A 54,927-nucleotide genomic window follows, 5' to 3' on the forward strand; every position below is an offset into this window, starting at 1 on the left:
TTTGGATGCCAGAAAATACCATTCGTTCAGTAAATCAAGACATAAAATTCTAGCTTACAGGGCTTTTTATTGGGCTACTTTTTCAGGTAAGCCGCATTACTTAGATTTGCCAAGTATAGGCTGGGACCGAGATGGAAGGACAGGAAGAGGCTTTACCCGTAACAGATTCAGAAGTAATGCCCTTATTTATTTTGAAACAGAATACAGAACTGATATTTCAAAAAATGGTTTTTTGGGAGCCGTATTTTTTTCCAATATTTCATCTGTTTCCAAGTTTGAAACTTACCGGTTCAATAAATGGAATCCGGCCATCGGAACTGGTTTACGTGTAAAATGGAATAAAAAAAACAGCAGCAATCTGGCGTTGGATTACGGAGTCAGTAAAAACGACTGGACTTTACGTTTGGGTTTGGTTGAAAATTTTTAACTTTCCCAAATATTTCAAATTAAATTTTTGATGCAGTTATCGGTTATTATTCTCAATTATAATGTTTGCTATTTTCTGGAACAATGCGTGTTGAGTGTTCAGGAGGCACTTTTTGCAATTGAGGGGGAAATTATTGTAGTTGATAATAATTCTGATGATGATAGCTGTTTGATGATGAAAAGCAGGTTTCCGGATGTGCAACTGATTGAAAATAAGGAAAATTCAGGGTTTCCAAGAGGAAATAATATTGGAGTGGCTGCAGCTAAAGGTAAATATATTTGTATCCTTAATCCTGATACCGTAGTTGCTGAAGATACATTTGTGAAGATTCTGGCTTTCGCAGAAGGCAAAAAAGACCTCGGAATTATCGGCTGTAAATTAATTGACGGAACAGGAAATTTTCTTCCTGAAAGCAAGCGCGGAATCCCAACTCCCTGGGTAGCTTTTACAAAGATTTTCGGATTGTATAAAATTTTTCCAAATCAAAAGCTTTTCAATCAGTATTATGCACAGCATCTCTCAGAAAATGAAACAGGAAAAGTTGCTATTTTAGTTGGGGCTTTTATGGTAATGGAGCGCGAATTGTATTTGCAGACTGGCGGTTTTGATGAAGATTGTTTTATGTATGCAGATGATATCGATTTGTCCTATTCTGTTTTGCTAAGGCAAAGAAACAATTTCTATTTTCATGAAACATCAGTCATACATTATAAAGGAGAAAGTACTGTAAAGGACGAAAGATATATGAAAAGATTTCAGGAAGCAATGGAGTTTTTCTACCAAAAGCATTTTAGAAAATCTTTGTTTTTTTCTGTTTTTATTAAAGTTGGAATTTTTCTTTTTTCGTTTGTAAAAATGTTTCAGGGAAAACCTAAGTTAAATCCATTACCTGAAAGTTATGTTTTGCTTTCTTCAAATGAAATTTTGGCCGGCCGATTGTCTTCCGTTTTAAAAAATAAAGTTACTTTTTTAGATTTCAAAAAGGAAAAAATGGTAAATTCGTGCCTCGTTTCAGGGGGTAAAAGAATTGAAATTATTTTGGATAATCAATATGTTTCATTTAAAAAATGTATTGAAGTCTTTGAAACTTTTAAAAATAAGAGCATTACTTTTAAAATTTTACCTAAAAAATCTAATTTTATAATTGGCAGTAATTCTAAAAATGAACGCGGTGAAATGATAAAAATTGAGTAAAAATTATATTTTATATAATTTATGTTCGAAATATTCAGTAATTTCGCAATCTAAAAATCGAAATCACCTTTTAGGTTAATAATATGGCAAGATTTGAATTAAGACTTCCTAAGATGGGAGAAAGTATCGCTGAAGCAACCATTACAAACTGGTTGAAAGAAGTGGGAGACAAAATTGAAGCTGACGAAGCTGTACTTGAAATTGCAACGGATAAAGTTGACAGTGAAGTACCAAGCGAAGTATCGGGTGTTTTGGTTGAACAATTATTTGGCAAAGATGATCTGGTTCAGGTTGGGCAAGTTATAGCAGTTATTGAAATAGAAGAAGATGGCGTGTCAGAAGTGAGGTCTGTTGAAGAAACTGTAGTTCCTGCGGAGGTTATTGAAATTGAAAAAACAATCGAAGTTGCCAGAGAAGCTGTTGCAGTTCCTCAGGATTTTTCTAATTCTGATAAATTCTTTTCTCCATTGGTGAAAAATATAGCAAAAGAAGAAGGGGTTTCTCTTTCTGAATTGCAAAATATCGCAGGCTCAGGAAAAGATGGCAGGGTTACAAAAGAAGATATTTTAAAATATATTGATCACCGTAAATCTGATAATGAAGAAGTGAAAGAAGTTTTAGTTTCGCCAAAATCAGTAGAGCCAACACCTCAAAAAACTCAACAGGCAGTTCCGGTTTCTGTAAATGGAGAGGATGAAATTGTTGAGATGGACAGAATGCGCAAGCTGATTTCTGGCTACATGGTAGCTTCGCTTCAGACTTCTGCGCACGTTCAGTCTTTCATTGAGGTAGATGTAACCAATATTGTAAAATGGAGAGACAAGGTTAAAGCAGCTTTTGAAAAACGAGAAGGTGAAAAACTTACCTATACACCCATTTTTATGGAAGCTGTTGCAAAAGCAATAAAAGATTTTCCGGGAATCAATATTTCTGTTGAAGGAGATTATATTATTAAAAAAAGGAATATAAATTTGGGTATGGCGGCTGCTTTGTCAAACGGAAATCTGATTGTGCCTGTTATTAAAAATGCAGATCAGTTAAATCTTGTTGGAATGGCTAAAGCGGTAAACGATTTGGCTAATCGTGCTAAAGCCGGAAAACTTAAACCTGATGATACTCAGGGAGGGACTTACACTGTGACAAATGTAGGTACTTTTGGAAGTGTTTTTGGAACTCCAATAATCAATCAGCCGCAAGTTGGGATTCTGGCCCTGGGTGCAATTCGCAAAGTGCCTGCAGTTATAGAAACACCTGAAGGTGATTTTATTGGAATCCGTCAGAAGATGTTTTTATCACATTCTTATGACCACAGAGTAGTAGATGGTGCTTTAGGAGGGAGCTTCGTGAAAAGAGTAGCGGAATATTTAGAAGCATTTGATGTCGACAGGGATTTCTAAAATGATACATTAAGAAAATTAAATCCGGCAAATTTTGAATTTTGCCGGATTTTTTTATTCATAAAATAAAACTTTTTAAAAAATAATTTTAACAGTTGTTTACAGCAATAAATTAGTGATAATCGGCTTTAAAAAATTACTTTTGTAAAATTCAAAAAAACAAAAATGGAACTCAAACTCAGCAGACCAATCTGCTTTTTCGATTTAGAAACCACAGGAATTGATATCGGGAAAGACAGAATAGTAGAAATTTCAATATTTAAAGTTTTTCCAAACGGAAATAAAGAAAGCAAAACCTGGTTAGTGAATCCAACAATTCCAATTCCACCACAAACAACCGAGGTGCATGGTATCACAGATGAAAAAGTTGCGAATGAGCCTACATTTAACGAATTGGCGCCGCAGGTATATAATATGATCAAAGACAGCGATTTGGGAGGTTTCAATTCAGATCGTTTTGATATTCCGTTATTGGCTGAGGAATTGCTTCGTGCCGGAGTAGATTTTGATATGAAGAATAAGGTATCTGTAGATGTTCAGACTATTTTTCATAAAATGGAAGAACGTACTTTGAGTGCCGCATTCAAATTTTATTGCGGAAAAAGTCTTGAAAATGCACATTCTGCAGAAGCAGATACGATGGCAACTTATGAAATTTTAAAAGCGCAGTTAGACCGTTATCCTGAATTAGAGAACGACATAAAGGCATTGTCAGAGTTTACAACACGTAAAAAAATTGCTGATTTTGCAGGAATGATTGCTTTTGATAAAGACAACGAAGAGATTTTTACTTTCGGAAAACACAAAGGAGCTAAAGTTGAAAAAGTATTAGAGTCCGAGCCAGGATATTTTAGCTGGATTCAAAATGCTGATTTTCCATTATATACCAAAAAAGTTTTGACTGCAATTAAATTGCGAAAATTAAATACAAGGTAATTGTTGATGTTTTTTCAGTAATAAATCCAGGTAATCAGTACTAAAGAAATGAAAATAATCTGCATCGGTAGAAATTATACCAATCATATTGAAGAATTAAAAAACGAAAGGCCTTCAGAGCCAGTAATTTTTATGAAACCGGATTCGGCGGTTTTATTAAAACAGCATCCGTTTGTTATTCCGGAATTTTCAGAAGATATTCATCATGAAATCGAGATTGTTGTAAAGATTAACAAAGTGGGAAAATATATTGAACCTAAATTCGCACATAAATATTACGATGAAATAAGTGTAGGTATCGATTTTACAGCTCGTGATTTGCAAACTAAGCTAAAAGAGAAAGGATTGCCATGGGAAAAAGCGAAAGCTTTTGATGGTTCAGCAGTAATTGGGGATTTTTTGTCAAAGACACTTTTTAATTCTGTTGAAAATATTAATTTTGAACTTTTAAATAATAATAAAACAGTTCAAAAAGGCAATACAAGTCACATGTTGTGGAAGATAGACGAGCTTATTTCTTACGTATCAAAGTATTTCACACTAAAAATTGGTGATGTTATATTTACCGGGACACCGGCGGGAGTTGCGGCAGTTAAGCCAGATGATGTTTTAGAAGGATTTTTAGAAGATAAAAAATTATTCAGAATACAAGTAAAATAATGGCATTAAAATATAATTTATCAAAAGTATATGCGCTTTCAGACAATGATTCGGAATTTGTAAATGAGATTCTAAGACTGTTTGTTACTGAAGTACCTGAAGATTTGAAGCAGATAAAAGAAGGTATTAAGAAAAAAGATCATAAGCATGCCTATTCCTATGCGCATAAAATAAAACCGACCCTGGATTTAATGGGATTGAATGTAGCTTTTGAAGAAATTTTGCAGGTTGAGGCCTGGACCAAGGCAGAAGGCAAAAAGAAAGAAATTATCGAAACATTTAAGAGTATTAAGAAACAGGTTAATGATGCTATTAAGGAAATAAAAAAAGACTTTGATATTAATCAGGGCTAGATTATTTTGCTCTTTAAATGTAGTTCTGGAAAAATCAGTTAAGAATTTTGATGTATTTCTTTTATTTCTCATTAGGGCTGATGACGTATTTTTTTGTTTCTTTAAGAACATTACTGCGTTTCCCTGAAGCTATTCTCATACACTATTCTCTTTTAAATAATTACTTGCACTCTGTAAGTAAAAATTCCTCATCAATATGAAGGCAGCTATAATAACAATTGGAGATGAAATTTTAATTGGACAGATTGTAGATACAAATTCAGCTTTTATTGCTAAATCATTGGACAGAATTGGAATTGAAATCATGGAGATGATTTCGATAAGCGACGATAAAAAGCATATTTTGCATACTTTTACGCAACTTCAGAATAAAGTTGATATTGTAATTGTGACAGGAGGATTAGGTCCGACGAAGGATGATGTCACAAAAAAAACTTTTTGCGAATATTTTAATGATGAGCTGGTTGTAAATGCGGAAGTTCTGGCGCATGTAACGCAGTTGATTGAGGGGTATTTTAAACGCCCAATTACGCAAATGAATAAAGATCAGGCACTGGTTCCTTCAGCTTGTACAGTACTTCACAATGAGGTTGGTACTGCTCCCGGAATGTGGATGAAAAAAGAAAATACTGTGTTTATTTCATTGCCAGGCGTTCCTTACGAAATGAAATATTTGGTTGAAGAAGAAATAATTCCGAAAATTGTACATGAATACAAGCGTCCGTACATCATTCATAAAACCATTTTAACATACGGGCAAGGTGAGAGTTTAGTTGCGGAACGTATTGAAAATTGGGAAAATAATTTACCGGATTTTATCAAACTGGCCTATTTGCCAAATCCAGGTCGTGTACGTTTGCGCTTAACAGCAAGAGGGACTGATAAAGAAGAACTCGAAAAAGCAATTGAAGAGAATGTTAAGTCGTTAGATGCGATAATTCATGATATAATAGTAGGTTACGAAGAAAATGAAACAATAGAAACGGTAATTGGCAAGCTTCTTTTAAAGCATAATAAAACCATTTCAACTGCCGAAAGTTGTACAGGAGGAAGAATTGCTTCGCTTTTGTCAGCTGTGCCGGGATCTTCAGGTTATTTTAAAGGAAGTGTGGTTTCCTATGCGACTGAAGTGAAAGCAAATGTTCTTGGTATTTCGCAGGATGTAATAGATCAGTTTTCGGTAGTTAGTGCGGAGGTTGCATCTGCTATGGCTTTGAATGTGAAAAGCTTACTGAAAACAGACTATGCGATTGCCACAACAGGAAATGCAGGGCCTTCAAAAGGCGATTCAGATGCCGAAATTGGTACTGTTTTTATAGCTTTGGCTACCCCAAATGGAATCATTACAGAAGAATTTAACTTCGGACAACCACGTGAAAAAGTGATTGATAGGGCAACCATTAAGAGTCTGGAGATATTGCAGAAAGAAATTTTAAAAATTGTGTAATATTTTTTTGCTACAATCGTTTATTTTTCTTTTCTTTGCACCCTGATTTTGAATAACGATAAAAGATAAGTATAATGTCAAGAGTTTGTGACCTTACAGGTAAAAGAGCGATGGTAGGAAATAACGTTTCTCACGCTATGAACAAAACTAAGAGAAAGTTTTCTGTAAACTTAGTTAAAAAGCGTTTTTATCTTCCAGAAGAAGATAGATGGATTACTCTTAGAGTAGCAGCATCTACGATAAAAACAATTAATAAAAACGGAATCACTGCAGTTTTGAAAAAAGCGCAGTCAGAAGGATTTATCAAATAATCTTTTCCTAAATAAATATATAGCAAGATGGCAAAGAAAGGTAATAGAATCCAGGTAATTTTAGAATGTACTGAGCACAAAGCTTCTGGTGTTGCAGGAACTTCTAGATATATTACAACTAAGAACAAAAAAAATACTCCGGACAGATTAGAGATTAAAAAATTTAATCCAGTTTTAAAAAGAGTAACTGTTCATAAAGAAATTAAGTAATAATTAGAGATTTTGATAAAATCTCAAATGGTTTTTCATTTGAAGATTTATTGAATTCCAAAACATTTGAATCATGGCAAAGAAAACCGTAGCATCGTTACAAACAGCTTCTAAGAGATTGTCAAAAGCCATTAAAATGGTGAAATCTCCTAAAACTGGTGCATATACATTCGTAGAATCTATTATGGCTCCTGAAGAAGTTGATGAATTCTTGAAAAAGAAATAATTACAATTACATTATATAGAAAAGCTACTTTCATTCGGAAGTAGCTTTTTTATTTTTTATATTTGTGTGAATTTTTACAGAAGCCAAACATTTATCTTTGTTTTAATTATGGTTTCCCGCCATTCACTATATCTTTGTCTGCCTAAAGAAGGCAGACAAAGGATGCCGTTTCTGTCGGGGCTAGAATACAATCAATTGGCCTTCTTTAAAGATTTGGATTTCAGATCATCTAAAAATCAGGAATCCTAACATCTTAAAACCTACAAAACAAATGAGTTTTTTTAAAAAATTATTCTCTTCGGATAAAAAAGAGACTTTAGATAAAGGTCTTGAAAAATCTAAAACATCTTTTTTCTCAAAATTAAGCAAAGCTGTAGCCGGAAAATCGAAAGTCGATGACGATGTTTTGGATAATCTGGAAGAAATTCTGGTAGCATCTGATGTAGGAGTAAATACCACTTTAAAAATCATCGAAAGAATTGAAAAACGTGTTGCTGAAGACAAATACTTAGGAACAGATGAATTAAATCAGATTCTTCGTGATGAAATAGGAGCTTTATTGTCTGAAACCAATACAGGTGAAGCAACAGATTTCGAAATTCCGAAAGATATAAAGCCTTATGTTTTAATGGTTGTTGGAGTAAACGGAGTGGGTAAAACAACCACTATCGGTAAGCTGGCTTATCAGTTTAAAAAAGCCGGACATAAAGTCGTTCTGGGTGCTGCAGATACGTTTCGTGCCGCGGCTATCGATCAGCTGCAGGTTTGGGCTGACCGTGTGGATGTGCCAATTGTGAGACAAAATATGGGAAGCGATCCTGCTTCTGTAGCTTTTGATACTTTGCAATCTGCTGTAGCACAAAATGCTGATGTGGTTATAATTGATACAGCAGGACGTTTGCATAATAAAATCAACCTGATGAATGAGCTTTCAAAAGTGAAACGTGTAATGCAGAAAGTAGTTGCAGATGCTCCTCATGATGTACTTTTGGTTTTAGACGGTTCTACAGGTCAAAATGCATTTGAACAGGCTAAACAGTTTACAGCAGCAACTGAAGTAACTTCTCTGGCTGTTACAAAATTAGACGGAACAGCAAAAGGCGGTGTTGTAATTGGTATTTCTGACCAGTTTCAAATTCCGGTAAAATACATTGGTGTCGGCGAAGGAATTGAAGATTTACAGGTCTTTAATAAATATGAATTCGTAGATAGTTTCTTTAAATAATTCTTAAGCACAAAATGAAAAATATACCTCCTATTGCATTTTATTTTGCAAGTGTTCTGTGTTTTGTTATTGCAAATGTTTCAAAAGATAAAAGTTTGTCTTTTTATTATATTTTATTGGTATTTGGGCTGCTTTTCTTTTTTGCAGGAATGCTGAAAAGAATCCGTACAAAACGATAATGTGTAAGAAATAATTTTAAACTCTATAAAAAATATAAGGTCATCTAAGTAATTTTAATGTTTTGCTTATATGACCTTATTTTTTATATAGTTGAATTTTAATATCGTTTTTTTATCTATTCTACTGATACAAAGCATTAATTTTTTCCCATAAAACTTTGTCAAAATCAGATAAAGCCAGATTAACATTGTCTGCTGCATCTCCCATTCTGATGACAACCATTTTTTTGCTTGGAACAACATATATTTTTTGGTCGTTTTTTCCTAGAGCCATAAACATATCGTTTGGCGCTGTTGGAATTATACTGCCCTGAAAAGTAAGTTGTGATTGGGGTAAATGATAATTTGCTTTTCCGTTTAGCCACCACAAGTAGCCATATCCTAAATTAATGTTTTGAGATGTAGTCGTAGCTTCATTGAAAAAAGTTTCACTCAAAATCGTATTATTCTCCCATTTTCCTTTGTTTAACATCAATAATCCAAAGCGTGCCATACTTCTGGTGTTGCTTGCATAAACGCTGTTTACGTCTATTTGAACCCAGGTGCCAGTCATTCCGATTTTATCTCTTAGTTTTGCATTGAAATAGGTTGGCCAGTTTTGTCGGCTTGCAGCTGCAACAACGTCCTGAAGTTTAACGTAAACATTGTGATACGCCCAGCGTGTGCCTGCATCGGCTTTGTAGATTAGATCTGCAGGTTCAACATCATCCGTGCTGTCATCAAGACCTGAGGTCATTGTAAGCAGATGTTTGCAGGTAATAAGATTTTCTTTGGCAAGTGTTTCGCTTGTCCAGCCATTGCCAAGATATTGAGAAACTTTATTATTAATGTTGAGTAAGCCTTCCTGTTGCGCAATTCCTGTAACAGTAGCTGTTAATGTTTTTCCGGCACTTGCCCAGTACCAGGGTAAAGTTGCAGAATGTCCGTTGAAGTAATTTTCTAAAACGATTCGGCCATTTACTAATATGATGAATGATTTAGAGTTTTTGAGTTCTAAATAATCTAACAGCGGCTGAACGGCATTCTGGTTCCATTTTAAATCTGAAATAGATGTTGTTTCCCAGTTATTTCCGGTAATGGGTGGAAAATACATATTTTGGGATGGATTGGCGTCAGAAGTGTTGTCTTCTTTGCTGCAACTGATACAGAATAACAGAATCAGTATTTTACAAAATGTTTTAGTCATCGCAGGTGTTTTTTGGTTTTTGGGTTGGATCAAAAATAGATAAAATAGTTTAATGTCTAATGCATATTTTTATGTCTTTTAAAGTTATAAAGTTAACTTTGTAGTTCTTTAAAATCTTTTGAAAACGGGAGCCCTAGCCCTGATGGAAGCGGCATCCTTTTATGGCAGGGTTTGCCATAAAAGATAGAGCGGACAGCAGGAAACAGCTTCTCATTAAATATATATGATGAAAAATACTTTTATGATTTTGGTTTTATCGCTTTTGTTTGTGAGCTGCAAACAAGAAATTAAACCGGCAGATATTGCAAAACTGAATGGCTACTGGGAAATTGAAAAGGTGGTTTTTGATAAAGGGGAAGAGAAGGTTTACGGAATGAATGAGAATTTTGATTATTTTCAGATTAAAGGAACTAAAGGTACCCGTACAAAGGTGATGGCCCAGTTGGACGGAACTTTTTTGACCACAGATACTTTTGAAAACGTTTCGGTCCGGTTTACAGATAAAGGAACTTTTTTAGACTATAAGACGGATTATGCTAATTGGAGTGAGGAATTAGTTTCATTATCAGATGAGACTTTTGTGGTAAAAAATGATCAGAATAAGGAATATCATTATAAAAAATCAGGACCAGTAAATTTATTAAACGATGGCAAAAAGACTAAATAACGAGAGTACGATTGGAGCTGTTTTGCAGCAGATTATTCAGGTAAATAAACTGCAACCCGGAATGGATCAGATTGATGTAAAGGAAGCCTGGGAAAATTTAATGGGGAACGGTGTAAAAACGTATACGAGAAACGTTGTGCTAAAAGGAAGTACACTTTACGTTGAACTGGGATCTGCTGTTTTGCGTGAAGAATTAAGTCACGGAAAGTCTAAAATTGTGAAAATGATTAATGAAGAATTGGGTCGTGAAGTAGTGAAGGATGTAGTTTTGAGATAGAGATTAAGTGTTCAGATTTTAGTGTTCAGAATTAGACAAAAAAACCGATTCAAAAAATCGGTTTTTTTTATCAGGTCATTAAATGTTGACTTAAAACTGAACACTGAATACTAAAACTGCTCTCTTCCGGCAAAGTGGAATGCGCTTTCGATAGCTGCATTTTCATCACTGTCTGATCCATGAACAGCATTTTCTCCAATAGAAGTAGCGTATGCTTTACGGATAGTTCCTTCAGCAGCTTCGGCAGGATTTGTAGAACCGATTAAAGTTCTGAAATCTTCTACAGCGTTGTCTTTTTCTAAAATTGCAGCAACGATTGGTCCGCGTGACATGAATTCTACCAATTCTCCATAAAAAGGTCTTTCTGCGTGAACTGCATAAAAAGCTTTTGCATCAGCAACAGTCAATTGCGTTAATTTTAAAGAAACGATTTTGAAACCTGCGTTAGTAATCATTGCAAGGATATTCCCGATGTGTCCGTTTGCAACAGCATCCGGCTTAATCATGGTAAAAGTTCTATTTGTAGCCATTTTTTGTGTTTTTTAAATTTGGTGCAAAAATAGTACTTTTTAATGAATTGATTTTAATAAATTCATAATTAAAGTACAGCGGAATGACGTTTTATCCAAGAAAAACTTTTTTTAAACCATATAAGTAATATAAGTTCATTTAAATACCTGCATGCGGAATATCAATTGTAATTAAGCCATGCTTCTAAAATGAACTTATGTTACTTATATGGTGAAAATTTTAAACTTTGAAAATCAATTTTTTTCTGTAAAAAATCCATAAAATAAAGGTCCAGATTCCAACATAAACCAATGCTCCGGATAAGGAAGCTGTCATTGGATTACTGAAAAAAGGTGCAATCCAGAAGCGATATAAAAAGTCTAATAGATTGGTCTGCACTTCGGGATTTTTTGGATTTTGGAATTGAATCATTACTAACGCCTGCGGGATAATCTGAGAACAAAAGAAAACAATCATGGGATTTACCCCCCAGATTAAGAAAGGTTTGAAGCCTTTTTTGTAGCCTGCAATATCAATCACGTAGTATAAAATAGTAAAAAATACGGTCGCTAATCCTGTTGTAAATAATACATAACTGCTTGTCCAGAGCGATTTGTTAATTGGAAAAATCAAATCCCAAATTAATCCTAAAACAATAAGTCCCGCACCGATCATGCCCATTTTTAGGGCTTTTTTTGTTTTGGGATTATCATTTTGAAGAAACTGTCCGATTAACATTCCGATGATTCCGTTTACGATAGACGGAATTGTACTTAAAATGCCTTCCGGATCCCAGGTTTTGGTTGCGGAGTACATATGATCTTTTAATAAAATGCTATCCAGCCATGAAGCCAGATTGGTTCCTTTTTCAAGATTAGCTGCTCCGATTCCGGGAACGGGAATTAAGGTCATGGCAGCCCAATATCCTAATAATAATACTATTCCTGTTATAATTTGCGTTTTTTGAGTCGTTTTTAAATATAAAAGTGATACCACGAAATATACAATGGCAATTCGTTGTAAAACCCCGGGAAGACGAACATCCTTATAGGCTTCGATTCCGCTGTAAGCCAAAAAGAGATAAATAAAGAGAATCGAAAAAGCTAAAATATTTTTGACTTTAGAACTGAAACTTCCCATTAAGGCATAGCCTACTGCAATAGTTATTGCTAAGCGGCCAATAAGAAGCGGAATTCCTTCAAGACCAAATAACTGTATTTTTTCGAAAAAGTTGAAGAAAATTCCAAGACAAAGCATTCGCAGTGAACGAACCAAAATTTTACTGAACGTTGTAGTGTCATAAAATTTTTCGGGCATTGCAAGCGGAATAGCTACTCCCATGATGAAAATAAAAAAAGGAAATACCAGATCGGTTGGGGTGCATCCGTGCCAATCGGCATGCAGCAGCGGAGGATAAACATTTCCCCAGTCCCCTGGATTGTTGACAATTGTCATTAACAAAATAGTGAGTCCACGAAAGACATCTAGCGAAATTAAGCGTTCTTTTACCATTGTTTTTGGGTAAATAGGTTAATTAATAATTTAAAAATCGCTATTTGGTTTATGGAATAATAATTTTGAGAAGAGTGTGGTTATTTGTTTCTCAAGATTATTACAAAATTATTTTTTTTTGCAAATTAATGTTTTTTTTGGATTATAAGCTATATTGTTATGATGTCGAAATTGTGTTGTAATGGCTTTAGTTTCTGAATCAAAAGCGGAATCAGTTGCTCTCCTTTCTCCAGATAAAATTCAGAAAAATTAGCCTGGCGTTCCTGCAGACTCTGATTTGGGAATAATTCAAGTTGTAAATCGGTTACACGCTGTAATTCATTATCTAATTTTCTTTTTTGGGCTTTCAGTAAACGTTTTTCAAGATTTTCCAGCCCTTTTTTCTGCTTGGCTTCCTGTGCTTTTACAGCTCCGGAAAATGATTTGTCGGTTTGGTCTGCTAAATCGTAAAGATATTTAAATTGTTTATCTAACGTTTCTTTTTGAGCAGATAAATCAATTGGAAAAGCAGATAATTTATGCGTGATTGTATTCACTAAATCAGCAGGTTTAGTAAATAAATCTGTCCAGCTTAAATTTAAACTATCAGCTTTTTTGGCTTGTTTTTCAGTTGCTAACAAAACAGAATTACGAACTAAAAGCATTGGAAAAGTAATATTCACGGCATCAAAAAAGGCTTTTAATTCCAGCCAGTACGCAATTTCCCCGCCTCCGCCAATGTAACACAGGTTTGGTAAAATAACTTCCTGATAAAGAGGGCGCATGATCACGTTTGGACTGAATTTTTCAGGATTGCTTTCTAATAGCTGCAGAATTTCGTCTTTAGAGAATGAAATTCGGTTATTGTTTACGTAATATTTATCATTTTCAAAAATGATTCTTTCACGAAGCTTGTCTTCGATATAAAACAAATTGATCTCACGAGGATTTACCTGAACGCTGTAATCCTGAAGCTGTTCAATAGTTTTTTGAACGGTTTTGAAAGAAGTCTGATTTTCTAATTCATCTTTTACAAAAGGAATTAAAGCACGTTTTAAATCAGTGTTGTCTGCATCAATAATGACTAAACCGTAATCGGCAAATAAACTGTTGGCTAAAAAGCGGGTCGCATCAGCCAGATTTTCGTGTTTTAAATAAGCTTCCTCAAAAAGCTTTTTAAGGACATTAGCGTTGGTGCTGAAACCTAATTCCTGAGAATAAATTTCGAAGAATTCAGTTAAGCCGTCAGTCGAAAGCCTGCCTACAGGACCTGTGCTTTCTTTGTTCCATCTGAATTTTTTGCCTTTAAAATTGAAATAATTGATCTCTTCAAAGTCATGGTCTTCCGTTGCCATCCAGTAAACCGGAACAAAATTGTAAGCTGGATATTTTGACTTTAATTCTTTGGTCAGATTAATTGTCGAAATGATTTTATAAAGAAAATACAATGGGCCACAGAATAAATTTAGCTGATGTCCGGTGGTAATTGTAAACGTATTTTCGAGAGCCAAAAACTCAATATTTTGTCTGGTCAAATCTGAAATTTCAATATTCTGATATTGTTTTTTCAGGTTTTCAACTAAAGGAATCCGGTTGGCGTTATTAAAATTGGATTCTTTTTCGATGATTTGTTCTTCGAAATTTTCAAGTGTCGGAAAACGATTGTACAGCGGTTTTAATTCTGATTTCTGATCTAAATAATCTTGCATCAATTTAGAGAAATATCCTGAGTTTTGATAGCTGATACAGTCGCTTGGCATAATTTTAATTTTATTTTGACAGCTGTAAATTTAATGAAAATATGCAGTTAAAAACGGTTTTAACGATAGCTTATGATTTGATTTTTACTTTTGGATTTAAAAACTTTATAATCAGGTTTTTAATTAAAACAAAAGTTGTGTAAGATTGAAAATTTATAAAATTTGTTAAAAAAAGCAGGTGTTATGAAACTATTTATCCTTAGAATGAATTATTAACAATGAAACCCTATTTTTGTAAGCAAAAAAATATATCAGTTTTTACATGAAAAATAATCCGAATCAAAAGAACTCTTTAAAACATGTTCTTTTTGGAAGCCTTATTGGCACCACAATCGAATTTTTTGATTTTTATATTTATGCTAATGCAGCTGTATTAGTATTTCCACAATTATTTTTTCCGGGTGCTGATCCGACCATGGCAACCCTGGAATCTCTGGCTACTTTTTCAATTGCCTTTTTGTCCCGTCCATTGGGTTCTGCTTTTTTTGGGCATTACGGAGATAAAATCGGTCGTAAATTTACCTTAGTCGCTGCTTTGCTTACTATGGGAATTTCGACAGTTACCATAGGATTTTTGCCTGGTTATGCCAGTATTGGAGTAGCTGCTCCGTTGTTATTGATGTTATGCCGATTCGGGCAGGGTGTTGGTTTAGGAGGAGAATGGGGAGGAGCTGTTTTACTGGCGATTGAAAACGCTCCACCGCATAAACGTGCCTGGTACGGAATGTTTCCTCAGTTAGGAGCACCAATCGGTTTGCTGCTTTCAGGAGGAACTTTTTTAATTTTGACAGATTCAATGAGCAATGAAGATTTTATGAATTACGGCTGGAGAATTCCTTTTATAGCAAGTTCACTTTTGGTGATTGTTGGTTTTTATATCCGTACTAAAATATCAGAGACACCATCCTTTGAAAATTCTAAAAATGCGCACGAAGAAGTAAAAATTCCATTTTTAACTTTGGTAAAATCGTATAAAAATCAATTGATTTTCGGTACATTAGGGGCAGTGACCACTTTCTTAGTGTTTTATTTAATGACGGTATTTGCCCTGAGCTGGATTACTTCAGATTTAGGTTATGTAAAAAGAGATGCTTTGTTGATTCAATTATTTTCGGTCTTGTTCTTCGCCCTTTTTATTCCAATTTCAGCTTTGGTTGCCGATAAAATCGGGCGTCGAAAAATATTAATTTACACTACAATTGCAATTGCCCTTTTCGGATTTTTCTTTTCGTTATTCCTTAATTCCGGAAGTCCGTTTTTAGTAACCGCTTTTGTATGTATCGGAATGTCTTTGATGGGATTTACGTATGGACCTCTGGGAACATTTTTATCAGAGTTGTTTCCTACGACTGTTCGTTATTCCGGAGCTTCGTTAACGTTTAATCTGGCAGGAATTTTAGGAGCAGCATTTGCACCTATGATTGCCATTTGGCTGGCAAGTACGTATGGTTTGAATTATGTTGGTTTTTACCTGACTATTGCAGCTATTATTTCTTTAGTTTCTTTTTTAGTGATTAGTAAAGACGTGCATAAGTTTTAATATTTCTGAAAACTAATTTATAGGGAGTTAACGATTCATTCGTTACCTCTTTTTTTTGAAAAAATTTTTAGGATTTAAAATGTTGTATATTAGATTTTTGTGAATTTTTTAAGAAAATTTTATGATTTAATTTGAGCCAAAGAGTATTTTCAAAAAGCACTTTCGATTAATATTTATGCCTTAGAAGTGTATCCTTTTTATATTCATACTCTGATCTTAAATGAAGATTACGAAGAAGCAACGAAACTGATTGATTTTGCATTGACTGTCAAAGGAATCAATAAAACGGAGATTCTTTTGAAGAAAATAATGCTTTTAGAATGTCAGCAGGAATTTAAGAAAGCCTTGAAAGTGATTAAAAAAGTAAAACTTAACACAATCAATACTTCTTATGACTACACAATTGAAGAAACTGAAAAAAGGCTGAACAAAAAAGGAAATGGTAATTCTAAAAATGACAAAAAAGCCAAAAAGAAAAAGTAGAATAAGTAAACAAAAAAGGATGTCTCAATTGACATCCTTTTTTGATTTTAAATAGAGTAGTAAATCTTTTCCTAAAAGATTAATATCCCGTATTTTTGCACAAAACAAATCCTTTGAAAACGAAACTTTTTCTAATCACCCCGCCATTTACCCAACTGAATACTCCGTATCCGGCCACTGCGTATATAAAAGGTTTTCTGAATACTAAAAACATAGAATCCGTTCAGGCAGATTTGGGTATTGATGTGATTTTGGAATTGTTTTCGAAGAAAGGTTTACAGGATTTGTTTGATGTTTCAAGTTTCAGGTTTCAGGTTTCAGGTTCTGAAATCTCAGATAACTCAAAGCGCATTTTTGCTTTACAGGACGAATACATCAAAACCATAGATTCTGTAATTCAGTTTTTACAGGGGAAAAATCCAACTTTGGCACTGCAGATCTGTCAGGAAGATTTTTTGCCGGAAGCTTCCCGTTTTGCACAGCTGGAAGAACTCGACTGGGCATTCGGAACCATGGGGACTCAGGACAAGGCAAAACACCTGGCGACTTTATATCTTGAAGACATTTCTGATTTTATTGTGGAATGTGTCGATGAAAATTTTGGCTTTAGCCGATATGCTGAGCGTTTGGGCCGAAGTGCCAACTCTTTTGATGAATTGTATGAAGCTTTACAAAAAGAACCGACTTATATTGATTCGATTTTAATTTCACTTCTGAAAGAAAAAATAGAAGCTGTAAACCCAACTTTATTTTTAATTTCTGTTCCTTTTCCCGGGAATTTATACAGTGCATTTCGATGTGCACAATGGGTAAAACAAAACCATCCCGAAATTAAAATCTCGATGGGTGGCGGTTTCCCGAATACCGAATTGCGTTCACTTTCTGATAAACGTGTTTTTGAATTTTTCGATTTTATTACTTTGGATGATGGCGAAGTTCCGATAGAAGAACTTGTTGCAAATTTGTCATCCCGAGCGGAGTCGAGGGACGAAAAGCATTACAAACGAACTTTTCTTTTGGAAAATGGGGAAGTAGTCTATAAAAACAATTCCTTAAAACACGATTACAAACAATCACAGGTTGGAACACCGGATTATTCAGATTTGCCTTTGGACAAATATATTTCGGTTATCGAAATCGTAAATCCGATGCACCGAATGTGGAGCGACGGGCGCTGGAATAAACTCACTATGGCTCACGGCTGTTATTGGGGCAAATGTACATTCTGCGATATTTCATTAGATTATATTAAGGTGTATGAACCTGTTGCGGCAAGTTTGCTTTGTGACCGGATAGAAGAATTAATTGAAAAAACAGGTCAAAACGGCTTTCATTTTGTTGATGAAGCTGCTCCGCCTGCTTTAATGCGCGCTCTGGCTCTCGAAATCTTAAAGCGAAAACTGGCCGTAACCTGGTGGACGAATATTCGTTTTGAAAAAAGTTTTTCAAAAGATTTGTGTTTATTACTAAAAGCTTCCGGCTGTATTGCCGTTTCCGGAGGATTAGAAGTGGCTTCAGACCGATTATTAAAATTGATTGATAAAGGCGTAACAGTAGAACAGGTTGCAAAAGTAACCCGAAATTTTACAGAAGCCGGAATTATGGTGCATGCGTATTTAATGTACGGATATCCAACACAGACGATTCAGGAAACTGTTGACAGCCTTGAAATGGTGCGCCAATTATTTGAAGCCGGGGTTTTACAATCCGGATTTTGGCATCAGTTTGCGCTCACGGCACATAGCCCGGTTGGATTGTATCCGGAACAATTTGGCGTGACCAAAAAAACAGAGGCTATCGGAACTTTCGCCAATAACGACATTGATTATACCGATTCAACAGGAATCAATCATGATAAATTCAGTTTCGGATTAAAGAAATCGCTGTTTAATTTCATGCACGGAATCTGTTTTGATTACGAATTGCAGGATTGGTTTGATTTTAAAATTCCGAAGACAAAAATCCATCCCGATTTTATTTTTAATGCTTTAGAAGAACAAAACGATTTCAATACCAAGCCAAATGCAAAAGTAGTCTGGCTGGGAGGGAAACCTTCGGCAGAAAGCTTTACAAAATCAAAAAAAGGAAGAAGCTGGGAAATGATGTCGCTGACTTTTCACGACAAGAAAGAAAGTTTTACTATCCAGACCAGTAAAGACGAGGGCGAGTGGCTGGTCGAAATCCTAAGTAAAATTGCAGTTTCAAACAGTAAAAATTATACTTTTCAGGAAGTCAAAAATGATTTCGAAACCACATTAGAAGATTTTGAATTGTTTTGGTATTCAAAACCAATCAATACGTTGCGTGAGTTTGGTTTATTGGTTTTGTAACTAATATTCTACACATTCTCCATCATTAGGAACAGCCGTTTTGGATAAAAGATTATTTTGGGCCAAAGCATTTTTTAATTCTTCCCTTGTTGTCGGGCAATGGTTTAAAGCTTCTAAATGATTGGCAAAAACTTTTCCGGGCGCAAGTGCGGCAAATTTAAGTATATCATTCATTCTCATTAATAACGGCTGTCCAAAATCTAATCGTGCAGTACCGCAGGCAACAGTTGCAATGTCAGGTTTCAGTTCAGTCAGGACTTTTTCTGTATCTATTGTGAAAATAGTATCTGAACTGATGTAGATTGTTTTTTCGTTGAGGAGTTCTATAAAAAAGCCCATAACATTTCCCATTAATTTAGCAACAAAACCATATCCGTGAACGGCTGGAATTCCTGTTATTTTTCCGTCCAGGAAATTTTGAGGTTTCCAGTAATCCAAAGCTTGTATAACAGTTAAGCCTCTTTGCGTTATCCTTTTTTCGTCTTTTACACTGCAGATTACCGGAATTGATTTTCTTTTTAGAAATACTTCACCGGCTTTGTCCAGATGGTCAGGATGCAAATGTGTTATCAGGCAATGGGTAACTTTACTCAGAATTTCCCTGCTGTTTTTGGGAAGAGCGGTCAGCGGGTTTCTTTTTGGCTGGTAACGAAAAAGAGTAAAAGGAGCAATAGTTTTCCTTTTTCCTAACATGGGATCAATTAAAAGGACATGCTTTTCTGTTTCGATGACTAAAGTGGCATTGCGTAAATGATGCAGTTTCATAATCTGACAAAATTAGAACTTAAAAATACAAATGATTTTTTAAATTATATTTACAGAATATTCTTTGTTTTTAATTGAATTGTTATTATAATGAAAAAAAGCTATTCAATTACAAACCGAAACCCGATTCCATGCAGGTTTTCAATAGAAATGCCTTTTTCATTGGCTAAAATCTTTCGAAGGCGCGAAATAAAAACATCAAGGCTTCGTCCCATAAAATAATCGTCAGTTCCCCAAAGTGCGGTTAAAATTTGTTCTCTTTTTAAAACTGAATTTTTGTTGTCCAGAAATAGTTTCAGCAATTCGGCTTCGCGTTGTGTCAGGCCAATTTTTTCATCAGCATTAAAAAGAATGAAATTTTTAGTGTCAAACTGATATTTGCCAATTTCATAAATGGTTTTTTCGGGTTTGTTGTTTTTTTGCGAACGCTTTAGAAAGACTTCAATTTTCAGTATTAATTCTTCAATGCTGAAAGGTTTTACGAGATAATCATCCGCCCCTAAACGCAATCCTTTGATTCGGTCTTCTTTTAAAGTTTTAGCTGAGAGAAAAATAATCGGAATATCAGTATTGATTTTCCTGATTTCTGCTGCTAATTCGAAACCATCCATTTTTGGCATCATGATGTCAAAAATGCAAATGTCGAAATCCTCATTTTTAAAACTTTCAAAGCCTGATTTTCCATCTGAACAATGCGTTACATTATAGCTGTTTTGTTCCAGATTGTCTTTGGTCAAAAAAGCTAATGTTTCATCATCTTCGGTATAAAGGATTTTAAAGCTGCTCATTTTTATATGGGATTGACAGAGTTATTGTAGTGCCTTTTTTGTTGTTTTGGGTCGCTGAAATTTTCCAGTCCTGGAGGTCGCAAATCTTTTTTACATAATATAATCCTAATCCAAAACCGTTAACCTCATTGCTTTTTTCATTCTGAATTCGGTAAAATTTATCAAATATAAACGAAATATTTTTAGAAGAGATTCCGATTCCGTTATCTTCAAAAGAGAGTTTTAAAAACTTGTTTTCGGTAGAAATTCCAACGATAATTTCAGGCTTTTCATTGCAGTATTTTACAGCATTATCCAGTAAATTATAAACCAGATTCGTAAAATGAAATGTATCAGTTTCAAGTTGGTAATGGTTTGAATCCGTTTTAATTTTAATAGAAGCTTCCGGGTATTTTAATTGAATATTTTCGATGGTTTCTTCTATAACCGGAACAATTAAAAGGTTTTCTTTCTTTAATTCCAGCGGTGTATAATCAGATTTAGCGATGTTTAAAATCTGTTCAATATGACTGTTTAGTTTGTTGCTCTGGTTGATTATGATGTCGGTATAAGTGTGCAGTTTTTTGTCTTCTTTAATTTTATCCTGGCCAATTAAATATTTTGAAGCAATTAAAATCGAAGACAGAGGCGTTTTAAATTCATGTGTCATGTTATTGATAAAATCACGTTGCAACTCAGAATATTTTTTTTGCTGAAGAAGAGTCAAAATCGAATAAACATAAATCAGTAAAATGAAAATCAAAACGATAGACAATACAAACCAAAAACGCATAGAACTAAACAAATATGTCGTTTCATGAGGAAAACGAACTGCAAAATAATAAATCAGATTTTTATGCTTCGGAAAATGTACGGATTGTTTCCCTTTTTCTTTATCAGACAATGAAATATAATTTCCATAGACCATTTCATCACTCTGGCAATTGTACATGGCGTATTCAAAATCAGTCGTAATATTCATTTTTTTAAACTCCGTTTTCAGATAAAACTCCAGAATATCAGGTTCAAAATCGTTGTCAATGTTTACGATATAATAATCATTGGCAATTTTCTGTACCGGATTTTGTGCAGGCAATTCATGATTGGTGCCTTCGTATAATTTTTTTGCAACTTCCAGCAGGGCAATATGAGTTTTCTGGCTCAGCTTTTTCTGTTCTAATGTAAAGGCTTCTTTTGTCCAAAGCAATTGAGCGATCAATATGCCGATAATGGCTATTAATCCGAGGATAATGATGCTGTTGAGTCTGTTTATTTTCAAGGAAATCAACTTTTAGAAAGTGTAATATTAATCAAATTTTAAATTAAAAAGAGCAGTTAACATGTCATTAACAAACATTTGAAACCGGTTAACAGTGAATTGTTTTTTTGTAAGATACTTTTGAAATACAGAATCAAACCATATCACCAATTTAAATAAACAGACTATGAAAATTATTAGAATTTCGATGCTGATTTTAGTTTTAGGATTAATGTCATTCTCAGCTATCGCTCCGGTTAAATCATTGATGTCAAAATCAGCTACAGCAACTGCAGACGGAACTATTGTCTGGAAAACAGAAAGTATTGATGTAGGTCAGATTCCTCAGGGAACACCAAAAGCAATTGTTTTTGAATTTAAAAATACAGGAAAAACGGCTGTAGTAATTACAAATGTACAGGGTTCATGCGGATGTACTGCAACAGATTATACCAAAGAACCAATTCTTCCGGGAAAATCTGCAAAAGTTACGGCGACCTATAATGCTGCAAACAAAGGGGCTTTTACCAAAACGGTTACAGTTACGACAAGTGCCGAAAAAACGCCAAAAATCCTGACTCTGAAAGGAACGGTTATCTAAAATAAAGTTGATTATATAAAGGTGGAAAACTCCGGACATGTGATGTGTCCGGAGTTTTTTTTATGGGAAAATTGGTTTGAATAAAGTTGTTTTTGCGAAAACTTTTCTATTTTTATTAAAAAAATCATTATGAAAATTTGGTACACGTTTTCTGTTGTTATACTTGTTTTTATTGCTGTTTCATGTAATTCTAAAGGAGATAAAAAAGATGAAAACCTAAAGAAAACGGAGATCGTTATTCCTGAATTAAAACTTACCATTGACAGTCTGGCAATCGCCGGATTTTATGAAACATATCCGAAACTTAAAAATTTCCACGATGAGGTTTCCGCTTTATACACCAAAAAACAATCAACACAATTGTGGCTTGATAACAAAGGTGTCGTAGAGTTCGGAAATACGTTGTATGACAAATATAAAAATTTGGAAAATGAAGGTTTAAGAGCCAATTTCCCGTACAAAGAAATCAATTCGGTTTTTGAAAATAATTCGGTTAACCAACTTTCAAAAGTTAATACCGATTTGATGATTACCAATTTGTATTTCTATTATGCTGAAAAAGTATATAGAGGTTTTGACGAAAAAACATCCATTTCATTAGAATGGCTGCTTCCGCGAAAAAAGCTCAATTATCAGGTTCTGACCGATTCTCTTTTTGAAAAATCAACTATAAGCGATGATAAGAAAAGTAAAATGTTCAGCCAGTATTACAAGCTTCGTGATGCACTTCATCAATACAGAGACATTGAAAAAAACGGAGGCTGGAAAACAATTGAAATTGATGAGGATTATAAAGGCCTGAAATTAGGAGATTCTTCGGCAATAATTGCACAAATAAGAGAAAGACTTTTTGTAACCGGAGATATTAAAGAAGATAATAAAAGTGCTGTTTGTGATACGGTTTTAATGAAGGCGGTCAAAAATTACGAATTGCGTCATGGTTATGCACCAAAAAACACCATTTTATCAGAACATATCAATGATTTGAATATCCCGGTTTCAGACCGAATCAAAACGATTATCTCTAACATGGAGCGCTGTCGCTGGATTGATCCTGAACTGGAAAAAGGCAAAAAGTACATCGAAGTTAATATTCCGGAGTTTAAATTGTATTTGATTGAAGATGGAGAAATAGCTTTCACATCGCCGGTTGTTGTGGGCAGAGCAATGACAAAAACTGTTATTTTTAGCGGAATGATGAATAATATTGTTTTTAGTCCGTACTGGAATGTTCCGCCAAGTATCATCAAAAGCGAAATCAAACCCGGAATGGCAAAAGATAAAGACTATTTAGCAAAGAAAAATCTGGAATGGAATAACGGGGCGGTAAGACAGCTTCCAGGGAAAAACAACTCACTTGGGCTGGTTAAGTTTTTATTCCCAAACTCCAGTAATATCTATCTGCATGATACACCTGCAAAAAGTTTGTTCGAAAGAGAAAGCAGGGCTTTTAGTCATGGCTGCGTACGTGTCGCAAAACCACGTGAACTGGCCATCGAATTATTGAAAGATGACCCGAAATGGACTCCGGAAAGAATTGACAAAGCCATGCATGCGGGAAAAGAAAGCTGGTACACCCTGAAGAAAAAAGTTCCGGTTTATATTGGCTATTTTACCGCCTGGGTAGATCGCGATGGTCAGCTTAATTTCTATAAAGATATTTACCAAAGAGATGAAAGCCTGATCAAATTATTGACAGAGGAGTAAACTTTTAGAAATTACAATTTGCGGTGCTTTTGAGTAAATGCCACAATTAATAAACTTATTCAAAACTAAGTTTTTTGGTTCTTCGCCTAAATTGGTGGAATTGAATAAATGATTCTCATTAATTATATCGTTGTTTTGTCATTTCGACCGGAGGGAGAAATCACACAAGAAACTCCGTAAAGTATGTCTCCAATCTTTGTCGATATACGAGTGTGATTTCTCCTTCGTCGAAATGACAAAAATAGCAACCTCTTTATTACGGAAAATCCACTAATTTAGACGAAGAAGCCAGTTTTTTATTCAAGAGACAAAACATCAACACATTTATAAAATCGTTTGGTATAATGCTCCTCGTCAAGTCCGTTGATCGTAACTTTTTGCGTTTTTCCGGAGGATGCGTGTATAAATTTTGACTGCATTCCATTGGCTTCGCAGATGATGCCAACATGTCCTATAATATTTTTGTCTTTATACCCGTAAAAAACTAAAATATCCCCGATTTTAAAATCCTCAGGTTTCACGGTTTTGCCTATATTTTGGTATCCGCCTGAACTTCTCGGTAAGGTTAAACCAAAATTTTTGAAAACATAATAGACAAACCCAGAACAGTCAAATCCATTATCAGGATTGTTTCCTGCGTATAAATAAGGCGTTCCGAGATATTGTTTAGCATAATTATTAATCGAATCACGCTGCGTTTCGGCTTGTGTTTTTTCAATTGAGCTGACTTGAGTTACAGATTCCTTTTTACAGGTAAAAGACAGACATAAAACAGCTAATATCAGGAGGGTTTGGATGCCGGATTTCATTTTGTAAAGTCATAAGGGTTAATTTATAAAGATAAGCAGTTGTTTTTTGATATCAAACCTATTTAAGGACTTCTCCATAAAAAGAAATGTAAATCCAAAACTGATATGTTATGTGGTGTTTTTTTATTGCTTTTTGACATTTTAGTATCTTTCTGCAAAATGTAATTCGGATATATTTGTGAAATGTATTTATATTTTAACGAATAAATTATGTTTATCAAAAAAATATCTCTTTTAATTTTCTTTTTACTGATTTCGGTCGTGTCGGTTTCCCAAAACAAAGCAGAAAACTTTCTTTATGCGGGCAGGGTTGATGTGTTGCAGGAAAATAAGGTTGTTTTAATCGGAACTGCTTCTTCAGTATCGTTTAATTTTACAGGAAATGAATGTGCGGTTTCTTTGCAAAGCATTGATTCGTGGGAACATCATAATTATGTAGTTCTGGAACTGGATGGTAAATACCTTGGGAAATACACTGTTCAAAAAGTAGCTCCACAGTCTTTTCCGGTAAAAGTTACTTCTAATAAAAAAGTACATAATCTAACGATTTATAAAGCAACAGAAGCCACAATGGGGAACGTAGTTTTTCTGGGAACTACGGCTAAATTGACTACGATAACGGCACAAAAGAAAAAGAAAATTGAATTTATCGGCGACTCTATTACGTCTGGAGCAGCAAACGATCCTTCTGAAATTCCCTGTAATAAAGGCGAATATTTTGATCATCATAACGGTTACTACGCGTATGGTCCTATTATTTCAAGAAATATTGATGTCGATTATTTGATGAGCTCCGTTTCCGGAATCGGGATTTACCGTAACTGGAATGACGAAGGCCCTGAAGTGCCAATTATGCCTGCCGTATATGAAAATTTATATCTGACAAAAGACGCTTCAAAACCTAAATATGATTTTGCTTTTCAGCCGGAAATTATCAGCATTGCGTTAGGAACCAACGATTTTTCGAATGGCGACGGTACAAAAGAACGTTTGCCTTTTGATCCTGAAAAGTATGTTTCGAATTATATCAATTTTATAAAAATGCTATACAAACACAATCCCAAAGTACAATTGGTTTTGACCAACAGTCCAATGGTAAATGGAGAAAAAGCAGTAATTTTTGAAAATTGCCTGAGCAAAATAAAAGCCGAATTTGATGCAGATCAATCCCACAAACCCATTCTGATTTTCAAATTTAAACCGATGACACCAAGCGGATGTTCAGGACATCCAAACATTGCCGAGCATAAAATTATGGCAGCTGAATACGGACCATTTTTAAAAAAACTGCTAAATGAAAAATAATATATTTAAGTTTGTTTTCATTCTGATTTCCGGCACTATGATGGCAAACGTTTCCCTTCCGAATATTTTTGGCGATAATATGGTATTGCAGCGCAACTCTGAAGTGAAAATCTGGGGCTGGGGCAATCCAAAAGAGGAAATCAAATTGGTTTCCAGCTGGAACAATCAGGAATACAAAGTTACTGCAAACAATCAGGCGAAATGGGAACTGAAGATCAAAACACCTGAAGCCGGAGGACCATATAGGATTTCGATTAAAGGCTATAATGAAGTAGTGCTGAAAAATATTTTGATTGGCGAAGTCTGGGTTTGTTCCGGTCAGTCGAATATGGAAATGTCTGTGAGCTGGGGAATCGATAATGGCGAGGAAGAAGCAAAAAATGCTACTAATCCTAATATTCGTTTTTTTACGGTTCCGAAATTAACGGCGACAACACCACAAAATAATCTTTTAGGCAACTGGACGGAATCGACTCCCGAAACCATGAAATACTTTAGCGCGGTTGGCTATTTCTTTGCCAAACGCCTGACAGAAGATTTAAAAAATGTTCCCATCGGATTGATTTCCTCCAACTGGGGCGGAACTCCCGCAGAAATCTGGATGCCCGAAGAAGTAGTTCAGAACGATGCGGTTTTATTAGAAAATGCCAAAAAACTAAACGAGCAGGAATACGGACCAAGACAGCCAGGTCGTGCGTACAACGCAATGATTTACCCGTTTGTCGGATTTAAAATTGCAGGTGCTCTCTGGTATCAGGGCGAATCGAATGTGGGTTCAGAAGTTTATGATAAGACATTATCGGCGTTGGTTACTTCCTGGAGAAAAGGCTGGCAGGATGATTTTCCGTTTTATTACGTACAAATTGCGCCTTTTAAAACAGGCAGTAACAACTTCTCAAATGTTACGCTTCGCAACTCTCAGCGAAAACTTTTAAAGGAAATCAATAATACCGGAATGGTCGTGATTAGCGATGTTTCGGATACTATTGATATTCACCCTAAGGATAAAAAATCAGTCGGGATTCGTTTGGCAAATCTAGCATTGGCCAATACTTATAAAACCAATTCTAATCTAATAAACGGACCGCTTTTTAAAGAGATCAAAATTGATAAGAACAAAGTAACTGTTTCTTTTGATTATGCTGAAGGATTATATTTTAAAAACAACGTGACGAAGCAGTTTGAGATTGCAGGTGCCGATGGAACTTTTTATCCTGCTGAAGCTTCAATAAAAAATAATCAGGTAATTGTAACGAGTAAAAAAGTGCCGAACCCGCTAAAGGTGAGATTTGCATGGGGAAATACAATTCAGTCCGATTTGTTTAATAAGGCGAATTTGCCTGCTTCCTGTTTTATTTCGGAGTGAGGATTTAAGATTTTTGATTAACGATTTTGTGTGATTTTGTCATTCCGAGGAACGAGGAATCCCCGCAATCAAAATCGCCAATCTTTGTCGAGTTACTTAAGAAGATTCCTCGTTACTCGGAATGACAAGATTGTGTATAGTTGGAACTCTTTAAAAACCGAAAAAGTTCTCGTTGCACATGCGTGAGGGATAGAGGCGGTATCCTTTTGTGAAGAGTAACGGAACAAAAGATAAAGCCGAAAGCCCGGCACTTGCCTTTTTCGGGCAAGGGACACGCCCAAAATATGAAACTATCAACCACTATGAAAAATAAAAGAATACTAATTATTGGGATTTTTGCCCTGTTTACTGCTGGAAATATGAATGCACAGAAGAGACCGTATCTGGATAAAAACAAAACGATTGAACAACGAATAGACCTGCTTTTGCCACTAATGACTTTAGAGGAAAAAGTAGGGCAAATGAATCAGTATAATGGTTTTTGGGATGTGACCGGACCTGCTCCAAAAGGCGGAAATGCCGAATTGAAATATGAACATCTGCGAAAAGGCTGGGTGGGAAGTATGCTGACTGTGCGTGGTGTGAAAGAAGTGCGTGCCGTACAGAAAATTGCTGTTGAAGAAACCCGATTGGGAATTCCGCTGATTATTGGTTTTGATGTGATTCACGGCTACAAAACGTTAAGCCCGATTCCGTTGGCAGAAGCGGCGAGCTGGGATTTGGAAGCGATAAAAAAATCGGCAGCGATTGCGGCAGATGAGGCTTCTGCATCCGGAATTAACTGGACTTTTGGACCAAATGTAGATATTACAAACGATGCCCGTTGGGGACGTGTGATGGAAGGTGCTGGGGAAGATCCGTATTTGGGAAGCAAAATAGCGATTGCGAGAGTAAAAGGATTTCAGGGAGAAACGACTGCTGATTTGGCAAAAGTAAATACCATTGCAGCCTGTGCGAAACACTTTGCAGCTTATGGTTATGTAGAATCGGGACGTGATTATAATTTGGTTGATATTAGTAATTCGAAATTGTTCAATACTGTTTTACCACCGTTTGAAGCGGCTACAAAAGCAGGTGTGAGAACCTTTATGAACTCGTTTAATCTGGTAAACGGAATTCCGGCAACGGGGAATGTTTTTCTGCAAAGAGATATTTTGAAAGGCAAATGGAAGTTTGATGGTTTTGTGGTTTCAGACTGGGCTTCGGTTCGTGAAATGATTCCGCATGGTTATGCAAAAGATGGCGAAGATGCGACATTAAAAGCCGTAACAGCCGGTTCGGACATGGATATGGAATCACATTTGTATGTTGCTGAACTTGTAAAATTAGTGAAAGCCGGAAAAGTAAAGGAATCTTTGATTGATGATGCGGTGAGAAGGATTTTACGGGTGAAATTTGAATTGGGATTATTTGATGATCCGTATAAATATTGTGATGAAAAACGTGAAAAAGCAACTATCGGAAATAAAGCAAACAATGACGGTGTTTTAGACATGGCGAAAAAGTCAATTGTATTGTTGAAAAACGATAAAAATTTGCTTCCGCTAAAGAAATCAGGACAAAAAATTGCTTTGATCGGTGCTTTGGCAAATGATAAAAACAGTCCGTTAGGAAGCTGGAGAATTGCTGCTGAAGATAATACGGCGGTTTCGGTTTTAGAAGGGATGCAGCAATACAAAGACAATCAACTGGTTTTTGAAAAAGGGGCAGATTTGATTGTTGGAAAAGCGACTTTCCTGGATGAGGTAGTTTTTAATACTACAGACAAAAGCGGATTCGAAGCAGCTAAAACAGCTGCCAAAAATGCAGATGTTGTAGTAATGGTTATGGGAGAACATGGCTTCCAGAGCGGGGAAGGACGCAGCAGAACAAACCTTGATTTACCGGGATTGCAGCAGGAACTGTTAGAAGAAATTTATAAAGTGAATCCAAAAATCGTTTTGGTTTTAAATAACGGACGCCCGCTGACGATTCCTTGGGCGGCAGAACATGTTCCGGCAATTGTTGAGGCCTGGCATTTGGGTACACAAACCGGAAATGCCGTAGCGCAGGTTTTATACGGAGATTACAACCCGAGTGGGAAACTCCCAATTTCTTTCCCAAGAAACGTTGGTCAGGTTCCAATTTATTACAATAATTATAGCACGGGAAGACCTGTAAATGCTGATAAAAATGTGTTTTGGTCGCATTTCTCAGATGTAGAAAAAAAGCCTCAGTTTCCTTTTGGTTTCGGATTGAGTTATACTAAATTCGATTATAAGAATTTAAAAATAAACAAAACGACTTTCGCAAAAGGAGAGCCGGTTCAGATAAGTGTTGAGGTAACCAATTCAGGTAGTTATGATGGAAAAGAAGTGGTTCAGTTGTACATTCATGATGATTTTGCCAGTATCGCCAGACCGGTTGCCGAACTGAAAGGCTTTGAATTGATCAATTTAAAGAAAGGAGAAACTAAAACCGTAAGCTTTACTTTGACAGATGCTCAACTTGGTTTTTATGATAACAACGGAAATTATTTAGTTGAGCCGGGAACTTTTAAAATTAAAGTAGGAGGAAGTTCTGATAAAGGTTTGGAGAGTGGTTTTGAAATAAAAGAATAGTTTTAAATTAAGAAAAAAGAAGATTTTCTCTCGCAGATTTTGCAGATCAGGCAGATTTTTTTATCTCCTAAATCTGCAAAATCTGCGAGAGTTTTTATATGAAAACAAAAGATTAGTAAATTTCTAAAATCATTAAATCATTATTTAAAATGAATGACTCGATAATTTCTTTTTTTGATATCAAAAGTTCTGCAATTTGTTTTGTGTTTTGATTGAAAGTTTTTAGAATTATTACTTTTGGAGGTAAACCTTTTAAAAGTAATAATTTTTCAAAATCATCGTCATGGGTTAGTATGGTGAAATCATTCTTCTTAGCAAAATCCCAAATTTCAATATCTTTTGCAGGCTGAGTTATCTTGATGTCTTTGGAGTGAGAACAATTAGGGAAATCATTTTCAATAAGTTTTATAATTCTCCATGAGATATTGGCATCCAGAAGTAATTTCATTAGGCTGCAATTATCTTTGTAATGTTCTCTCTATTGGCAGCAAAAGCCAAAGCAGCCAAAATGTGTTCTTTTTTTAATTCAGGAAAATCTTCAATAATTTCCTCAAAGGACATTCCGGTCGCTAACCACGAAAGAATATCAGAAATACAAATTCGGGTTCCGGTGATAACAGGTTTTCCAAACCGAATATCTGGATTTATCGAAATTAAATTTTGCCAGTTATTTTCCATAATTTTATTATTTAAACAAATTTACAAAAATAAAATACTAATTTGGTTTTAAAATAATTAGATATAAATTGATAAACAATGAAATATAACAGATGTGGGAAAAGCGGGTTGTTATTGCCTGAAATTTCTTTAGGATTATGGCATAATTTCGGATCGGTAGATAATTTTGAAAATGCAGAAAGTATAGCTGTAGAAGCATTTGATAAAGGGATTACCTATTTTGATCTGGCGAACAATTACGGACCAGTTCCGGGTTCAGCCGAGACCAATTTCGGAAAAATATTGTGGCATAACTTTCAAGGGAATCTGCGTGACGAAATCATTATTTCTACCAAAGCGGGCTACACCATGTGGGACGGACCTTATGGAGACTGGGGTTCCCGAAAATATTTGTTATCGAGCTTAGATCAGAGTCTGAAAAGAATGAAAGTGGATTATGTGGATATTTTTTATTCACATCGTCCTGATCCTGAAACGCCTATTGAAGAGACGATGATGGCACTTGATTATGCTGTCAGAAGTGGTAAAGCGTTATATGTCGGTATCAGTAATTATTCGGCAGAACAAACCAGAGTTGCGGTTGATGTTTTGAAACAATTAGGAACACCTTGCCTGATTCACCAGGCAAAATATTCCATGCTGCAACGCTGGGTCGAGGATGGGTTATTAGATGTTCTGGAAGAAAAAGGAGTTGGGTGTATTGCCTTTTCCCCTTTGGCGCAAGGACTTCTGACTGATAAATACTTAAACGGAATTCCGGAAAATTCACGCGCTCATAATCCAAACGGACATTTGAGAGAGGATGAGGTAACGGCAGAACGCATTCAAAAGCTGATTCAGTTAAATGAAATTGCCCAAAATAGAAATCAGTCTTTGGCACAAATGGCACTGGCCTGGCTGCAGAAAGACAAACGAATTACATCGGTTTTGATTGGAGCAAGTTCAGTAAAACAATTATGTAATAATATTGAGTGTTTGCAGAATCTGGATTTTACAACAGATGAACTGAATGCGATTGAGAAGATCTTAGCGTGAAATGTATTTTGTAAAATGTAAAATGTAGAGACGTACTGCTGTGCGTCTCTTTTATTTTATAATCATTGCAATTCCGCCACCGCTTGCCATTCTGTATTTTAATTTTGTTGTAGAATCAACGGTTAAAGTTTCTCTTTTGTAATCATTAGCCGCTTTATCAGCATTTAATCCATCAGAGAAAATTTCTGCTTCAAAATTTTTGCCTTTTTCAAGGAAAGAAAAATCAATTGTAATATCTCTTGAATCCCAGTTTGTGATGGCTCCTAAATACCAGATACTTTCTTTTTTGCGGGCAATGGAAACGAATTTTCCAACTTCCCCATCTAAAGCTACAGTTTCATCAAAAACGGTTGGAACTTTAGCAATGAAATCAGTACTTTCCTGCTCTTTCATGTAAGCTGTTGGGCTATCCGCCATCATTTGTAAAGGTGCTTCAAAAATCGTATAAAGAGCTAATTGGTGGCATCTTGTTCCCTGACTCATTGGGTTAGAATGGCTTGGCCTGAATTCGCTTTTCGTTGCATTTCGCATCGCTCCCGGCGTATAATCCATCGGGCCGGCGATCATTCGGATAAACGGAATAGTAGTGTCGTACAACGGAACATCGTCATTTGGCGTCCATTTATTATTTTCCAGCCCTTTTACACCTTCAAAATTTAGAATGTTCGGGAAAGTACGCTGAATTCCCGTTGGTTTGTACATGCCGTGAAAATCCAATAACAACTTATGATCTGCTGCCTTTTGCGCAATATCATAAACCGAATTCACCATTTTGGCATCGTCACGGTCCAGAAAATCTACTTTAAAACCTTTGACTCCTAAATCTGCATAATTCTTAAAAATACCGGCTGTGTTTTTCGTTAAGGCCATCCAGGAGCTCCATAAAATGATACCTACATTTCGATCTTTTCCGTAAGCGATCAAAGCTTCCAAATTTACATTCGGATTGTGTTTCATGATATCCTCTTCCAGACTCCAGCCTTCATCCAAAACAACATATTCAACTTTGTTTTTAGAAGCAAAATCAATATAATATTTATAAGTCTGTGTGTTGATTCCGGCTTTAAAATCGATGTTGTAAATATTCCAGTCGTTCCACCAGTCCCAGGCTACTTTTCCCGGTTTTATCCAGCTCACGTCTTTTATTTTGGAAGGCTCGGATAATTTCTGAACCATATCATTATTAGCTAAATCTTTATCGTTTTCAGAGATAACAATTGCTCTCCACGGAAAATTCCGTGTTCCCTTTGTTTTTACTAAATAATCAGCTCTTTCCGTAATTAATCGGTTGATATTGTTAAATCCGCCGTTGGTTTCCTGTAACGGATATTTAGAAAAACGTGCTTCAAAACCTGATTTCGATTTACTATTGGTCACGAATAATCCCGGGTAATCTTCCAGATTGGCTTCCAGAAAAACGGCTTTTTTATGGTTTTCAAAATCAATTAAAAATGGTAGAAAGGCTAAAGTATCTTTAGAAAATTCACTGATTTTTTTGTTCTCATATTGCGCTTCAAACGAAGAAATATAAGGGTCTTTCGGATTTCTTAAATCACGGACATAAGGGATCAAAGTATTGTAATCCTGATCAAAATTAAAAGAAACTTCTTCTGCTTTTACAGTAATCTCTTTTTTCTTCTTAGTGATAAATCTGTAAGCCACGCCATCATCAAAAGCACGATATTCAATGCTGAAATCATTTTTGAAATTCAGGGCCAGAAGATTGTATTGGTTTTTTACAGAACTTTTTTTGTAAAAGGGTGATTCAAATGTCTGATTTACTTTTTCTCTTTTTGAATTCAAAAGCGTAGCATTTTTTCCTAAAATTTCATTATGATCCAATGTTAATGAAACTGCTGATGGGGCCAAAATCAGATTTTTTTCGTGCGAAACGGACCACGTTATCTTCTCATTAATTAATATGCTGGCTTTAATTTTTCCGTTTGGAGATGCCAGAGTAAAATCATGAACCTTTTGCGAAAAAGAAGCATTGAAAAGTAAAATGAATAAGGAAAACAATATTATTTTCATGTTTTTTAAACCATATAAGTTATGTAAGTTTTTTGTAAATCTTTATGTATTGCAAATGCCAATAGTAAGCTTTTTTCACTCTTAAGAATCTCTTTTTTGATTTAGTTTGGCTTGGATTCCTACGGAATGACAAGTGGTGTTTTGAGCACGAATTATGAATATTCAATTTAAGGAAATACTATTAATGAACTTACATAACTTATATGGCGAAAAATTATTTCAGTTCCAGATTGTATTTTTTTACAATTTCCAAAGTCGATTTATCGCCATTAAAAACTGAGTTTAATCCCTGTGGTTCCTGCGGAGGATCTGTTGTCAGGGGCTCTCCCGGATTCCATTTCCCGGTTTCATTAACTGCTTTTCCTTCACCGCCGTACCCCCAGAAATTAGCTGCCTGCAACGGACCTTTACTGTCAACACTTTCTGCAACCCTTCCAAAAATATAACTATAAAATTTGTCGCGGTAAAGAGAAGGTGCTCCTGCATTCAAATTTTCGTTTTCTCTTGGTAATCCAAATTCCTCAATAATAATAGGTTTTTGCAGAGTATTGGCGACTTTAACATGAGCATCAATATATTTTCCTGCGTTTTCAATAGTGGCAGAAATAGTAGCTTCAGCATTATCCGCTTTAAACCAGTTCCAGTTTTTTGGCCAGATGTGCATGGTAAGATAATCAATATTTGGGTTTTTGTGTGTTCTTTCGAAAATTGCGATGTCATCATTCGAACTGTTCAATCCTTCAGAGCCTGTCGAAATTAGATGATTTTTATCCAGGCTGTCCATTAAATTGACAATGTTGTTCAGCCACGTTGTAAATTTAGCTTCATTTTCAACTGTAAAAAGTCTCGGTTCATTGCCAACCTGCCATGACATAATGGTATTGTCTTCATTATATTTTCTCTTTGAATATTTATTAGTTCTGCCCATAATAAATTTCACATGATCCTCCAATGCTTTCATACAGGGATCACAGCTGTGAAACTGCTCTGTGTACGTCATAAACTGAGGCCACGTATTCGGAGCAATATTCGGAACCGGAATTGCACCTTTACCATTCCATTCTAAATATTGCGACATTCCGCCGGACCATTCCCAGTTGTTCGTCAGGTACAAAACTGCATACATTTTGCGTTTTCGCATTTCATTCATCAGGAAATCCAGTCCGTCAAGCAAATCCTCGTCATATTTTCCCTGCTCGTATTGCAGCGCAGGGCGAACCGTAAAATCATATTTTCCACCATCGGCACCAACTAAAATTCGCAAATTATCGATTCCGTTTTTTTGCATGAAATCCAATTCCCGAAGCAGTCTTTTTCGGTCACCCACTTTTTTGGAAGCGAGTAAGCTTCCGTACCAGTAATTTGTTCCAATATAAGAATAAGGTTTGTCACCTTTGTAAAATTGCGTTCCTTTTACCGTAATTCTTTCCTGCGCCTGACATGCCATTGTAGAAACAAGTAAAGCTAATCCGAGAGTTTTTAAAAGTTTGTTTTTCATAGATATATTTTTAGAAGCTGTTTCCTGCTATACGTTTCAATCTTTTGTGCCGAACCCCGGCACAAAAGGATTTTCACTCCTATCAGGGCTAGGAATTTACGTTGTTTAAGAAACTATTTTGGTAATTCATACATTTTCGGCAACGAATTCAATAATGCCGATTTGGGTTTTGAGGCAAAGGTTTTAAAATCAGCCACATTCGAAACACTGGAATTTGGAACATAATATCCATTTTTATCATTATTCCAAATCATCATATAGCTCACTTCGATACTATTTGATGTCAAAGCATCATACAAATACGTAGAAAACCAATTGGTTATAGGAGTGTTTGAACTTGTCACTCTATAACCTGTTTCGGTTAAGGCTGCAATTTTTACTTTCGTTTTTGCCAGATCCGATATGATTTTTAATTTAGTATTTGCCTTGGCAGCTCCTGTTGCACCCTGATTATCAAAATCACCGTAATTATCCATTCCTAAAATATCAACATATTTATCTCCGGGGTAGCGGCTTAAATAATTCGCTTCGGTAGTGTATGAATTATCAGGAGAGAAAGCATATAAAACATTATGAACACCTTTAGTGTCTCTAAGATATTCAACCGTAAATTTATAGGCAGTTTTGTATTCTTCCGGAGTGCAGAAATTAGCTCCCCACCAAAACCAGCTTCCGTCAAATTCATGAAAAGGCCTGAAAATTACCGGAATCAATTCACCTTTTGAACCTTTTAAATTTAGGAATATACTGGCTACCTTATCCAGTTTTTTCCTGTACCATTCATGGTTAGCTCCACCAGGCAAGATACTTTTAAAAGCTGTATTTTTTTGCTCGGTTGTCATATCCGAAACATAAAAAGATTCTTCATTATCAGGCTCTCTCAAATGCCAGGAAAAGGTATTAATCATTCCTTTTGCATAAGCTTCTTTTGTGTCGTTGATAATTTTTTGTTCCTGTTGGAAAAACCAGTTGTCCGATTGATTATTATTGCTTTTATCGGTAATAAACATAAAATCCGAACCTAAAAGCGCAGGGTCATAACCTGAGTTTTTTTTAATGTCCGAATCACCTCCGGCATCCTGATAAAAGCTGTTAAAAGCATCCTGTTGTCCAATAGCTATTTTAGTTTTAGCTAGTCTCTTTAAGTTATAAAATAGTGCTATCGTTTCTTTGGATGCGTTTGCATCGGCCATATAATTTGGGGCATTTTGTGTAGTCAGAGGATCATCCTGTGTGGGCGGATCAACTATAACTTCGTTATCTGATTCTTTATCAGATGAGCAGCCTGTAAGTGCCAAAAACCAGAAGCTCAAAAATGCTGTTTTTAGAAATGTATTTTTCATTTTAATTTATTTTGATAGCTTAACTTCAATATTATCATATTATCAGTTAATAAAGTTCCGGTATGAAAAATCTTCATTGTGTGGACAGAGAGCAATCAACATTCCGGTTTAATATTTCAGATTTAAATTCGCCATTTTAATCTGAATAGTTTGTGTATTGGTAATCTAAGTTTTTATTCTTTGCATAAGTTCCAGACAGGCACGGCTGTTGTGGTAAGGGCATTTCCAGAAACCGGCTTTGTCTTTCTGAATAAGGCTGTAATCTTTATAAATTCCCCAAAACCATTCTCCGTGTTGTTGGTCTAAAATGTGTTTTTTTATAAATTCCCAGTTTTTCAGCACAATGTCTAAAAACTTTTCGTCACGGGTTAATTGGTACGCATTATAAAAACCAATTAAGGCCTCCGCCTGTACCCACCAGTGCTTCTCTGTAATCAGTTCGTTTTTTTCAGGGTCAAATTCATACCACAAACCGCCGTCACTGTCTAAACCCTCCTGAGTAACTTCTGCTATTTGAATAGCATGCCTTTTGTAATTGGCAATCAGGTTTTCATCTTCTGAAATTTCAGCACACTGTAATAAAAGCCAGGCTGCTTCAATATCATGACCGTACGAAATAACATCCGGCTTTTCAACCCAGTTTTCATCAAAAAACAAATGCAAATGCCCTGTTTTGGTATTGATAAAATGCTCTTCGATGGTTTGCAATAATTCAATAATATCACTTTGCAGTTTTGGATCTTTCCAAACCTTAAATAAATTCGCATAAGCTTCAATAATGTGCAGATGCGTGTTCATGGTTTTCTTTTCGTTAGCATCTTTACTGCTCAGGCGCAAATCTTCAATAGACTGCCATTCTCTTGTAAAAGCTTCGAGATAGCCTTTGTTTACAGGATCGTAACTGTATTTTTGTATCGTTAAATACAAATTGATTGCAATAGTTAATGCTTTTTTATCATTTGAAATACTGTAATATTCAGACAATCCATAAATGGCAAAAGCCAAAGCATAAATTTGATTTTTAGTATCTTTTGGAGTAGTATCGGCATTGATGCTCCAAAACAAACCTCCGAATTCAGGATCATAAAAATGATTTGCCAGATATTTAAAAGCACGTTCTGCCATCTTTTTATGCTCTTCATTTTTCGTAACCTGATAGCCGGCAGAGAACGACCATAAAATTCGGGCATTCAATACAGAACCTTTATCAGCATCAGCAATTGTATCTTCATTAACATCAATCTGACCAACAAAACCACCCTTTTTGTTGTCGATTGTATTTTTTGACCAATATGCTAAGATAGCATCAAGTTCTGCTGATAATTCAGTTTTAAGTTGCTGTAGTTTCAATGACACGACGAATTATATTGCGTTGTTTTTTTCAATCTGACTGATAATTGTTTCTACAGAACCCGCAGAAATAAAGGTGTCAGCAGGAGTATTTGTAACATAATCAACCAATTTTTCTACAGAAGAAAGCGCAACATGCATTCTGGTGTCCGATGAAGCATAATAGATATAAACAGTTCCGTCATTGTCTTCGATCCAGCCGTTAGAAAATAACACATTTGAGACATCACCAACTCTTTCGATACCTTCAGGTCCCATAAAATGACCTGCAGGCACATGAGTAACTTTCGAAATATCATTCAAATCGGTCATAAACATATACAGAGTGTAGCGTAAACCTGCTGCCGTATTACGAACGCCATGTGCCAGATGCAGCCATCCTTTTTCGGTTTTGATAGGGGCAGGGCCCAGACCGTTTTTTAATTCGTAAACTGTGTGATATTGTTTTCCGAAAATAATGGTCTCTTCTTTTACAACCGGGTTTTTCATGTCATCAACATAGCCTAAACCAATTCCGCCGCCAGCTCCAACATCAATAAAGCCATCCTGCGGGCGCGTGTACAAGGCATATTTTCCGTTAACGAATTCAGGATGCAATACAACATTGCGCTGCTGACCTGTGTTCGAAATCAGATCAGGTAATCTTTCCCAGTTTACTAAATCTTTTGAGCGCACAATTCCGGCATTGGCTACAGCCGAACTGGTATCGCCCTTTGGTGCTTTTGGGTCTTTTCTTTCTGTACAAAAAATTCCGTAAACCCAACCGTCTTCATGGCTTACTAAACGCATGTCATACACGTTGGTATCCGGTTTTTCAGTTTGTGGAATCACGCATGGCTTTTCCCAAAATTTGAAATTATCAATTCCGTTTGGGCTCTCGGCGATGGCAAAAAATGATTTTCTGTCAATTCCCTCTACACGCACAGCCAGCAAATATTTTCCGTTCCATTTGATTGCCCCGGCATTGAACGCAGCATTCATTCCGATACGCTCCTGCAAAAATGGATTTGTCTCTTCGTTAAAATCGAAACGCCAGTTTAAAGGGACGTGAGCAGCTGTCACTACCGGATTTTTATAACGCTGGTAAATACCGTTTCCTATTGTATTTTGAGGCTCGTTTTTTTGTTCAATGAGTATCTGATGTTCCTTTTCTAATGCTACTTTTCTATCCTGAAATGTAGCGTTCGCTATTGTTGTCATATAAATTGATTTCTAAATCTGTATTTTTAAATTTTTTGGTCTCTTTTTTCGTTTAAATCTTGTTCTATGGTTTGCAGTTTTTCTTCAGATAGAGGATAGAATGCTATAAAAAGGACAGATATTGCTGCAGCAATCGCCGGAAGTATACTTAACATTAATTGAATTCCGTTTTGAGCCGTGGCTGTCTGTTCAACATTTGCCTGAAAACCATAGTAGCCCAAAAGCCATCCTGCTCCGGCGCCACCAATTGTCCATCCGAATTTTTGTGACATTGAAGATGCTGAGAAAACCAGCCCGGTTGCTCTTCGCCCTTGTTTCCATTCAGAATAATCAGCACTGTCAGCATACATCGACCAGATCAAAGGAAAGATACAGCCGGCGCAGATACTAATTAATATCTGAAAACTCATGATTAAGAAAACGTCTTCTTTTCCGAAGAAATAGAAAATTAAACTCAGGATTGCTGCTAAAGCCATAGCACCAAAAAAGGTTTTCTTTTTGCCAATTTTGTTCGCAATTGGAGTAGCAATGATAACTCCGATGATGTTGGCAGCCTGTCCTAATACCAGATAAATAGAAGTTGGCGTCATATGAAAATCTGTTCCAAAAAGCGAAAAATCAAAATTTACACTGCTGCTTACGTAATATTTAAAATAGTAAACTGCTGCCCCGTCCCTGATTGAGTTGAATACCAAAGCCCCGATTCCGGCTCCCAGTAAAATCCACCAGGGTCTGTTTTTTAGTAAATCTTTTAAGTCTTCTTTTAAATTGGTTTGTTCCTCATCAATGGGTTTTATTCTTTCTTTTGTCCAAAAAAAGCAAGCCCAGAAAAACGCTGTTGTTATAATTCCGAATATGGCAATTGTAGCCAGCCAGCCTGTTTTTGAATTAAGGTTCCCACCGAAATAATTTACCAGTGGTTCAATTAACCAAAGCGCCAGAAGACTTCCTCCAAAGGCAAAAACCATTCGGTAAGAGGATAACGTGTTTCTGTCTTTTCGGTCAGAAGACATTACGCCCAAAAGTGATGCATACGGAACGTTGATCAACGAATAAATCATCATCATTAAAGAATATGTTACGTAGGCGTATATTATTTTTCCTTTTTCATCAAAATCCGGAGTATAAAAAGTCAGGACTCCGATAACGGCAAAAGGTATGGCGACCCATAGTAAATAGGGTCTGAATTTTCCCCATTTGCTTTTGGTTCTGTCAGCTATAATTCCAACAATTGGATCAAAACAGGAATCCCAGATCCGGGTAATTAAAAACATGGTTCCTACTACAGCTGGTGCCAGTCCGAAAACATCGGTATAGAAAAACAGGAGATACATACTGAAGATTTTCCAGAACATAGAAGAAGCTGCGTCTCCGAGTCCGTAACCTATTTTTTCTTTTAAGCTGATTTTGTCGTGCATTTAGTTTCTTTTTTAAGGTTGTAGTTTGGTTTAGTTAGTTATTTCTTTGAAACTTTTTGAATGTCTTTTTCAAATAAAGTTTTCTCAAGATTGTAAAATTCGACAAAATCTTTTTCACTTACCTGACCCGAGTAGGGAGCATAATAATGCATTTTTTGTTCTTTTTCCTGCCAGCCATGATTTCTCCAGAGCAAAGCATACGAAATTTTATAATCGCCAATAGCTTTAGAAAAAGTACCTGTCCACCATTTTGAATCAGGAATGGCTTCGTAACCAGCTTCTGCCAATGCAATTAATTTATTGTTTTTTTGAGCAATTTCGTTTATGATTTTAAGCTGGCTTTGTACTTCGGTTATAAACTTTTCACCGTTTTTGTCATCATTATTTTGATAAGTGTCAAAGCTTAAAATATCGGCATAATCATCGCCGGGATAGTTTTCTAAAAAAGCTTCTTTAGAATTAAAACTGCTAGTATTGTAAACATAAATTAAATTATGGACTCCTTTTTTTTGCAGGTATTCGAAAGTGAATTTCCATGCAGCTTTAAATTCTTCAGGGGTACAATTTCCTTTTCCCCACCAGAACCAGCCTCCGGTTAATTCATGGTAAGGTCTGAAAAGAATAGGGATGCTTTTTCCTTTTTTATCTTTTAATGCCAAAAAGAAACCGGCAGCCTTATCGAGCCATGATGTGAACTTAGCATGATTTTTTTCACCCGGCAATATGGTTTTTAGTGAATTTGGTGTGTTGTCCCAGGCATTTTTTCCGGTTGCCGGATTGTCAAAATGCCAGCTAATTGTTGATATCCCGCCTCGTTCATTTGCCTCTTTTATAAATTGCTTCATTTTGTCGAAAGGAACTCCGTCAATGTTGTTGGGATTGTCATTTTCCAGACCAGCTATATCCCAGCCATACACTGCGGGATAGTCTCCGGTAACATCTTTTATATCGCTTCGAAGCGGTTCGTATTTCCAGTTTACCCCATAAGCCAGATCGTCCTGATGCCCAAACATGTAACCTTTAGTAGTCAGTTGTTGTAGTTTTTTGTAAAGAACAGTCGTTTCTTTTGTAGCTTTTTTATCCGAAAGTGACAAATTTGTATCAGTAGCTGTAGCCTTTGTAGAACAGGAAATCCAAATAAAAGCAAGTATAATAAGGAATAAGGGCGGTTTTAGCATAATTTATTTTAAAAATGATTAAGCATTAAAGCTAAAAATATTAAGGGCATTTTGAAAAAATGAAATAGTATTTCAAAAAAAGGTGCATTTATATTTTTAACTCCTGAATTGTTAATACTGTAAAAATAATAAAGATTAAAAATCATTACCATTTATTGTTTTTGGTATTTTTAAATAATTGATAATTATATTTTCCAAAGATAAAAGTATGTTTGTCGTGTAATTAATATTATTTTATCAATTATATATCATATTATTGCAAATGGTTTTATTGTTTCATGATGTTTTAAATATAGAATAAAGATGAGTACAGCTAAAAATTTTTACAGAGAGATTGCGCCTTTGTCAAGCGGAGACAGCTTTTTGGTATTCGACAGGATCAAAGATAGTTTTGATTTTCCGGTGCATTATCATCCCGAATTTGAAATTAATTTCATTTTAAACGGAAAAGGGGTGAAGCGAGTTGTAGGGGATAACATTGAAGAAATTGACAATGTCGAATTGGTTTTGATTGGTCCGAATTTATATCACGGCTGGGAGTTAAATAAATGTACAAGTAAAAAAATTCATGAAATCACGATCCAGTTTCATAACGATTTGTTTCATGAATCACTGCTTTCAAGGCGCATTATGAATCCGATTCGGGATATGTTTAATCGTTCTATCCATGGTATTCTGTTTTCAAAAAAAGTTGCCGAAGAATTAACTCCCAGACTTATAAAGCTCTCTAAGCTAGATGGTATGGATTATTTCTTGGAAATTACTTCGTTGTTATATGATCTGGCAAATTCCAGAAATCAAAGACTGCTATCTACTTACACAGTAGATTATGATACTTTTGATGATTATGATAAAATGAAGCTGGTTTATGAATATGTGCAAAAGCATTTTTCGGATAAAATTACTTTGGAGGATGCTGCTAATGTAGCAAGCATGTCTATTATTTCGTTTAACCGGTTTATTAAAAAACGTACCGGAAAAACTTTTGTAAACTATATTAATGATATCCGGATTGGATATGCTGCCCGTTGGCTCGTTGAAAAAGACATGAGTGTCTCAGAAGTTGCTTTTAAATCCGGATTCAATAATATTGCCAACTTCAATCGTAGTTTTAAAGCTATCAAAAATTGTACGCCCAGTCAATATAGGGAAGATTTTTCAGGTTTGAAACGTATATTGTAAATGATACTTTTTTTACATAAACAAATATTATTTTTAACGAAATCGTTTTAATTTTTTGAATTTCATTAATTATTATTTATTGTTTGTTGGGTCTGTATAGGGGTTTATTGACAATAATGCAAAAAATAATCATTTTTTTTACACTATGTATTTTTTTAAATTACTAAAGTAAAAATATTATCATTAAATGATATAATACTATTAACTTCATGTATGCTTCTGTTATAGATTTGTTAAAATAAAACTGCTAAAAATCATACTTGATTTTGCGGTATTTATAGAAGTATTCAAACTTAAACTAACCAAACATTTATTATGAAAAAATTAATGACAAATTTTATTCATTGGAATGCTAACCACAGAGCAATTCCATTGATTTTATTTCTGTTACTGACGAGTAATTTTATTACTGCTCAGGTAAAGGTAACAGGAGTAATTTCTGATGATAAGGGATTATCGATACCAGGAGCAAACATTGCGGTTGTAGGTGCGAAAAAGACTGCTTCATCAGATTTTGACGGTAAATATTCTATAGAGGTGCCGGCAAATTCCACTATTACTGTGTCTTTCATCGGATATGTTACTCAGACAATCAATGTTAAAAATGGAGGGACAATTAATGTCGTTTTAAAACTAAGTGCCGAAGATTTACGTGAAGTTTTGGTGAACGTTGGATATAGAAGTGTTAAGAGAAAGGATTTAACAGGAGCTATTTCTACAGTTACTTCTAAAGATTTTGCAGATTCTCCACAAGTATCTGTTGATCAATTGTTACAAGGACGTGCTGCAGGGGTGACAGTTACGAACAATTCCGGACAGCCGGGAGGTAGCGTTTCAGTTAAGATACGTGGAACTACTTCTATTTCAGGAACTAATGAGCCATTGTATATTGTAGATGGTATTCCAATTTCTGGAGATGCAGCAAATACTGCTACCGGAGGTTCAATTGTTACGGGATATTTAGGTGCGAATACAGGAAACGTAACTTCTAGTCCTATTGCTTTCTTAAATCCTAATGATATTGAAACACTGGATATTTTGAAAGATGCATCTGCTACGGCTATTTATGGTTCCAGAGCGTCGAATGGGGTTGTAATTATTACTACGAAAAGAGGTAAAAAAGGAACAGGCAAAATCGCGTATGATTCGTACTTCTCTGTTCAAAATGTAACTCGTTTGTTGGATACTATGACTTTGAGCCAATATGCTGCACAGCAAAATGCTTTGGCTGCGGTATACGGTGTAGATCCGAGAGATGAATTTGCTGTTCCGTCTGTTTTGGGTAATGGAACAAATTGGCAGGATGAGATTTATAAAACTGCGATAATGAACAATCATCAGGTTTCTTTTTCGGGTGCAAAAGAAGGAACTAGCTATTATATTTCTGGAGGTTACACTAATCAGGAAGGTATTGTTGTTGGCTCTGCTTTTAAAAGATATAGTTTTAAAACCAACGTTGACAGCAAGCTAAAAGATTGGCTTACGGTTGGTGTTTCTCTTGGGGCTGGTATAACAAATGAAGATATAACAATTAATGGTGCAAGTAATGGTATTATCAGTACTTCTATATTGTCTACTCCTGATGTAGCAGTAAAAGATACTGATGGGAATTATGCAGGTCCACCAGCTGATGGTTCTATTGGAGTTTGGATTAATCCTGTGGCTTCGGCTTTGATGAATACTAATAAGTTGATTAAAAAGAGCTTTATAGGAAATTTTTACGCCAGTTTTAGATTAGCAAAAGGGCTTGAATATAGATTTGATGTTGGCGGATCTACTAATATTGATAATTTCGAAGGTTTTCAGCCTACTTATAAATGGGGTTCTGCAGTTAGAGAAACAAATCAGCTGACAGAGAGAGCGAACAATTGGTATCAACTTAATATTAAAAACGTTTTAACTTACAAGTTTGATATGGGTAATCACCATTTTAACATTTTAGGAGCTCAAGAGGCTAATGATAGTCATTGGTTCGGAAATTCGCAATCCGTTTCTGGTTTGGTGAGTAATGATGTGCATTCTATTAGTTTAGGTGATCCTGATACCATTGTGGCTTCAGAATATAAAGGCAGTTCTGCTTTTTACTCTTTCTTTGGAACTTTTAATTATGATTATAATAATCGTTATGGGTTGCAGGCTACGATGAGAGCAGATGGAAGTTCTAATTTTGGTCCAGGTCAAAAATGGGGTTACTTTCCTTCGGTTTCAGGCTATTGGAAACTTTCAAACGAAAGTTTTATGGAAGGGACTAAAGAATATATTGATAACATCAAAATTAGAGGAGGTTACGGTGAGACTGGAAATCAAAACATTGGCGGTGGGGGTTATATGAGTACGGTTCGTGCTATAAAATCGGCAATGGGTAATTTCTTTACTGTTAATAATATTGCAAATCCTGATTTAACATGGGAAACCTCTGAACAAACAAGCTTAGGTTTGGATTTTACACTTTTTAATTCAAAACTTCAGGCAACATTTGATGTATACAGAAAACAGTCAGCAGGATTTTTATTTGTCTTACCATTGCCATATTATGTTACTGGTACAGATGATTATCAGGGAGGTTTAGGGGCGCCGAAAGTAAATTTAGGAAGTTTAAGAAACCAGGGCTTTGAAATGACATTGGATTACAATGAGAAGTTTGGAAAAGATTTTTCATGGAGTTCAAAAGTAATTTTTACTACCAATAAAAATAAACTGATGAGCTTACAGGATAATTTTGATTTAACAAAAGATGTATTGCTTAATGATTATACTACTAAAGCAGTTACCAAAACAGTAGTAGGACAGCCTGTTGGTCAGTTTTATGGATATCAAGCAGTTGGAATTATCAGAAGTAATGAGCAATTAGCCAATGCACCTATTCCGTTTACCGGAAACAAAGCGGTAAAAAGTCAGCTGGGTGATGTTGAATATGTAGATCAAAACAAAGACGGATTAATTGATGAGAAGGATTTAACTTATATAGGGAATCCGCAGCCGAAATTTACTTATGGTTTCAATAATACTTTTAAGTACAAAAATGTTGATTTAGGAGTCTTTTTACAAGGATCTTATGGTAATAAAGTAATGAACTTAACAAGACGTGCTGGTACTAAAAACCAACGTTTGTATGAAAACCAATTGGCTGAAGCTGCAGATTTTTGGACACCTGAAAATACGGATGCAAAATATCCAAGACCTGATGGTGGAGATGGACATCCAAATATAGCAATCTCTGATCGCTATGTTGAAGATGGTTCGTTCCTGAGAATTCAACAGGTAACTTTAGGTTATAACATGCCTTCAGATTTACTTTCAAAAGCTAGTATTAGTAAGTTAAGATTTTATTTAGGTATTCAAAATCTTTACACATTTACTAAATATACGGGATACGATCCAGAGGTGGGGTCTTACAATCAAGATCCTTTGTTATCAGGAATTGATTCAGGACGTTACCCAACAAATCGTAGTTTTACTTTTGGAATGAATTTAGAATTTTAATTACTACTCTTATGAAAAAATATATCAATATAAAGACCTTAGTTTTATTTTTAATGCTAGGTTTGGTAACCACTTCTTGCAGTGAAGATTTCCTGGATCGCCCTTCTGAAGATAGTTACAGCAGTGAAGAATTTTATAGTACTGATGAACAGGTGGCAAGAACTACTTATGGTATGTATGGCGCAATGTGGGCGCCTTATTACACCAAAAACTTTTATGCTTTGTCTGAGTTGTCTTCAGGAAACTGTATCGCATATGCAGATGGGCCAGAGCTAATACAGTTTAAATTAACCTCTGATAGCCCTATTTTGTTAGATCCTTGGAGAGCTTGCTTTGCAATTGTAGCTCAATCCAATAATTTAATTAATAATATTGAAAAAAACGCTACTTCAAATGTGAATAAGGCTGTGATTAAGAACACTATCGCCGAAGCACATTTTTTTAGAGCGATAGCTTATTTTTATTTGGTTCGCTTGTATGGACCGGTGCCTATTATTGAGGATAACTTGGCTTTAGCAAAGAATCCGTTAGTAAATACAAATAGAATAGAAGATGTCTATACATTTATTGAAAACGATTTAAAATATGCTGCAGCAAATCTTAAAATAAAAGTGAGATCAAGAACCGCTGGAAGTGAGAATATTTTTGTGACTCAGGGTTCTGCTGAAGCATTTTTGGCTAAAGTGTATTTATATGAAAAAAAATACGCTGATTCTAAAACAATGGCTGAAAAAGTGATTAACTCAGGTGAGTTTGGTTTGTTGCCAAATTACGCAGATTTATTTTTGACTAGTAAAAATAATAACGAAGAGTCTATTTATTCATGGCAATGGTCTGGTGCAATAAATACGTATGGTGGAGGAAACTTTTCTAACATTCAGTATGGTTTGGATATTTTGAACGATAATGCTTCTTATGGAGCTACTTATGTACCAACAAATGATGTTCAGGATGCTTTTGAAATTGGTGATGTAAGAAGAAAAGAGTCTTTTATGATTTACGGAGATTCTTACCCTAACATTAAAGGAGATGGTGTTGTGGGTTTTGTGATGGATCAGACTAAATATCCGGATGCTTTGGGTAATACAGGTGCAGCGGTTAAGAAATACGTAGTGGGGCAAGTTACGGGAGAGACCGGACCGGCTGACCAATGGGGAGGAATGAACAATTGCAATTATATTATGCGTTATGCTGATCTTTTGTTAATTCATGCGGAGGCAATTATGGCAGGAGCAGCTGAAACTACTAATCCTGCCGCAAAAGAATCATATAATAAAGTAAGATTTAGAGCAGGTCTTGATATTTTAGGAAATAATGTTCCTTTAACAAAAACGGCTTTATTTCATGAACGCAGAGTAGAGTTTGCTTTTGAAGGAGAATATTGGTTTGACTTAGGAAGACTTCCGCGTCAGGAAGCGATTAGTATAATTTCTCAGCAGGACAGAGGTTTTGATTCTCAGGGAGTAAAGCATTATACACCGACAGCAACTGATTTTATTTATCCAAAACCAGATATAGAAGTTAGAAAAAATCCAAAATTGAAAGAGGCTCCGGTTCCTTACAGTTTTAACTAATTTTTAAAAGTAAATACTATGAAAAATATAAAAAATAGAATGTTATTGAAGTTGTGTTTTTTGGCTTCGATTTCAATTTTACTGTTCGCTTCATGTTCAAATGATGACTCGGGCAATTCTTCAAGGAAGTTAGAAGTAACCGGAGTAAGCAAATCTGTTGTTGATGATCCTTTGATTGAAGGAGATAGGCAAGTTGATGTTCCTACAGATGTTATTAATGCAGGAAATTATTATATAATTAGAGGGTCTGGTTTTGCGTCATTAAAATCAATTTCATTTAACGGTTTAGAGTCTTATTTTAATCCAACTTTTGTAACAGATAATGCAATCGTCATTTTGGTAGATCAAAAAACACCATATTACAATGAAATGGACGAAATGAAAATCGTTACTAATGGGGGTACTTTGAACTATAAGATAGCTGTCAGGCCACCAAGTCCAAGTATTACAGGTTTTCCGGTTAATCCTAATGATGGGGATATAATCACAATCAAAGGAGATTATTTTTTACGTCCATCTGTAAATTTTGGAAGCACAAAAGCAGAACTGATTTCGGAATCATTGACTGAATTAAAAGTAAAAGTTCCCGATGGGAGTTATTTGAAAAATTTATCAGTAACAAATGTATCTGGAACAACAGTAGCCCAAGAAACCATTGGCTCGGGAATTTATGATGATGCTCCTACTAATATTTGGGGTTGGGAAGATTTGTGGGATGATGAGAATCCGCTTAATAAAGCTTATGATAAAGATGTTAAACAAGGGGAAAAGTGTATTCGATGGACGTCGGGAGAATGGAATGGTTATGTAATTGGTATTAATAACTGGTCTTATCATGATACAGATAAATTTAAGGCAATAAGATTTTGGATTAAAGGTGAAAAAGCAGGAAAAATGAAGTTTTTTGCTAATGATGTTAATGTTTCGGCGAATACTAAAATAATTGAGATCAAAAGTACTTGGACTTATTTTGAAATACCATATGCTGAAGTCGGTAATCCAACGGAAATATCTAATATTGGATTTCAGGAATTTGGAGGATTTGGAGGAAATGTTATCTATTTAGATAATATTGGATTTGTGTTGAAATAATTGAGACAGATTCTAAAAAATAATTCGATAGTCAGTTGATTTCATTCATTTGAATCCATAATTAAAAACTAAAAGAGAATTTATGAAAAATATATATAATAAAGTAAAACATATTGCTGTGTGTATCTTTTTGGTTGCTGCAGTTTCTTCTTGCGATAATGAAATTAAAGATATTGGAGGAGCAGAACAAAATTATAATACAGTTTACGGATTGCTTCAGGCAAATAGTAACTTGACTACATTTACTAAGGCTATAGCATTAGCTGGTTTAGAAGCAACCCTGAATACATCAGATGATTACACCTATTTTGTTCCTAATAACACTGCTTTCGATGCTTATTTGGTGGCTAATGGGTATGTAAATGATTTGGGATATCCGGATATTAATTTGGTTCCGGTTGAATATTTAAAACAGCTTGTTTTAAGTCATGTTGTTAAAGGAGTAAAAAAGAGAGTTGGAAAACTCACAGGTGTCGAAGCTGATTATTTGGAAACAGGAGAGTATGCGACTATGGCAAATACAGTAAATCCTGACTTGTATCTATTGGGTATCAATGTTACCGATGGAGTTTTAAAAGTAAATGGTTCTGACAAGGCAGCTCCAGGGTTAGATTATTATGGGACTAATGGATTTGTAGATGTTTTAGATAATGTAATTGAGTTAACCCCTCCGGCTCCGGTAATTTCAACTCTTTCACAAGTTTTAGCTTCTCCTGGTGATGTTATAACCATTACAGGACAGAATTTTGTAAAAGTGAAGAGTGTAAAGTTTGGATCTACGTCGGCTGCAATTACTGTAGTGTCCAAAACAGAAATAAAAGCAACTGTTCCGGCTGATTTTGATTCTTATGCTCTTATTGTGGTAGAGACTGACTTTGGTGTGTCTGCTCCAAGTGGCATAGGTCTTAAGTATTTACTATACGAAGATTCATTAAAAGGATCGGGATGGGGCTGGGATGCCCAGCCTGAATTTCAAAGTACCGAAAATGTAAGCAGGGGGACATATTCAATTAAAAAGGTGGCACTTCCATGGAATGGACTTTATATGGGATCTAGTGTAATCTTAAATAGTGGAGATTATCAATTTCTTAAAATGTCTATTTTTCCTACCGAAAGCACAAAGATTATGGTTACAGTAAATAATGATAGAAACGACTCAAGTAAAGGTACTACTGTTACTTTGGAGCCAGGGAAATGGAATAATATTTCGATTCCTATTTCAAGTTTGCATCCTGATCTTTTGCCTGAAGGAAAATTTGATAATGTATTTATTCAGGAATTTTCTAATATTTCACTTACCCCAGGAAGTGTTTTCTATATAGATGATGTAGGATTTTTGTAAAATAAAAAATGTTTAATTTGAGTTAGTCTAAATGTTCCCTGATTGAAAAATTAGGGAACATTTTTTATAAAGTATTTTAAAATTTAAAAAATGAAAAAAATAATTTTAGTGTTGGCTCTGCATATTTCGATGTTAGGCATTAGTCAGGGAAATACACATGTACAAAAAGGCGGAAAATTTGAAAGTTTGGCAATGACACCACCAATGGGCTGGAATTCATGGAATACTTTTGCAACTAATATCGACGAGAAACTAGTAAAAGAAACCGCTGATATTATGGTTTCTTCAGGAATGGCAGCTGCAGGCTACAACTACATTGTATTGGACGATGGCTGGATGGCGAAAGAACGGGATGCAAACGGAGATTTAGTACCCGATCCGGTTAAATTTCCAAACGGAATGAAAGCTGTTATAGATTATGTGCATAGCAAAGGTCTTAAGTTTGGCCTGTACAATTGTGCAGGTACTCACACTTGTGCGGGTTATCCGGGCACACGCGGTTACGAATATCAGGATGCGCGATTTTATGCTAAACTGGGAATTGATTTCTTAAAATACGATTGGTGTAATACAAAAGGAATTACTGCTCCGGAAGCATATACAACAATGAGTAATGCCTTAAAAACAGCCGGTAGACCAATTGTTTTTAGTCTTTGCGAATGGGGCGATAATCAGCCATGGGAGTGGGGAAAACCGGTTGGTAACCTTTGGAGGATTTCCGGAGATATTTACCCATGTTTTGACTGCGAATTCAAACACCCTGAAAACTGGTCGTCCTGGGGATTCATGAAAATTGCAGACATGCGTAAAGACATCCGAAAATATTCCGGACCTGATCATTGGAATGATTTTGATATGATGGAAGTGGGAAATGAAATGAATGATACCGAAGACAAAGCCCATTTTAGTTTATGGTGCATGCTGGCATCTCCATTGTTTAGCGGAAATGATTTCAGAAAAATGTCTAAAGAAACACTGGCAATTTTAACAAACAAAGAACTGATTGCTGTAAATCAGGATAAATTAGGGATTCAGGGGTTTAAATATCTGGCAAAAGATGGCTTGGAGGTTTGGGCAAAACCATTATCTGACGGAAATTGGGCGGTTACTTTTTTAAATAGAAGCGAAGTAACTAAAAAGATTAATTTTGATTGGAAAAAACATCTGATAAGAGATGCAGATTTTGGGTTTGAAGCCGATTTTGATAAGAAGGTTTACAAATTGAAAGATCTTTGGAAAAATAAAGAGGCAGGAAGTACGAAAAAGAGTTATACAGCTGAACTGGCTTCCCATGATGTAATTACGTTGAGATTAATTCCTTAAAAAAAATGTTATGAAGTCCATCAATAATTTTTATTTTATCTTTTTATTACTGATTTGCAGTTTTGCCAATGCCCAATTTGTAAAAAAGCATGGACAGTTAAGTGTTCTCGGGACTCAGTTAGTTGATCAAAATAAAGAGCCCGTGGTTTTGAGGGGAATGAGCTTTGGCTGGCATAGCATGTGGCCGAGATTTTACAATGAGAAAGCAGTCAAATGGCTAAAAAAGGATTTTAATTGTAATATCGTACGTGCTGCTATGGGAATTGAATTAGGAAAAATGTCATATATAAAGGAACCGCAGTTTTCGAAAGATAAAATTGAAGCAGTTATAAAAGGAGCTATAAAAGCAGATATATATGTGATTATCGATTGGCATAGCCATAACATTAATCTTAAAGAAGCAAAGGTCTTTTTTGCGGAGATGTCTAAAAAGTACAGTAAATATCCTAATATAATATATGAAGTTTTTAATGAGCCTGATCATGAAACCTGGCCGGAAGTTAAGGCCTATGCCGAAGAAGTAATCAAGGTTATCAGGGAAAACGATCCTGACAATATTATTTTAGTTGGTTGCCCACATTGGGATCAGGACATTGATTTGCCTGCTGCTGATCCTATTAGAGGATTTGATAATTTAATGTACACTATGCATTTCTATGCGGCTACACATGGCAAAGAGCTAAGGGATAAAACTGATGCAGCAATAAAAAGTGGCTTGCCTGTTTTTATTTCAGAATCTGCCGGTATGGAGGCTACTGGAGACGGACCTCTCAATATGAATGCATGGCAGGAATATATTGAATGGATGGAAGATCGAAAACTAAGCTGGATTACCTGGTCGGTCTCTGATAAAGATGAGACCTGCTCCATTTTGCAAAAATCAGCTAAATCCGAAGGTAATTGGAAAGAGACAGATTTAAAGCAATCCGGAATTAAGGTTCGTGATTTTTTAAGAAAATATAATGATAAAGAATAAGACGCTATTTATTTGTAGAGTTATAAAAGCCTGTTCGTTTTGAGCAGGCTTTTTTAATTTTAGAGTATGAAAACAATGAGATTTATATTGGTTTAGGATGTTTTCTTTGTAAGAATTAAACGAGTGTTTTTGTTTCTTTAAATTCAGTACGCGATTTGAGTGTTTTTTTATGTTTGGTTTTTATTTTATCAACAACCCCCTGTTTTATAGGGGGTGGTTGTTATTTTTTTTAAAATAAAAGTGAGAATTAACGTATTTTGATTATTATTTTTGGTTTTTAACCCTGATTTTTTAATGAGTAAATTAAAAAATGTGTTATTGTATTTTTAAAAACATACCCGTTTAAATATCAAAAAACGATTATTTTGAATTTAATTTTTGTAATCCGTAAATCTGCTTTTGTATAGGGCTATAAATCAAATATACAATATACATTAATATAAAAAAGGTCGAAAAGTCCAATAAAATCAATACTTCACAGTAAAAAAGGTCGAAAAAAGAAAAAAATTAAAATGTTCATTAATTACTTTTTACTACCGTTTTACTACCATTAAAAAAGCCAAAAAGGTTCGTTATAAAGAAGTAATTACCATACCCGGGAGGATATATACTCAAAACTACTATAAAAGCCGTAAAACAAAGCGTTTAACGGCTTTTTTTTTATTCTATTAAGCAAACTTAAACAGGTTTTTAAAGCCTTTTAAAAGTATTTAAACGACATTTCAAAAAACGGTATTTTTTGTATTGCTTTACTTAATGCTTTACCTCTTGCTTTACCTCATGGATGCAAAAAAAAGTACTGGAAAACACCCCGTAATTACACTTTAAAACCAAAAAAGTATAAAAATAAGGCTGAAAGCCCCCCTTTAATTCATTAATTACACTTTGTTATTATGCGCAAAGCGCTATAAATCAGTTAATTACTTAGTTATGTAGCCTTATTGAAGCTCGTACAAGCCCGATTGCGGCTATTTGACTTAGTTTTACATCCTTAGGACTGTGGTGTTGATTGTGACTTACAAGCCTCACGTATTCGTCTCCTAATTCGCTTTGATGAACAAACTTTATAGTTTTCATAGTACTGTATTCGTCTAATTTGACAGCTACTATATACATTTCTCCAAAAAATATCTGTGCTCTTTCTACTGCAATACGTTTGTAAGCTATCATGTCACCAGATTTTAACAAAGGATACATACTATCACCAGATGCGTAAATCGCACCATCGCAGGACGGCATACTTGGTATAGAAATATAGTCAATAACTTTTTCTTCATCAATACCGTTACCATCAACCAAAGGAACCAATCCCATTGTTGCTTCAAGATTAAACAATGGTACTCTTTGAATCTCGTATATCGCATCTTTTGTTTTTCTATAGCTTTCTACTGATTCAGCAACAATGTTATTAGCACTATTTATATTATATCCATTACCGGTTAAAAGCCAGTTAATATCTATGTCATTTTCACATTTTGAAAACAAAAGATCGTAGTCAATTGAGTTTCTTGAATACCAATTAGACAAAGTACTTCTACTTATATTAAGAAAATTCGCTAATTCTGTATCGGTATTGAAATTTTTTATGCTTTTTAATCTGTTTAAAATCAATGACTTATCCATAATGTTTTAAAAATGTGAACTTTTTTACGTAAAAACGTTTTTTTGTTTTCAATTTGTGTATATATTTGTAAAGAACAAAACGAATTACAAAACATAATTAACAATTGTAAAGATATGAAAGAGATATTAATTGCAAGTGAGATGAAGAATAAAATCATAAAAGAATTTAAGTCATCTCGTCCCAGTTTAAGATCAGCCCTAAAATTTTACACAAACTCAGATGTTGCCAGGGCAATGCGCAAACGTGCTAAGGAACTGTTAGAGGCAGAATTGAAAAAAATAAATGAGTTTGACGAATTGTAAAGCACTAATAAGTCGCACGTAAAATTATTCAGTATGGAAAAAAAAGAAAGCCCATTTGAATACCATAACGACAAACTTGGTGCGAAAATAAAGTTCCTTATAAAGAGTGATAAGCTTGTAAGCTCACATGAACACAGCTTGAAACTAATTTCTTACAGGGCTCTTTATGGTAGAATGAAAAGTAAAACCCAGCCTGAACGAGAATTAAGGCGTGCATCACTCGGATTTGATGCACTTGTGGAGTTTGACTCTTTAGTACAAGAATGGCGGGATGCATTAGTATTCAAATTCGGAAAGCCCACCGAAATAAC

General features: G+C 35.2%; 50 protein-coding genes (1 of these 50 cut by a window edge). 32 read left to right on the top strand and 18 right to left on the bottom strand.

The annotated features are described in order from the left end of the window. From GXM17_RS16645 to GXM17_RS21580, 12 genes are all read left to right on the top strand, one after another. Positions 1 to 427 carry the 3' portion of a BamA/TamA family outer membrane protein gene (locus tag GXM17_RS16645; protein ID WP_244307425.1) on the top strand. The gene continues 758 nt to the left of window position 1, outside the view, so only the last 427 of its 1,185 coding nucleotides appear in the window; its start codon lies off the left edge, out of view; its stop codon occupies positions 425 to 427. 30 nt (positions 428 to 457) lie between these two features. Continuing rightward, the gene (locus GXM17_RS16650) at positions 458 to 1,621 is read left to right on the top strand and encodes a glycosyltransferase family 2 protein (RefSeq protein WP_163400507.1); all 1,164 of its coding nucleotides are present in this window, start codon (positions 458 to 460) and stop codon (positions 1,619 to 1,621) included. A gap of 83 nt (positions 1,622 to 1,704) precedes the next feature. After that, a complete protein-coding gene (locus GXM17_RS16655) occupies positions 1,705 to 3,018 on the top strand; it encodes a dihydrolipoamide acetyltransferase family protein (protein WP_163400508.1) in 1,314 nt (437 codons plus the stop codon). A gap of 165 nt (positions 3,019 to 3,183) precedes the next feature. Then, on the top strand, positions 3,184 to 3,954 hold the full coding sequence (locus tag GXM17_RS16660; protein WP_163400509.1) for a 3'-5' exonuclease: 771 nt from the start codon (positions 3,184 to 3,186) through the stop codon (positions 3,952 to 3,954). Between the two features lie 48 nt (positions 3,955 to 4,002). Continuing rightward, positions 4,003 to 4,614 (top strand): fumarylacetoacetate hydrolase family protein, encoded by a 612-nt coding sequence (locus GXM17_RS16665; protein ID WP_163400510.1) that lies wholly within the window; start codon positions 4,003 to 4,005, stop codon positions 4,612 to 4,614. Further along, the gene (locus GXM17_RS16670; protein ID WP_163400511.1) at positions 4,614 to 4,967 is read left to right on the top strand and encodes an Hpt domain-containing protein; all 354 of its coding nucleotides are present in this window, start codon (positions 4,614 to 4,616) and stop codon (positions 4,965 to 4,967) included. The genes GXM17_RS16665 and GXM17_RS16670 overlap by 1 nt, the downstream gene beginning before the upstream one ends. A 196-nt stretch (positions 4,968 to 5,163) precedes the next feature. Next, positions 5,164 to 6,414 (top strand): competence/damage-inducible protein A, encoded by a 1,251-nt coding sequence (locus GXM17_RS16675; RefSeq protein WP_163400512.1) that lies wholly within the window; start codon positions 5,164 to 5,166, stop codon positions 6,412 to 6,414. Between the two features lie 74 nt (positions 6,415 to 6,488). Beyond that, entirely contained in the window at positions 6,489 to 6,725 is a 237-nt protein-coding gene (rpmB, locus tag GXM17_RS16680; protein WP_008468080.1) for a 50S ribosomal protein L28, read from the top strand. A 27-nt stretch (positions 6,726 to 6,752) separates the two neighbouring features. Next, on the top strand, positions 6,753 to 6,935 hold the full coding sequence (gene rpmG, locus GXM17_RS16685) for a 50S ribosomal protein L33 (RefSeq protein WP_011963553.1): 183 nt from the start codon (positions 6,753 to 6,755) through the stop codon (positions 6,933 to 6,935). A 73-nt stretch (positions 6,936 to 7,008) separates the two neighbouring features. Continuing rightward, the gene (locus GXM17_RS16690; RefSeq protein ID WP_070261881.1) at positions 7,009 to 7,161 is read left to right on the top strand and encodes a DUF4295 domain-containing protein; all 153 of its coding nucleotides are present in this window, start codon (positions 7,009 to 7,011) and stop codon (positions 7,159 to 7,161) included. Between the two features lie 271 nt (positions 7,162 to 7,432). Beyond that, positions 7,433 to 8,386, top strand: a complete 954-nt coding sequence (gene ftsY / locus GXM17_RS16695; protein ID WP_163400513.1) for a signal recognition particle-docking protein FtsY — start codon at positions 7,433 to 7,435, stop codon at positions 8,384 to 8,386. Positions 8,387 to 8,400: 14 nt separating this feature from the next. Beyond that, positions 8,401 to 8,565 carry a hypothetical protein gene (locus tag GXM17_RS21580; protein WP_167522125.1) on the top strand — a complete coding sequence of 55 codons (165 nt, stop codon included), beginning with the start codon at positions 8,401 to 8,403 and terminating at the stop codon, positions 8,563 to 8,565. A 121-nt stretch (positions 8,566 to 8,686) separates the two neighbouring features. Here GXM17_RS21580 and GXM17_RS16700 read toward each other — a convergent pair whose 3' ends face one another. Further along, positions 8,687 to 9,751, bottom strand: coding sequence for a serine hydrolase domain-containing protein (locus GXM17_RS16700; RefSeq protein WP_163400514.1), 1,065 nt, complete (start codon positions 9,749 to 9,751; stop codon positions 8,687 to 8,689). Positions 9,752 to 9,977: 226 nt separating this feature from the next. Between GXM17_RS16700 and GXM17_RS16705 the strand changes: the two genes are divergently transcribed. Both GXM17_RS16705 and GXM17_RS16710 read left to right on the top strand, forming a co-directional pair. Then, positions 9,978 to 10,418, top strand: coding sequence for a hypothetical protein (locus tag GXM17_RS16705; RefSeq protein WP_163400515.1), 441 nt, complete (start codon positions 9,978 to 9,980; stop codon positions 10,416 to 10,418). Continuing rightward, on the top strand, positions 10,399 to 10,695 hold the full coding sequence (locus GXM17_RS16710; RefSeq protein WP_163400516.1) for a DciA family protein: 297 nt from the start codon (positions 10,399 to 10,401) through the stop codon (positions 10,693 to 10,695). The genes GXM17_RS16705 and GXM17_RS16710 overlap by 20 nt, the downstream gene beginning before the upstream one ends. 110 nt (positions 10,696 to 10,805) lie before the next feature. Here GXM17_RS16710 and GXM17_RS16715 read toward each other — a convergent pair whose 3' ends face one another. From GXM17_RS16715 to bshC, 3 genes are all read right to left on the bottom strand, one after another. Continuing rightward, complete coding sequence (locus tag GXM17_RS16715) at positions 10,806 to 11,225, bottom strand: nucleoside-diphosphate kinase (protein WP_163400517.1); 420 nt, start codon at positions 11,223 to 11,225, stop codon at positions 10,806 to 10,808. A 220-nt stretch (positions 11,226 to 11,445) separates the two neighbouring features. After that, a complete protein-coding gene (locus GXM17_RS16720) occupies positions 11,446 to 12,717 on the bottom strand; it encodes an acyltransferase family protein (RefSeq protein WP_163400518.1) in 1,272 nt (423 codons plus the stop codon). Positions 12,718 to 12,866: 149 nt separating this feature from the next. Next, positions 12,867 to 14,456, bottom strand: coding sequence for a bacillithiol biosynthesis cysteine-adding enzyme BshC (gene bshC / locus GXM17_RS16725; RefSeq protein WP_163400519.1), 1,590 nt, complete (start codon positions 14,454 to 14,456; stop codon positions 12,867 to 12,869). Between the two features lie 262 nt (positions 14,457 to 14,718). Between bshC and GXM17_RS16730 the strand changes: the two genes are divergently transcribed. From GXM17_RS16730 to GXM17_RS16740, 3 genes are all read left to right on the top strand, one after another. After that, complete coding sequence (locus GXM17_RS16730; RefSeq protein ID WP_163400520.1) at positions 14,719 to 15,996, top strand: MFS transporter; 1,278 nt, start codon at positions 14,719 to 14,721, stop codon at positions 15,994 to 15,996. Between the two features lie 186 nt (positions 15,997 to 16,182). Continuing rightward, positions 16,183 to 16,479, top strand: a complete 297-nt coding sequence (locus tag GXM17_RS16735) for a hypothetical protein (protein ID WP_163400521.1) — start codon at positions 16,183 to 16,185, stop codon at positions 16,477 to 16,479. 113 nt (positions 16,480 to 16,592) lie between these two features. Then, positions 16,593 to 18,809 carry a B12-binding domain-containing radical SAM protein gene (locus GXM17_RS16740; protein ID WP_163400522.1) on the top strand — a complete coding sequence of 739 codons (2,217 nt, stop codon included), beginning with the start codon at positions 16,593 to 16,595 and terminating at the stop codon, positions 18,807 to 18,809. Here GXM17_RS16740 and GXM17_RS16745 read toward each other — a convergent pair whose 3' ends face one another. From GXM17_RS16745 to GXM17_RS16755, 3 genes are all read right to left on the bottom strand, one after another. Continuing rightward, positions 18,810 to 19,574 (bottom strand): MBL fold metallo-hydrolase, encoded by a 765-nt coding sequence (locus GXM17_RS16745; RefSeq protein WP_163400523.1) that lies wholly within the window; start codon positions 19,572 to 19,574, stop codon positions 18,810 to 18,812. A gap of 101 nt (positions 19,575 to 19,675) precedes the next feature. Continuing rightward, entirely contained in the window at positions 19,676 to 20,362 is a 687-nt protein-coding gene (locus GXM17_RS16750; protein WP_163400524.1) for a response regulator transcription factor, read from the bottom strand. Continuing rightward, entirely contained in the window at positions 20,349 to 21,620 is a 1,272-nt protein-coding gene (locus GXM17_RS16755; protein ID WP_163400525.1) for a sensor histidine kinase, read from the bottom strand. The genes GXM17_RS16750 and GXM17_RS16755 overlap by 14 nt, the downstream gene beginning before the upstream one ends. A gap of 166 nt (positions 21,621 to 21,786) precedes the next feature. Between GXM17_RS16755 and GXM17_RS16760 the strand changes: the two genes are divergently transcribed. Further along, a complete protein-coding gene (locus GXM17_RS16760) occupies positions 21,787 to 22,200 on the top strand; it encodes a DUF1573 domain-containing protein (protein WP_163400526.1) in 414 nt (137 codons plus the stop codon). 129 nt (positions 22,201 to 22,329) lie between these two features. After that, entirely contained in the window at positions 22,330 to 23,907 is a 1,578-nt protein-coding gene (locus GXM17_RS16765; protein WP_163400527.1) for a L,D-transpeptidase family protein, read from the top strand. A 296-nt stretch (positions 23,908 to 24,203) separates the two neighbouring features. Here GXM17_RS16765 and GXM17_RS16770 read toward each other — a convergent pair whose 3' ends face one another. After that, positions 24,204 to 24,716 carry a C40 family peptidase gene (locus GXM17_RS16770; protein ID WP_163400528.1) on the bottom strand — a complete coding sequence of 171 codons (513 nt, stop codon included), beginning with the start codon at positions 24,714 to 24,716 and terminating at the stop codon, positions 24,204 to 24,206. 210 nt (positions 24,717 to 24,926) lie between these two features. On the opposite strand from GXM17_RS16770, the gene GXM17_RS16775 reads away from it, so the two are divergent. From GXM17_RS16775 to bglX, 3 genes are all read left to right on the top strand, one after another. Next, positions 24,927 to 26,021, top strand: coding sequence for an SGNH/GDSL hydrolase family protein (locus GXM17_RS16775; protein ID WP_163400529.1), 1,095 nt, complete (start codon positions 24,927 to 24,929; stop codon positions 26,019 to 26,021). Then, positions 26,011 to 27,387 (top strand): sialate O-acetylesterase, encoded by a 1,377-nt coding sequence (locus GXM17_RS16780; RefSeq protein WP_163400530.1) that lies wholly within the window; start codon positions 26,011 to 26,013, stop codon positions 27,385 to 27,387. The genes GXM17_RS16775 and GXM17_RS16780 overlap by 11 nt, the downstream gene beginning before the upstream one ends. A gap of 302 nt (positions 27,388 to 27,689) precedes the next feature. Beyond that, a complete protein-coding gene (gene bglX / locus GXM17_RS16785) occupies positions 27,690 to 29,987 on the top strand; it encodes a beta-glucosidase BglX (RefSeq protein ID WP_163400556.1) in 2,298 nt (765 codons plus the stop codon). 112 nt (positions 29,988 to 30,099) lie between these two features. Here bglX and GXM17_RS16790 read toward each other — a convergent pair whose 3' ends face one another. Both GXM17_RS16790 and GXM17_RS16795 read right to left on the bottom strand, forming a co-directional pair. Beyond that, positions 30,100 to 30,435 carry a DUF5615 family PIN-like protein gene (locus tag GXM17_RS16790; RefSeq protein ID WP_163400531.1) on the bottom strand — a complete coding sequence of 112 codons (336 nt, stop codon included), beginning with the start codon at positions 30,433 to 30,435 and terminating at the stop codon, positions 30,100 to 30,102. Next, positions 30,435 to 30,665: a DUF433 domain-containing protein gene (locus tag GXM17_RS16795; RefSeq protein WP_163400532.1), complete on the bottom strand. Its 231-nt coding sequence runs from the start codon at positions 30,663 to 30,665 to the stop codon at positions 30,435 to 30,437. The genes GXM17_RS16790 and GXM17_RS16795 overlap by 1 nt, the downstream gene beginning before the upstream one ends. 78 nt (positions 30,666 to 30,743) lie before the next feature. Here GXM17_RS16795 and GXM17_RS16800 point away from each other — a divergent pair, with 78 nt between their 5' ends. Continuing rightward, positions 30,744 to 31,700, top strand: coding sequence for an aldo/keto reductase (locus tag GXM17_RS16800; protein WP_163400533.1), 957 nt, complete (start codon positions 30,744 to 30,746; stop codon positions 31,698 to 31,700). Between the two features lie 51 nt (positions 31,701 to 31,751). On the opposite strand, the gene GXM17_RS16805 is transcribed toward GXM17_RS16800, so the two are convergent. The 7 genes from GXM17_RS16805 to GXM17_RS16835 form a co-directional block, all read right to left on the bottom strand. Further along, positions 31,752 to 33,731, bottom strand: a complete 1,980-nt coding sequence (locus GXM17_RS16805; RefSeq protein WP_163400534.1) for a retaining alpha-galactosidase — start codon at positions 33,729 to 33,731, stop codon at positions 31,752 to 31,754. A gap of 214 nt (positions 33,732 to 33,945) precedes the next feature. Continuing rightward, entirely contained in the window at positions 33,946 to 35,229 is a 1,284-nt protein-coding gene (locus tag GXM17_RS16810; RefSeq protein WP_163400535.1) for a glycoside hydrolase 5 family protein, read from the bottom strand. Between the two features lie 113 nt (positions 35,230 to 35,342). After that, entirely contained in the window at positions 35,343 to 36,572 is a 1,230-nt protein-coding gene (locus tag GXM17_RS16815; RefSeq protein WP_163400536.1) for a glycoside hydrolase family 26 protein, read from the bottom strand. Positions 36,573 to 36,737: 165 nt separating this feature from the next. Continuing rightward, positions 36,738 to 37,928, bottom strand: coding sequence for an AGE family epimerase/isomerase (locus tag GXM17_RS16820; protein WP_163400537.1), 1,191 nt, complete (start codon positions 37,926 to 37,928; stop codon positions 36,738 to 36,740). 6 nt (positions 37,929 to 37,934) lie between these two features. Continuing rightward, positions 37,935 to 39,122 (bottom strand): glycoside hydrolase family 130 protein, encoded by a 1,188-nt coding sequence (locus GXM17_RS16825; RefSeq protein WP_163400538.1) that lies wholly within the window; start codon positions 39,120 to 39,122, stop codon positions 37,935 to 37,937. A gap of 26 nt (positions 39,123 to 39,148) precedes the next feature. Further along, on the bottom strand, positions 39,149 to 40,540 hold the full coding sequence (locus GXM17_RS16830) for an MFS transporter (protein ID WP_163400539.1): 1,392 nt from the start codon (positions 40,538 to 40,540) through the stop codon (positions 39,149 to 39,151). A gap of 38 nt (positions 40,541 to 40,578) precedes the next feature. Beyond that, positions 40,579 to 41,718: a glycoside hydrolase family 26 protein gene (locus GXM17_RS16835; protein ID WP_163400540.1), complete on the bottom strand. Its 1,140-nt coding sequence runs from the start codon at positions 41,716 to 41,718 to the stop codon at positions 40,579 to 40,581. Between the two features lie 303 nt (positions 41,719 to 42,021). Here GXM17_RS16835 and GXM17_RS16840 point away from each other — a divergent pair, with 303 nt between their 5' ends. The 7 genes from GXM17_RS16840 to GXM17_RS16870 all read left to right on the top strand — a co-directional run bounded on the left by GXM17_RS16840 (position 42,022) and on the right by GXM17_RS16870 (position 52,690). Next, positions 42,022 to 42,900, top strand: coding sequence for an AraC family transcriptional regulator (locus GXM17_RS16840; RefSeq protein WP_163400541.1), 879 nt, complete (start codon positions 42,022 to 42,024; stop codon positions 42,898 to 42,900). A gap of 315 nt (positions 42,901 to 43,215) precedes the next feature. Next, positions 43,216 to 46,383: a SusC/RagA family TonB-linked outer membrane protein gene (locus GXM17_RS16845; protein ID WP_163400542.1), complete on the top strand. Its 3,168-nt coding sequence runs from the start codon at positions 43,216 to 43,218 to the stop codon at positions 46,381 to 46,383. Positions 46,384 to 46,394: 11 nt separating this feature from the next. Continuing rightward, positions 46,395 to 47,957, top strand: coding sequence for a RagB/SusD family nutrient uptake outer membrane protein (locus GXM17_RS16850; protein WP_163400543.1), 1,563 nt, complete (start codon positions 46,395 to 46,397; stop codon positions 47,955 to 47,957). Between the two features lie 18 nt (positions 47,958 to 47,975). Next, positions 47,976 to 49,049: an IPT/TIG domain-containing protein gene (locus GXM17_RS16855; RefSeq protein WP_163400544.1), complete on the top strand. Its 1,074-nt coding sequence runs from the start codon at positions 47,976 to 47,978 to the stop codon at positions 49,047 to 49,049. 82 nt (positions 49,050 to 49,131) lie between these two features. Continuing rightward, positions 49,132 to 50,391, top strand: coding sequence for a fasciclin domain-containing protein (locus tag GXM17_RS16860; protein ID WP_163400545.1), 1,260 nt, complete (start codon positions 49,132 to 49,134; stop codon positions 50,389 to 50,391). 90 nt (positions 50,392 to 50,481) lie between these two features. After that, positions 50,482 to 51,714, top strand: a complete 1,233-nt coding sequence (locus GXM17_RS16865; protein WP_163400546.1) for a glycoside hydrolase family 27 protein — start codon at positions 50,482 to 50,484, stop codon at positions 51,712 to 51,714. A gap of 10 nt (positions 51,715 to 51,724) precedes the next feature. Further along, a complete protein-coding gene (locus GXM17_RS16870) occupies positions 51,725 to 52,690 on the top strand; it encodes a glycoside hydrolase family 5 protein (RefSeq protein WP_163400547.1) in 966 nt (321 codons plus the stop codon). 924 nt (positions 52,691 to 53,614) lie between these two features. Here the strand turns inward: GXM17_RS16870 and GXM17_RS16875 are convergent. Further along, positions 53,615 to 54,313, bottom strand: coding sequence for a LexA family transcriptional regulator (locus tag GXM17_RS16875; protein WP_163400548.1), 699 nt, complete (start codon positions 54,311 to 54,313; stop codon positions 53,615 to 53,617). Positions 54,314 to 54,427: 114 nt separating this feature from the next. Here GXM17_RS16875 and GXM17_RS16880 point away from each other — a divergent pair, with 114 nt between their 5' ends. Continuing rightward, positions 54,428 to 54,616, top strand: coding sequence for a hypothetical protein (locus tag GXM17_RS16880; RefSeq protein ID WP_163400549.1), 189 nt, complete (start codon positions 54,428 to 54,430; stop codon positions 54,614 to 54,616). 33 nt (positions 54,617 to 54,649) lie between these two features. Further along, positions 54,650 to 54,927 (top strand): hypothetical protein (locus GXM17_RS16885; protein ID WP_163400550.1); only part of this gene is annotated, 278 nt, incomplete at its 3' end.

This window comes from Flavobacterium fluviatile, assembly GCF_010645065.1.
In the GTDB taxonomy this organism is placed as follows: Bacteria; Bacteroidota; Bacteroidia; order Flavobacteriales; family Flavobacteriaceae; genus Flavobacterium; species Flavobacterium fluviatile.

Coding starts and splice junctions, on each gene's coding strand:
- GXM17_RS16705 (WP_163400515.1), top strand. CDS start 9,978: ATGAAAAATACTTTTATGATTTTGGTTTTATCGCTTTTGTTTGTGAGC.
- GXM17_RS16675 (WP_163400512.1), top strand. CDS start 5,164: ATGAAGGCAGCTATAATAACAATTGGAGATGAAATTTTAATTGGACAG.
- GXM17_RS16805 (WP_163400534.1), bottom strand. CDS start 33,731: ATGAAAATAATATTGTTTTCCTTATTCATTTTACTTTTCAATGCTTCT.
- ftsY (WP_163400513.1), top strand. CDS start 7,433: ATGAGTTTTTTTAAAAAATTATTCTCTTCGGATAAAAAAGAGACTTTA.
- GXM17_RS16745 (WP_163400523.1), bottom strand. CDS start 19,574: ATGAAACTGCATCATTTACGCAATGCCACTTTAGTCATCGAAACAGAA.
- GXM17_RS16650 (WP_163400507.1), top strand. CDS start 458: ATGCAGTTATCGGTTATTATTCTCAATTATAATGTTTGCTATTTTCTG.
- GXM17_RS16860 (WP_163400545.1), top strand. CDS start 49,132: ATGAAAAATATATATAATAAAGTAAAACATATTGCTGTGTGTATCTTT.
- GXM17_RS16775 (WP_163400529.1), top strand. CDS start 24,927: ATGTTTATCAAAAAAATATCTCTTTTAATTTTCTTTTTACTGATTTCG.
- GXM17_RS16655 (WP_163400508.1), top strand. CDS start 1,705: ATGGCAAGATTTGAATTAAGACTTCCTAAGATGGGAGAAAGTATCGCT.
- GXM17_RS16765 (WP_163400527.1), top strand. CDS start 22,330: ATGAAAATTTGGTACACGTTTTCTGTTGTTATACTTGTTTTTATTGCT.
- GXM17_RS16665 (WP_163400510.1), top strand. CDS start 4,003: ATGAAAATAATCTGCATCGGTAGAAATTATACCAATCATATTGAAGAA.
- GXM17_RS16750 (WP_163400524.1), bottom strand. CDS start 20,362: ATGAGCAGCTTTAAAATCCTTTATACCGAAGATGATGAAACATTAGCT.
- rpmB (WP_008468080.1), top strand. CDS start 6,489: ATGTCAAGAGTTTGTGACCTTACAGGTAAAAGAGCGATGGTAGGAAAT.
- GXM17_RS16780 (WP_163400530.1), top strand. CDS start 26,011: ATGAAAAATAATATATTTAAGTTTGTTTTCATTCTGATTTCCGGCACT.
- GXM17_RS16660 (WP_163400509.1), top strand. CDS start 3,184: ATGGAACTCAAACTCAGCAGACCAATCTGCTTTTTCGATTTAGAAACC.
- GXM17_RS16875 (WP_163400548.1), bottom strand. CDS start 54,313: ATGGATAAGTCATTGATTTTAAACAGATTAAAAAGCATAAAAAATTTC.
- GXM17_RS16760 (WP_163400526.1), top strand. CDS start 21,787: ATGAAAATTATTAGAATTTCGATGCTGATTTTAGTTTTAGGATTAATG.
- GXM17_RS16700 (WP_163400514.1), bottom strand. CDS start 9,751: ATGACTAAAACATTTTGTAAAATACTGATTCTGTTATTCTGTATCAGT.
- GXM17_RS16825 (WP_163400538.1), bottom strand. CDS start 39,122: ATGACAACAATAGCGAACGCTACATTTCAGGATAGAAAAGTAGCATTA.
- GXM17_RS16840 (WP_163400541.1), top strand. CDS start 42,022: ATGAGTACAGCTAAAAATTTTTACAGAGAGATTGCGCCTTTGTCAAGC.
- GXM17_RS16800 (WP_163400533.1), top strand. CDS start 30,744: ATGAAATATAACAGATGTGGGAAAAGCGGGTTGTTATTGCCTGAAATT.
- GXM17_RS16710 (WP_163400516.1), top strand. CDS start 10,399: ATGGCAAAAAGACTAAATAACGAGAGTACGATTGGAGCTGTTTTGCAG.
- GXM17_RS16830 (WP_163400539.1), bottom strand. CDS start 40,540: ATGCACGACAAAATCAGCTTAAAAGAAAAAATAGGTTACGGACTCGGA.
- GXM17_RS16815 (WP_163400536.1), bottom strand. CDS start 36,572: ATGAAAAATACATTTCTAAAAACAGCATTTTTGAGCTTCTGGTTTTTG.
- bglX (WP_163400556.1), top strand. CDS start 27,690: ATGAAAAATAAAAGAATACTAATTATTGGGATTTTTGCCCTGTTTACT.
- GXM17_RS16730 (WP_163400520.1), top strand. CDS start 14,719: ATGAAAAATAATCCGAATCAAAAGAACTCTTTAAAACATGTTCTTTTT.
- GXM17_RS16670 (WP_163400511.1), top strand. CDS start 4,614: ATGGCATTAAAATATAATTTATCAAAAGTATATGCGCTTTCAGACAAT.
- GXM17_RS16855 (WP_163400544.1), top strand. CDS start 47,976: ATGAAAAATATAAAAAATAGAATGTTATTGAAGTTGTGTTTTTTGGCT.
- GXM17_RS16835 (WP_163400540.1), bottom strand. CDS start 41,718: ATGCTAAAACCGCCCTTATTCCTTATTATACTTGCTTTTATTTGGATT.
- GXM17_RS16690 (WP_070261881.1), top strand. CDS start 7,009: ATGGCAAAGAAAACCGTAGCATCGTTACAAACAGCTTCTAAGAGATTG.
- GXM17_RS16795 (WP_163400532.1), bottom strand. CDS start 30,665: ATGGAAAATAACTGGCAAAATTTAATTTCGATAAATCCAGATATTCGG.
- GXM17_RS16715 (WP_163400517.1), bottom strand. CDS start 11,225: ATGGCTACAAATAGAACTTTTACCATGATTAAGCCGGATGCTGTTGCA.
- bshC (WP_163400519.1), bottom strand. CDS start 14,456: ATGCCAAGCGACTGTATCAGCTATCAAAACTCAGGATATTTCTCTAAA.
- GXM17_RS16870 (WP_163400547.1), top strand. CDS start 51,725: ATGAAGTCCATCAATAATTTTTATTTTATCTTTTTATTACTGATTTGC.
- GXM17_RS16810 (WP_163400535.1), bottom strand. CDS start 35,229: ATGAAAAACAAACTTTTAAAAACTCTCGGATTAGCTTTACTTGTTTCT.
- GXM17_RS16720 (WP_163400518.1), bottom strand. CDS start 12,717: ATGGTAAAAGAACGCTTAATTTCGCTAGATGTCTTTCGTGGACTCACT.
- GXM17_RS16880 (WP_163400549.1), top strand. CDS start 54,428: ATGAAAGAGATATTAATTGCAAGTGAGATGAAGAATAAAATCATAAAA.
- GXM17_RS16770 (WP_163400528.1), bottom strand. CDS start 24,716: ATGAAATCCGGCATCCAAACCCTCCTGATATTAGCTGTTTTATGTCTG.
- GXM17_RS16845 (WP_163400542.1), top strand. CDS start 43,216: ATGAAAAAATTAATGACAAATTTTATTCATTGGAATGCTAACCACAGA.
- GXM17_RS16790 (WP_163400531.1), bottom strand. CDS start 30,435: ATGAAATTACTTCTGGATGCCAATATCTCATGGAGAATTATAAAACTT.
- rpmG (WP_011963553.1), top strand. CDS start 6,753: ATGGCAAAGAAAGGTAATAGAATCCAGGTAATTTTAGAATGTACTGAG.
- GXM17_RS21580 (WP_167522125.1), top strand. CDS start 8,401: ATGAAAAATATACCTCCTATTGCATTTTATTTTGCAAGTGTTCTGTGT.
- GXM17_RS16865 (WP_163400546.1), top strand. CDS start 50,482: ATGAAAAAAATAATTTTAGTGTTGGCTCTGCATATTTCGATGTTAGGC.
- GXM17_RS16850 (WP_163400543.1), top strand. CDS start 46,395: ATGAAAAAATATATCAATATAAAGACCTTAGTTTTATTTTTAATGCTA.